Annotated in this window: 57 protein-coding genes (2 of these 57 cut by a window edge); 25 read left to right on the forward strand and 32 right to left on the reverse strand. The window is 66.2% G+C overall.

The features are described from left to right. A protein-coding gene (locus QX094_RS09435; RefSeq protein WP_315717899.1) for a PAS domain-containing hybrid sensor histidine kinase/response regulator crosses the window boundary here: on the forward strand, positions 1-1340 show its 3' end. 2179 nt of this gene lie to the left of the window's left edge; only the last 1340 of its 3519 coding nucleotides appear in the window; its start codon lies beyond the left edge, outside the window; the stop codon is at positions 1338-1340. Positions 1341-1354: 14 nt separating this feature from the next. On the opposite strand, the gene QX094_RS09440 is transcribed toward QX094_RS09435, so the two are convergent. Then, on the reverse strand, positions 1355-2287 hold the full coding sequence (locus tag QX094_RS09440) for a LysR family transcriptional regulator (protein ID WP_315717900.1): 933 nt from the start codon (positions 2285-2287) through the stop codon (positions 1355-1357). A gap of 103 nt (positions 2288-2390) precedes the next feature. On the opposite strand from QX094_RS09440, the gene QX094_RS09445 reads away from it, so the two are divergent. Both QX094_RS09445 and QX094_RS09450 read left to right on the forward strand, forming a co-directional pair. Next, on the forward strand, positions 2391-3362 hold the full coding sequence (locus QX094_RS09445; protein WP_315717901.1) for an alpha/beta hydrolase: 972 nt from the start codon (positions 2391-2393) through the stop codon (positions 3360-3362). A 26-nt stretch (positions 3363-3388) separates the two neighbouring features. Continuing rightward, a complete protein-coding gene (locus QX094_RS09450; RefSeq protein WP_315717902.1) occupies positions 3389-3763 on the forward strand; it encodes an alpha/beta fold hydrolase in 375 nt (124 codons plus the stop codon). Between the two features lie 786 nt (positions 3764-4549). On the opposite strand, the gene QX094_RS09455 is transcribed toward QX094_RS09450, so the two are convergent. After that, positions 4550-5926 carry an IS30 family transposase gene (locus tag QX094_RS09455; protein ID WP_315715219.1) on the reverse strand — a complete coding sequence of 459 codons (1377 nt, stop codon included), beginning with the start codon at positions 5924-5926 and terminating at the stop codon, positions 4550-4552. 374 nt (positions 5927-6300) lie between these two features. Then, positions 6301-6975, reverse strand: a complete 675-nt coding sequence (locus QX094_RS09460; RefSeq protein WP_315717903.1) for a response regulator transcription factor — start codon at positions 6973-6975, stop codon at positions 6301-6303. A 352-nt stretch (positions 6976-7327) separates the two neighbouring features. Here QX094_RS09460 and QX094_RS09465 point away from each other — a divergent pair, with 352 nt between their 5' ends. Then, a complete protein-coding gene (locus QX094_RS09465) occupies positions 7328-8998 on the forward strand; it encodes an MFS transporter (RefSeq protein WP_315717904.1) in 1671 nt (556 codons plus the stop codon). Between the two features lie 108 nt (positions 8999-9106). Here QX094_RS09465 and QX094_RS09470 read toward each other — a convergent pair whose 3' ends face one another. The 3 genes from QX094_RS09470 to QX094_RS09480 form a co-directional block, all read right to left on the reverse strand. After that, on the reverse strand, positions 9107-9574 hold the full coding sequence (locus QX094_RS09470; protein WP_315717905.1) for a secondary thiamine-phosphate synthase enzyme YjbQ: 468 nt from the start codon (positions 9572-9574) through the stop codon (positions 9107-9109). A gap of 24 nt (positions 9575-9598) precedes the next feature. Then, complete coding sequence (locus tag QX094_RS09475; RefSeq protein ID WP_315828027.1) at positions 9599-10165, reverse strand: hypothetical protein; 567 nt, start codon at positions 10163-10165, stop codon at positions 9599-9601. A gap of 102 nt (positions 10166-10267) precedes the next feature. Further along, positions 10268-10891 (reverse strand): 2-hydroxychromene-2-carboxylate isomerase, encoded by a 624-nt coding sequence (locus tag QX094_RS09480; protein WP_316170728.1) that lies wholly within the window; start codon positions 10889-10891, stop codon positions 10268-10270. A gap of 284 nt (positions 10892-11175) precedes the next feature. On the opposite strand from QX094_RS09480, the gene QX094_RS09485 reads away from it, so the two are divergent. From QX094_RS09485 to QX094_RS09505, 5 genes are all read left to right on the forward strand, one after another. Then, positions 11176-11553 (forward strand): AtpZ/AtpI family protein, encoded by a 378-nt coding sequence (locus QX094_RS09485; RefSeq protein WP_315717908.1) that lies wholly within the window; start codon positions 11176-11178, stop codon positions 11551-11553. Positions 11554-11640: 87 nt separating this feature from the next. Then, positions 11641-12384, forward strand: a complete 744-nt coding sequence (locus tag QX094_RS09490) for a F0F1 ATP synthase subunit A (protein WP_316187859.1) — start codon at positions 11641-11643, stop codon at positions 12382-12384. A 40-nt stretch (positions 12385-12424) separates the two neighbouring features. Then, positions 12425-12652, forward strand: a complete 228-nt coding sequence (locus tag QX094_RS09495; RefSeq protein WP_006615622.1) for a F0F1 ATP synthase subunit C — start codon at positions 12425-12427, stop codon at positions 12650-12652. Positions 12653-12680: 28 nt separating this feature from the next. Next, the gene (locus QX094_RS09500) at positions 12681-13256 is read left to right on the forward strand and encodes a F0F1 ATP synthase subunit B' (RefSeq protein WP_315717910.1); all 576 of its coding nucleotides are present in this window, start codon (positions 12681-12683) and stop codon (positions 13254-13256) included. Next, a complete protein-coding gene (locus QX094_RS09505) occupies positions 13256-13747 on the forward strand; it encodes an ATP F0F1 synthase subunit B (protein ID WP_316187860.1) in 492 nt (163 codons plus the stop codon). Before QX094_RS09500 ends, QX094_RS09505 begins: the two co-directional genes overlap by 1 nt. A gap of 107 nt (positions 13748-13854) precedes the next feature. On the opposite strand, the gene QX094_RS09510 is transcribed toward QX094_RS09505, so the two are convergent. From QX094_RS09510 to thrC, 4 genes are all read right to left on the reverse strand, one after another. Beyond that, entirely contained in the window at positions 13855-14472 is a 618-nt protein-coding gene (locus tag QX094_RS09510) for a hypothetical protein (RefSeq protein WP_316165809.1), read from the reverse strand. Positions 14473-14614: 142 nt separating this feature from the next. Continuing rightward, positions 14615-15202, reverse strand: coding sequence for a GNAT family protein (locus QX094_RS09515; protein ID WP_315717912.1), 588 nt, complete (start codon positions 15200-15202; stop codon positions 14615-14617). A 114-nt stretch (positions 15203-15316) separates the two neighbouring features. Then, positions 15317-16606, reverse strand: a complete 1290-nt coding sequence (locus QX094_RS09520; RefSeq protein WP_315751523.1) for a pitrilysin family protein — start codon at positions 16604-16606, stop codon at positions 15317-15319. After that, entirely contained in the window at positions 16606-18021 is a 1416-nt protein-coding gene (gene thrC / locus QX094_RS09525; protein WP_315827987.1) for a threonine synthase, read from the reverse strand. Before thrC ends, QX094_RS09520 begins: the two co-directional genes overlap by 1 nt. Before the next feature lie 1640 nt (positions 18022-19661). Here thrC and QX094_RS09530 point away from each other — a divergent pair. The 4 genes from QX094_RS09530 (at position 19662) to QX094_RS09545 (ending at position 21984) form a co-directional block, all read left to right on the forward strand. Then, complete coding sequence (locus QX094_RS09530; RefSeq protein WP_316187861.1) at positions 19662-19985, forward strand: heavy metal-binding domain-containing protein; 324 nt, start codon at positions 19662-19664, stop codon at positions 19983-19985. Continuing rightward, complete coding sequence (locus QX094_RS09535) at positions 19982-20209, forward strand: hypothetical protein (protein ID WP_315717916.1); 228 nt, start codon at positions 19982-19984, stop codon at positions 20207-20209. The genes QX094_RS09530 and QX094_RS09535 overlap by 4 nt, the downstream gene beginning before the upstream one ends. A 267-nt stretch (positions 20210-20476) precedes the next feature. Continuing rightward, on the forward strand, positions 20477-21310 hold the full coding sequence (locus tag QX094_RS09540) for a PhzF family phenazine biosynthesis protein (protein ID WP_316187862.1): 834 nt from the start codon (positions 20477-20479) through the stop codon (positions 21308-21310). 86 nt (positions 21311-21396) lie between these two features. Beyond that, entirely contained in the window at positions 21397-21984 is a 588-nt protein-coding gene (locus tag QX094_RS09545; protein ID WP_315828026.1) for an NAD(P)H-dependent oxidoreductase, read from the forward strand. Between the two features lie 25 nt (positions 21985-22009). Here QX094_RS09545 and QX094_RS09550 read toward each other — a convergent pair whose 3' ends face one another. From QX094_RS09550 to coxB, 10 genes are all read right to left on the reverse strand, one after another. Then, positions 22010-22414: a carboxymuconolactone decarboxylase family protein gene (locus tag QX094_RS09550; RefSeq protein ID WP_315827985.1), complete on the reverse strand. Its 405-nt coding sequence runs from the start codon at positions 22412-22414 to the stop codon at positions 22010-22012. After that, positions 22353-22832 carry a MerR family transcriptional regulator gene (locus QX094_RS09555; protein WP_316187863.1) on the reverse strand — a complete coding sequence of 160 codons (480 nt, stop codon included), beginning with the start codon at positions 22830-22832 and terminating at the stop codon, positions 22353-22355. The genes QX094_RS09550 and QX094_RS09555 overlap by 62 nt, the downstream gene beginning before the upstream one ends. Positions 22833-22916: 84 nt before the next feature. Then, positions 22917-23678, reverse strand: a complete 762-nt coding sequence (locus QX094_RS09560; RefSeq protein ID WP_316165578.1) for an SURF1 family protein — start codon at positions 23676-23678, stop codon at positions 22917-22919. A 205-nt stretch (positions 23679-23883) separates the two neighbouring features. Then, positions 23884-24273 (reverse strand): DUF983 domain-containing protein, encoded by a 390-nt coding sequence (locus QX094_RS09565; protein ID WP_316175647.1) that lies wholly within the window; start codon positions 24271-24273, stop codon positions 23884-23886. A 166-nt stretch (positions 24274-24439) separates the two neighbouring features. Then, positions 24440-25297 carry a cytochrome c oxidase subunit 3 gene (locus tag QX094_RS09570; protein ID WP_315751289.1) on the reverse strand — a complete coding sequence of 286 codons (858 nt, stop codon included), beginning with the start codon at positions 25295-25297 and terminating at the stop codon, positions 24440-24442. A gap of 87 nt (positions 25298-25384) precedes the next feature. Continuing rightward, positions 25385-26044, reverse strand: coding sequence for a cytochrome c oxidase assembly protein (locus QX094_RS09575; RefSeq protein WP_409977986.1), 660 nt, complete (start codon positions 26042-26044; stop codon positions 25385-25387). Between the two features lie 7 nt (positions 26045-26051). Continuing rightward, a complete protein-coding gene (locus QX094_RS09580; RefSeq protein WP_315717922.1) occupies positions 26052-26228 on the reverse strand; it encodes a CoxF protein in 177 nt (58 codons plus the stop codon). A 20-nt stretch (positions 26229-26248) separates the two neighbouring features. Further along, positions 26249-27187 carry a heme o synthase gene (locus QX094_RS09585; RefSeq protein WP_315751287.1) on the reverse strand — a complete coding sequence of 313 codons (939 nt, stop codon included), beginning with the start codon at positions 27185-27187 and terminating at the stop codon, positions 26249-26251. A 146-nt stretch (positions 27188-27333) separates the two neighbouring features. Next, the gene (gene ctaD / locus QX094_RS09590; RefSeq protein ID WP_315717924.1) at positions 27334-28947 is read right to left on the reverse strand and encodes a cytochrome c oxidase subunit I; all 1614 of its coding nucleotides are present in this window, start codon (positions 28945-28947) and stop codon (positions 27334-27336) included. A 67-nt stretch (positions 28948-29014) separates the two neighbouring features. Beyond that, positions 29015-29851, reverse strand: a complete 837-nt coding sequence (gene coxB, locus QX094_RS09595) for a cytochrome c oxidase subunit II (RefSeq protein ID WP_316175645.1) — start codon at positions 29849-29851, stop codon at positions 29015-29017. Positions 29852-30377: 526 nt separating this feature from the next. Here coxB and QX094_RS09600 point away from each other — a divergent pair. Beyond that, complete coding sequence (locus QX094_RS09600) at positions 30378-30959, forward strand: invasion associated locus B family protein (protein WP_409999275.1); 582 nt, start codon at positions 30378-30380, stop codon at positions 30957-30959. A gap of 84 nt (positions 30960-31043) precedes the next feature. Here the strand turns inward: QX094_RS09600 and QX094_RS09605 are convergent, their stop codons facing one another. Further along, a complete protein-coding gene (locus QX094_RS09605; protein ID WP_315751517.1) occupies positions 31044-31544 on the reverse strand; it encodes a GNAT family N-acetyltransferase in 501 nt (166 codons plus the stop codon). Positions 31545-31628: 84 nt separating this feature from the next. On the opposite strand from QX094_RS09605, the gene tldD reads away from it, so the two are divergent. From tldD to QX094_RS09625, 4 genes are all read left to right on the forward strand, one after another. Further along, a complete protein-coding gene (gene tldD / locus QX094_RS09610; RefSeq protein WP_316170721.1) occupies positions 31629-33053 on the forward strand; it encodes a metalloprotease TldD in 1425 nt (474 codons plus the stop codon). 11 nt (positions 33054-33064) lie between these two features. Continuing rightward, positions 33065-33853 carry a signal peptidase I gene (gene lepB / locus QX094_RS09615; protein ID WP_316204550.1) on the forward strand — a complete coding sequence of 263 codons (789 nt, stop codon included), beginning with the start codon at positions 33065-33067 and terminating at the stop codon, positions 33851-33853. A 10-nt stretch (positions 33854-33863) separates the two neighbouring features. Next, positions 33864-34202, forward strand: a complete 339-nt coding sequence (locus tag QX094_RS09620; RefSeq protein WP_315717929.1) for an MmcQ/YjbR family DNA-binding protein — start codon at positions 33864-33866, stop codon at positions 34200-34202. A 76-nt stretch (positions 34203-34278) separates the two neighbouring features. Beyond that, entirely contained in the window at positions 34279-34848 is a 570-nt protein-coding gene (locus QX094_RS09625) for a nucleotidyltransferase family protein (RefSeq protein ID WP_316165810.1), read from the forward strand. 269 nt (positions 34849-35117) lie between these two features. On the opposite strand, the gene QX094_RS09630 is transcribed toward QX094_RS09625, so the two are convergent. From QX094_RS09630 to QX094_RS09640, 3 genes are all read right to left on the reverse strand, one after another. Continuing rightward, positions 35118-35768, reverse strand: a complete 651-nt coding sequence (locus QX094_RS09630; RefSeq protein WP_315828023.1) for a PAN domain-containing protein — start codon at positions 35766-35768, stop codon at positions 35118-35120. 250 nt (positions 35769-36018) lie between these two features. After that, on the reverse strand, positions 36019-37389 hold the full coding sequence (locus QX094_RS09635) for a glutamate--cysteine ligase (RefSeq protein WP_316165580.1): 1371 nt from the start codon (positions 37387-37389) through the stop codon (positions 36019-36021). A 96-nt stretch (positions 37390-37485) separates the two neighbouring features. Then, on the reverse strand, positions 37486-37974 hold the full coding sequence (locus QX094_RS09640; RefSeq protein WP_315717931.1) for a helix-turn-helix domain-containing protein: 489 nt from the start codon (positions 37972-37974) through the stop codon (positions 37486-37488). A 146-nt stretch (positions 37975-38120) separates the two neighbouring features. On the opposite strand from QX094_RS09640, the gene gstA reads away from it, so the two are divergent. After that, positions 38121-38735 (forward strand): glutathione transferase GstA, encoded by a 615-nt coding sequence (gene gstA / locus QX094_RS09645; protein WP_315717932.1) that lies wholly within the window; start codon positions 38121-38123, stop codon positions 38733-38735. Positions 38736-38923: 188 nt separating this feature from the next. Here gstA and QX094_RS09650 read toward each other — a convergent pair whose 3' ends face one another. The 4 genes from QX094_RS09650 to QX094_RS09665 form a co-directional block, all read right to left on the reverse strand. Then, positions 38924-41137, reverse strand: coding sequence for a 3-hydroxyacyl-CoA dehydrogenase NAD-binding domain-containing protein (locus tag QX094_RS09650; RefSeq protein ID WP_315717933.1), 2214 nt, complete (start codon positions 41135-41137; stop codon positions 38924-38926). Between the two features lie 168 nt (positions 41138-41305). Continuing rightward, on the reverse strand, positions 41306-42514 hold the full coding sequence (locus tag QX094_RS09655) for an acetyl-CoA C-acetyltransferase (protein WP_315717934.1): 1209 nt from the start codon (positions 42512-42514) through the stop codon (positions 41306-41308). An 83-nt stretch (positions 42515-42597) separates the two neighbouring features. Continuing rightward, positions 42598-44388: an acyl-CoA dehydrogenase C-terminal domain-containing protein gene (locus QX094_RS09660; protein ID WP_315717935.1), complete on the reverse strand. Its 1791-nt coding sequence runs from the start codon at positions 44386-44388 to the stop codon at positions 42598-42600. 129 nt (positions 44389-44517) lie between these two features. Continuing rightward, complete coding sequence (locus QX094_RS09665; protein ID WP_315717936.1) at positions 44518-44916, reverse strand: nuclear transport factor 2 family protein; 399 nt, start codon at positions 44914-44916, stop codon at positions 44518-44520. A 137-nt stretch (positions 44917-45053) separates the two neighbouring features. On the opposite strand from QX094_RS09665, the gene QX094_RS09670 reads away from it, so the two are divergent. The 5 genes from QX094_RS09670 (at position 45054) to QX094_RS09690 (ending at position 52203) form a co-directional block, all read left to right on the forward strand. Beyond that, positions 45054-45641, forward strand: coding sequence for a PadR family transcriptional regulator (locus tag QX094_RS09670; protein WP_315717938.1), 588 nt, complete (start codon positions 45054-45056; stop codon positions 45639-45641). A gap of 188 nt (positions 45642-45829) precedes the next feature. Next, complete coding sequence (locus tag QX094_RS09675; protein ID WP_316187864.1) at positions 45830-49351, forward strand: hypothetical protein; 3522 nt, start codon at positions 45830-45832, stop codon at positions 49349-49351. Positions 49352-49507: 156 nt separating this feature from the next. Further along, complete coding sequence (locus QX094_RS09680) at positions 49508-50341, forward strand: hypothetical protein (protein ID WP_316187865.1); 834 nt, start codon at positions 49508-49510, stop codon at positions 50339-50341. Between the two features lie 159 nt (positions 50342-50500). After that, entirely contained in the window at positions 50501-51427 is a 927-nt protein-coding gene (locus tag QX094_RS09685) for a sulfite exporter TauE/SafE family protein (RefSeq protein ID WP_315717941.1), read from the forward strand. Further along, positions 51424-52203: a TIGR02186 family protein gene (locus tag QX094_RS09690; RefSeq protein WP_315717942.1), complete on the forward strand. Its 780-nt coding sequence runs from the start codon at positions 51424-51426 to the stop codon at positions 52201-52203. Before QX094_RS09685 ends, QX094_RS09690 begins: the two co-directional genes overlap by 4 nt. 11 nt (positions 52204-52214) lie before the next feature. Here QX094_RS09690 and QX094_RS09695 read toward each other — a convergent pair whose 3' ends face one another. Together QX094_RS09695 and QX094_RS09700 are read right to left on the reverse strand one after the other, a co-directional pair. Beyond that, the gene (locus tag QX094_RS09695; RefSeq protein ID WP_316187866.1) at positions 52215-52994 is read right to left on the reverse strand and encodes an MBL fold metallo-hydrolase; all 780 of its coding nucleotides are present in this window, start codon (positions 52992-52994) and stop codon (positions 52215-52217) included. After that, on the reverse strand, positions 52991-53911 hold the full coding sequence (locus tag QX094_RS09700) for a DMT family transporter (protein WP_316187867.1): 921 nt from the start codon (positions 53909-53911) through the stop codon (positions 52991-52993). The genes QX094_RS09695 and QX094_RS09700 overlap by 4 nt, the downstream gene beginning before the upstream one ends. A gap of 97 nt (positions 53912-54008) precedes the next feature. Between QX094_RS09700 and QX094_RS09705 the strand changes: the two genes are divergently transcribed. Next, positions 54009-54875 (forward strand): LysR family transcriptional regulator, encoded by an 867-nt coding sequence (locus tag QX094_RS09705; RefSeq protein WP_316187868.1) that lies wholly within the window; start codon positions 54009-54011, stop codon positions 54873-54875. Between the two features lie 246 nt (positions 54876-55121). On the opposite strand, the gene pdeM is transcribed toward QX094_RS09705, so the two are convergent. Both pdeM and QX094_RS09715 read right to left on the reverse strand, forming a co-directional pair. After that, a complete protein-coding gene (pdeM, locus tag QX094_RS09710; protein ID WP_315769738.1) occupies positions 55122-55775 on the reverse strand; it encodes a ligase-associated DNA damage response endonuclease PdeM in 654 nt (217 codons plus the stop codon). 49 nt (positions 55776-55824) lie between these two features. Continuing rightward, positions 55825-55971: the 3' end of a ligase-associated DNA damage response DEXH box helicase gene (locus QX094_RS09715; protein ID WP_316187869.1), read on the reverse strand. 2586 nt of this gene lie beyond the right edge of the window; the window shows 147 of its 2733 coding nt (coding positions 2587-2733); its start codon lies off the right edge, out of view; its stop codon occupies positions 55825-55827.

The raw sequence follows: 55971 nt of genomic DNA on the forward strand, positions 1-55971 counted from the left end.
CCTATCTGGAACGCCTCGCCGACCGCCACATGGTGATCGAGGTCCGCACCAACCGCATGCCGGATGGCGGCCTCGTCATCACCTTCACCGACGTCACGCCCTCGTTCGAAGCCGCCGAGGCACTGGAGCGCGCCAATGCGACGCTGGAGAAGCGCGTCCGCGACCGCACCGAGGAGCTGACGCGGCTGAATTCGGAGCTGGCGCTGGCCAAGAGCGCCGCCGAGGACGCCAACATCTCCAAGACGCGCTTCCTTGCGGCGGCCAGCCACGACATCCTGCAGCCGCTGAACGCGGCGCGGCTCTACGTGACGAGCCTCGTCGAGCGGCAGACGGCCGGCGAGGATTCGCGCCTGGTCGAGAACATCGACGACTCGCTCGAGGCGATCGAGGAGATTCTCGGCGCGCTGCTCGACATCTCCCGGCTCGATGCCGGCGCGATGACGCCGCAGGTCTCGAGCTTCAAGATGGCCGACCTGATGCGCTCGCTGGAGATCGAGTTCGCGCCCGCCGCGCGCGCCAAGGGTCTGGAGCTGGTGTTCGTGCCGTCGTCGCTGCCGGTCGAGTCCGACCGTCTGCTGTTGCGCCGGCTGCTGCAGAACTTCATCTCCAACGCCATCAAGTACACCCCCAAGGGCCGCGTGCTGGTCGGCTGCCGCCGCCACGGCCAGTCGCTGCAGATCGGCGTCTACGACACCGGCGTCGGCATCCCCCCGGTCAAGCGCGGCGAGATCTTCAAGGAATTCCACCGCCTCGAGCAGGGCGCGCGGATCGCGCGCGGCCTCGGCCTGGGGCTGTCGATCGTCGAGCGCATCGCGCGCGTGCTGAACCACGGCATTGCGCTGGACTCGCGGCCCGGCCGCGGCTCGGTGTTCTCAGTGACGGTGCCGATCGCCAAGGCGATCAACCACACCGCCGCCGTCACCACCGCGACCCCGCTGGCGACGACGCCGATTGCGGGCGCCCTGATCGTCTGCATCGAGAACGATCCGGCGATCCTCGACGGCATGAAGACCCTGCTGACGGCGTGGGACGCCGAGGTGATCGCCGTCCCTGATCCGGAGTCCGCGATGGAGGCGATCGCGGCGCGCGACGGCGCCGTCACCGGCCTGCTCGTCGACTACCATCTCGACCGCGGCAACGGCATCGCCGCCATCCGCGACATCCGCCGCCGCTTCAACGAGGCGCTGCCCGCGATCCTGATCACCGCCGACCGCAGCCCCCACGTCCGCGCTGCCGCCCGCGACGACAACATCGCCGTGCTCAACAAGCCGCTGAAGCCGGCGTCGCTGCGGGCGTTGTTGGGACAGTGGCGGATTCAGCAGATGGTGGCGGCGGAGTAAGGGCGGCTGCCAAGTCACGACCCTCGCCGCGTTGCTGCCTTGCCGGGACTGTCCCCCATCCGCTCGACCAGATAGTCCACGAACACCCGAACACGCGCGGGCGTGTTGGCGCCGCCGACGAAGACGGCGTGAAAGACCTCCCTGTCGCCGGGATTGAACGCTTCGAGCAGCGGCACCAGCCGCCCCTCTGCGATCGCGTTGCCGAGGCTGAAATCGCCGACGCGGGCGATGCCGACGCCATCGAGCGCGAGCTGGCTGAGCGTGTCGCCGCTGTTGGCTTCGACGGCGCCGCGCACCTTCAGCGCATAGTCGACGCCATCGCGGCGGAACGGCCACACCGGCTCGGCGCGGCGAAAGCTGAAGTTCAGGCAATTGTGGTTGTAGAGGTCTTCCGGCGCCTCCGGCACGCCCCAGCGCGCCAGGTAGTCGGGCGAGGCGACGATGGTGCGGCCGTTGTCGCCGAGGCGGCGCGCGGTGAGCGCGCTGTCGGGCAGCGGACCGCCGCGAATCGCGACGTCCGCCTGCCCCGCCGCCACGTCGACGAGCCCGTCGCTCAGATTGATGTCGACCAGGATGTTCGGATAGCGCCGCACGAACTCGCCGAGCAGAGGGACGATGCAGACGCGGCCGTGCGAGAGGGCGGCGCTGACCCGGATGCGCCCGCGCGGCGCGCCCTGGTCTGCGATCGCCTGCTCGGCCTCGTCGAGGTCGGCGAGAATGCGACGGGCGGCCGCGAGATAGGACTGCCCCTCGGCGGTCAGCGTCAGCGCCCGCGTGCTTCGCAACAGCAGCCGCGCGCCAAGCCGCGCCTCGATGCGGTCGAGCGTCCGGCTCACAGCCGATGGCGTCAGCCCGAGACTGCGACCAGCGGCCGAGAAGCTGCCGCTGCCGGCGACGGCGCAGAACACTTCGAGATCCCTGGCACGATCCGCGCTGGCCAGTACCATCTTTGCGTCCCGATCAAAAATCCTTGGCGCGGCTACCCTCTAATACCGCGCACCTCCCTCGTCTAGCTTTGCGTGCATCAACACGCCCAATGAGGAGATCGCCATGACCCTTCCCCGCCTGCTGCAACGAACCGCCCTCGCCGCCAGCGCGCTCACGATGCTGACCAGCGCCGCCCTCGCCGACGCAACCGACGCGCCCGGCAATTTCCCGAAGACCTTCCGCACCCAGGAGATCCCGACCAACGGCACCACGATCCATGTCCGCGTCGGCGGCAGCGGACCGGCGGTCGTCCTGCTGCACGGCTATGGCGACACCGGCGACATGTGGGTGCCGCTCGCCGCTAAGCTCGCCGAGAACCACACCGTGATCGTGCCCGACCTGCGCGGGCTCGGCCTGTCCGCCCGCGCCGACAGGGGCTTTGAGAAGGCCAACCAGGCCGAGGACATCACCGGCGTCATGGACGCGCTGGGCGCGCGCACCGCCGAGGTCGTGGCGCACGACATCGGCAACATGGTCGCCTATGCGCTGGCGGCGCGGCACGCCGACCGCGTGACCAAGCTGGTGCTGATGGATGCGCCGGTGCCGGGCATCGGCCCGTGGGAGGAGATCCTGAAGAACCCGCTGCTGTGGCACTTCCGCTTCGGCGGCCCCGACATGGAGCGCCTGGTGGAGGGGCGCGAGCGCATCTATCTCGACCGCTTCTGGAACGAGTTCTCGGCTAACCCTGCCCACTTCCCGGAGGCCGCGCGCGTCCATTACGCGCAGCTCTATGCCGGCCCGGGGCGGATGCATGCGGGCTTCAGCCAGTTCGCCGCCTTCGATCAGGACGCGATCGACAACCGCGCCTGGCTCGCGGCGCATGGCAAGCTGACGATGCCGGTGCTGGCGATCGGTGGCGCGGCGTCCTTCGGCCCGACCATGGCGGTGGTGGCACGGGCCGGCGCGTCCAACGTGCAGGAGCAGGTCATCCCCGGCTCCGGCCATTGGCTGATGGAGGAGCAGCCGGCCGCGACGGTCGCTGCGATCGACGCCTTCCTCAACGGGCAGTCCGCCGCCACGCCGCCGCGCAACTGATCCAACGCAGCAGAAGGGCGCCGATCATGTCGACCCACACATGCGATGATGCGATCGGCGGGGCCAACGCCTCGCAAAGGCGCGCGATCATCTTCATCCACGGCCTGTGGCTGAAGCCCGGCTCGTGGGATCGGTGGGTCGAGCTGTTCGACGCCGCCGGCTACGCCGGGTTGGCGCCCGGCTGGCCGGCGGAGATGGGTGGCGCCGCCGCGCCCGAAACCATCGGCGAGGTAGCGGCGCACTTCGCCGCGATCGCGGGCGCACTCGACCGGCGCCCCGCCCTCATCGGCCATTCCTTCGGCGGCCTGATCGCGCAGATCCTCGTACGCAAAGGCAGTTGCTTCGGACGACAGGTTCAAGGCTCCCAATGTGGAATGGGACTTCGTTGCAATATCGAATAGCTTGACTCGCGACGCCGAAATTGAGACGCGCCAGACTGGCAAAGCACGCGGCTTAGTGGCCGAGTATGACGAGCCGAAGGTTCGAGTTTGGGTAAAGACCTGGGGTCAGATAATCTCGGAATCCGAAGGTCGCCTAACATTTTACAAGCGACGCCTGGAGTACAAGGCCAATGACGTAGAAGCACTTCGATATCTGCGAACGGTCAATCCCAATTATCTTAGCGACGAAGTGAGGGAGGAGATTGCTACACTCGATCTCAAAGATCAGGTCTAGCCGACCGGATTGATGTACGGACCAACAAGGCGTCACTTGCTCCACAAGACTGGAAGGCCTCGGTAACAGTCCAACAAAACTCAACGTCGCAAACCTCGCGGCAGGGCGCCTCGGCACACCTGCGGAATCTTACCGTGGCTTTGGGGAGACTTGCACGGAGATGGGCCTAAGCGAAGCTTGCGCACTTTGCTCTGCGTCCCCCTAGATACAGACTTTCTTTTTCCCCGAAATCGTGCTACCCCTTGAGTCGTCCCGTGCTCGTCATGAGGGGCGCTTCGCGATCGTCACGAACGTGGGGTGCGGGACGCGGTGGGCGCGTCGGGTCGCAGCGTGATCATTCATGCCGACGAACGATCCGGCGCGCACGGTCAAGCCGTGTGGTCCTGGCATCCCGGTGCTGATGCCAAGTCGGTGACGACGATGTTGCCGACGACGGGGGCAAGAACGCCGGTCCCCGGGGAGAGCTCGGAGCAGCCGTCAAAACCATCGCGCAGGGAGGGCCGGGGGCGGGCTCAAGCGGTGGTCGCAACACCAAGTGTTTTCATTCGTGACAGCAGCTCGTCAAGCGCTTCTGCTGGAGTTTTCCATCCTAGCGTCTTTCTCGGTCGGGAATTGAGCGCTGCGGCCACGGCGGCGATCTCGTCAGCATCGTAGACGCTCAGATCGGTACCTTTCGGGAAGTACTGCCGCAGCAGGCCATTCGTGTTCTCGTTCGTGCCACGTTGCCAGGGGCTTCTTGGATCGCAGAAGTAGATCTGAAGGTCTGTATCGATCTTGAGGTCACTGTGTTGAGCCATTTCGGTCCCCTGATCCCAGGTTAGCGAGCGGCGGAGTTCTTTGGGCAAGGTGACGATGGTGCGCGTGATCGCATCGCGTACCGCTTCAGCTCCGTGTCCGGAGAGCGCAGGCCCATCCTTCGTACGTGGGCCATCGTCAAACCCCGGCAGCCGTGGAAGGTGCAGGAGCATTGTAAACCGCGTGCTGCGTTCGACCAGCGTGCCGATTGCCGAGCTGGCGGAGCCGACGATCAGATCTCCTTCCCAATGTCCCGGCACAGCTCGATCCGCGACTTCGGCCGGACGCTCACTGATCATGATCTCTGGCGATATGAAGCCTTTGCTGCGCTTCCGCGTACGCGCTCGGGGCACGCGCAGCGCACGTCCCGTTCGCAAACAGGACGACAACTCGCGTTTCAGCGCTCCTCGGCCCTGAACAAAAAGCGCCTGGTAAATGGCTTCGTGGCTGATGCGCATCGCCTCGTCATCCGGGAAGTCGATCGGTAAGCGCCGGGCAATCTGCTCGGGACTCCACGCTTTCGTCCACCCCTGATCCTGGCTAGAGCCCGCACGACCGGCCTTCCGCCGAACGCCGCCTGGAGGTGCGACAAACCCTGCAAGCCGCTCTTCAACATAAGCGCGCAAGGCGGCGTTGCTTGCAAGCTTGCTCGGCTTAGGACGCCGGGCCGATCGATCTGCATGCCACTGGGCGGCCGTCGCCCGATAGGCCATCTTGCCGCCGTGCGTGGCCGCATTGCGATCGAGTTCACGGGAGATGGTCGAGGGAGATCGATTGAGACGCCGCGCTATCTCTCGTACAGAATGGCGCTGCGCATTCAGCAGCGCAATCTCTTCGCGCTCAGAAAAAGAGAGGTGCCGTCCGGAGAGCGGCTTCGCTGAAGGTCGGAACATTGCCGGTGCCACGCCGCCCGCTTTTCGAAATAATCGGGGGCCGACAGCATCCGATAATCCAGCAGCCAGCGCAGCATTCTCGCTGTTCAACCCAGCGGCAATCCCACGCCAAAATTTCTGCTGTTCCGCACGCCCCGCAACTGGTGGGCGCCCCAATGATCCCAGCTTGCCCCGCGTTGACCGTTTCTTTCGAATGCCCATCGCAACCTCCTCATCGAGTGTTGCGACGACCAATTGAATCCGCCGGGTGTGTTCGGCCAGACCTGTGGTGACTGCCGCCTGCTTTTTTCTGCAGGCGGGCCACGGGCGCGGCCAGCGCCCGGCCTTCCCTGCGCCCTCTGTTCAAGAGGGTGGATGATCGGCAAAGCTCGGACGCGCGATGCGCCGCGAGGCCGTGAAGGTGTGTCGCGAGTGAAGCAGAAGGCGTGCGGAATGGACGCTGTCCACATACACTGCAAGACGGCATCAAGCGCCGGCCAATGGCGCCTCCGGCAGACCGCTGCGGGGTGTCGTCATTCCGGGGCGGCTCGCAGAGCCGAACCCGGAATGACGACTCATCCAGATTTTCCCGTCGCTTACTTCCCCGTCGGCGCGTCCTGCCGCCAGGCGCTGCCCGCGATCTTCGCCGCCGCAATCACCGCCTGCGTCCGGCTCTCGACACCGAGCTTCTGCAGGATGGCCGACACATGCGCCTTGATGGTCGCCTCGGAGACACCGAGCTCGTAGGCGATCTGCTTGTTGAGCAGCCCCTGCGACAGCATCATCAGCACCCGCACCTGCTGCGGGGTCAGCGTCACCAGACGGTCGCGCAGCCTGGTCATCTCCGGATCGGCGCCGGCCGCCAAGTCCGTGTCGGGCGGCACCCAGACGTCGCCGTCCATCACCTTCTTGATGGCATCGCGCAGCGTGTCGACGCCGAACCGCTTCGGGATGAAGCCGGAGGCGCCGAAATCGAGCGAGCGGCGGATCGTCGCGCCATCGTCGCTCGCCGACACGATGACGACCGGGATCGCCGGATATTGCGCGCGCAGATAGATCAGGCCCGAGAAGCCGGAGATGCCGGGCATGGTGAGGTCGAGAAGTACGAGATCGACCTCGGAATCCTTTTCCAGCAGCGCGGTGAGGTCCTCGAACGAACCGGCCTCGTCGACCACGGCCTCCGCGAGCACGCTCGCGACCGCCTGCCGCAAAGCGTTGCGGAACAGCGGGTGATCATCGGCAATGACGAGATGGGTGCTGGCAGCCGCCATGAATCCAGACTTGACCTTGCGAGACCGACGACGTGCTGCAACTGCACGCGCCCGGTTTTCCGGAAATACTCGCCCGGCCACCGGTTGCATGCAAGCGTCCAATTCCACTTGCAGGGAAGGCGGTTAATCCGAACCTTGTGCAACGCAACATCGGTAGCGCGACGGCCGCTCACCGAACTTGATCCGGCGCAATGTCCCCATCTTTCCCGCGCGCCGCAGAGGGCAGAGCCGAAAGTCGTATTGGGGCGGGTTTCACTGCAATGTTACTGAAGAGCAAGGTCTCCGCGACCTGCGCCGTCCAAGTCCGGCATGCGGAGGCGAAAGCCATCATCACAACAATCATGGGGAGCGAATGCCGATGTCAACAATGGTAGCCACACAAGCGAGATCGGGAGGCATGACGAAGGACGAACGCTTCGTCATTCTGGCCTCCTCTCTCGGCACCGTCTTCGAGTGGTACGACTTCTATCTTTACGGGTCGCTGGCCTCGATCATCGGCGCGCAGTTCTTCAGCGGCTATCCGGCAGCCACCCGCGACATTTTCGCACTGCTCGCGTTCGCCGCCGGCTTCCTGGTCCGCCCGTTCGGCGCGATCGTGTTCGGCCGCATCGGCGACATCGTCGGCCGCAAATACACCTTCCTGGTCACGATCCTGATCATGGGCCTGTCGACCTTCATCGTCGGCCTGCTGCCGAACGCCGAGACCATCGGCTTCGCGGCACCGGTGATCCTGATCGGCCTGCGCCTGCTGCAGGGCCTCGCGCTCGGCGGCGAGTATGGCGGCGCCGCGACCTATGTCGCCGAGCACGCCCCGATGGGCAAGCGCGGCTACTACACCTCCTTCATCCAGACGACGGCGACGATGGGCCTGTTCCTGTCGCTGCTGGTCATCCTGTTCACCCGCACCATCATCGGCGAGGCCGACTTCGCCAAATGGGGCTGGCGCATTCCGTTCCTGGTCTCCGTGCTGCTGCTCGGCGTCTCCGTCTGGATCCGTCTGCGCCTGAACGAATCGCCCGTGTTCCAGAAGATGAAGGACGAGGGCAAGAGCTCGAAGGCGCCGCTGACGGAAGCGTTCGCGAACTGGGGCAACGCCAAGATCGTGTTGCTGGCGCTGATCGGCGCCACGATGGGCCAGGGCGTGGTCTGGTACACCGGCCAGTTCTACGCGCTGTTCTTCCTGCAATCGATCCTGAAGGTCGATGGCTACACCGCCAACCTGCTGATCGCCTGGTCGCTGCTGCTCGGCACCGGCTTCTTCATCGTGTTCGGCATGCTGTCCGACAAGATCGGCCGCAAGCCGATCATCATGGGCGGCTGCCTGATCGCGGCACTGACCTTCTTCCCGATCTTCAAGATGATCACCACCAACGCCAATCCGGCGCTGGAGAAGGCGATCGAGGCGACGAAGGTGGAAGTGGTGGCTGATCCCGCCGGCTGCGGCGATCTGTTCAACCCGGTCGGCACCCGCGTCTTCACCGCGCCTTGCGACACCGCCCGCGCCTTCCTGGCCCAGTCCTCGGTCAGGTACTCGACCGTTTATGGCCCGGCCGGCTCCGGCGTGAAGGTCACCTTCAACGGCAAGGAAGTGCCCTACACCGATGCGAAGACCAGCAACCCGGCGCTGACGGCCGCGATCGGCGAGGCCGGCTATCCGAAGGCGGGTGACGCCGGGATCGTCAAGATGGCGCATCCGTTCGACATCTTCCGTCCGCAGGTGGCCGCCATCATCGGTCTGCTGTTCATCCTGGTGATCTTCGTCACCATGGTGTACGGCCCGATCGCCGCGATGCTGGTCGAGCTGTTCCCGACCAAGATCCGCTACACCTCGATGTCGCTGCCGTATCACATCGGCAACGGCTGGTTCGGCGGCCTCCTGCCCGCAACCGCCTTCGCGATCGTGGCCTCGACCGGCGATATCTATGCCGGCCTGTGGTACCCGATCTTCTTCGCCGTGATCACTGCGGTGGTCGGCTTCCTGTTCCTGCCGGAAACCAAGGACGTCGACATCCAGGCCAATTGATCACGAGGCGAGCGGCACCCCGCTCGCATCTGCCTCCAACGACGAGCGGCCGCGGATCACTCCGCGGCCGTTCCGCATTTCAGACCCGCGGGTTTTCTCTTTATGGCCTCAGGCCGCGCCGATGAACTGCAATACCACCTCGCGCCGATGCGGACGCGCACGATGCTCGATCAGATAGAGCGCCTGCCAGGTGCCGAGCATCATGCGTCCGTCCTGCACCGGCACCTGCAGCGAGACCGCGCTCAGCATGGTCTTGACGTGTGCCGGCATGTCGTCCGGCCCCTCGGTGTCGTGCATCCAGCCGGCATCCTCCGGCGCCAGCCGCGCCAGCGCCGTGGTGAGATCGTGCAGCACGGTGGGATCGGCATTCTCCTGGATCGTCAGCGACGCCGAGGTGTGGCGAACGAACAGGGTCACCGCGCCTTCCCTGGCGGATACTTCACGCAGAAACGCCTCGACCTCGCGCGTGAGATCGGTGAAGCCGCGGCCCGAAGTCTGCGCCGTCAGGATCGACGTCGCCACCGTATCGATCGCGACGACCGAAAGTGCCGTGCGCGAGGCCGATCGTGCCGACATGGATACAGCCTCCTCGAAGCGGTCTCAGATCCTGCCCGAGACGTCCTTCTGCACCCGTGTTGCCATGTCGAGCAGCCGGCGCCAGGCCTGCTCGAGGAACCCCATCATGCGGTCCATGTCCTGGTCGCTGGGCAGCGGGATCTCGAGCTTGCGCGTTCCATCGGAGGATTTCGATTCACCCGGCTTGTCCCCCGTCCTGGGTTCGGCTTTCCTCAACTGATCGGACTTGGGCAGCGCCTGATCTTTCGGCAGCGGCTCATCAATCTTGCCGGAGATGCTCTGATCGCGCGACGCGAGCTGGCCCTTGAGCTTTTCATTCTCCGCCTGCAGACGGCCGATCTCGGCGTCCAGCGCGGCGCGCTCATCAGGCACCGCGTAACAAGCAAAGCCCGATCCACTGCTGTTGTTGCACATCGAGACCGCACCGGTCTTGGTATCGAGCCGGATCACGCCGTCCGATGTCGTCGACATCGTATAGCGTCCCTTGTCGCCGTCAGGCGCGGTGTCCTCGACCGCAAACGCCTCTCCGCCCAGGCAGCTCAACGCCAGCAGCGCGAGGAGGGACGGCCGGTACGGCTTCGTGAGACTCATGGCTGGCTCTCCCAGGCGCATTCGCAACCGCCGCCATGCACGCCGACATTGTGTCGCGGCCATGACGTTGCCTCAGGTGCGATCCCCTGCCACAGGCCGCACCTATGCTTCGGACGTATAGGCGGAGCGACCGGATTTCAACGCGTCCGCCAGCAGCTCGAGGCGGTCCTGCCCCCAGAAGATCTCGCCGTCCAGCACATAGGCCGGCGAGCCGAACACGTCGGCCGCGATCGCGTCCTGCCGGTTCTGCTCGTAGGCCGCCCCGACCACGTCCGTCGCCGCCTGCGTCACGAGATCGCGGCCCGGCAGACCGGCTGCATCGGCCAAGCCGGCGATCACCTCGGCATCCGCAAGATTGAGCTGCTGCTCCCAGATGGCCGGGAAGGCGCGCTGCAGATAGGGCTCGGGATCCAGGCTGGCCTGCTGCGCCGCGATGACGACGCCGTCGGCGAGCCGGGCGTTGAAGGGCCAGTTGCTCGGCTGGATGTGGAAATCGAGACCGCGCTTGTCGCGCCACCGCTTCAGCTCGACGATGCGATAGCGCTGCCGCGCCGGATGGCGCTTGGCCAGCGGAAGCCCGCCGGTCTCGGCGAACAGATCCACCAGCATGACCGGTTTGAGGTTGACGGTCGCGCCGTGGCTCGCGGCGATGTCGCGGAACAGCCGGTGGCCGATATAGGCCCATGGCGACTGCAGCGAGAAATAGTAATCGATCTGGCGCGACATGCGGGTTCCCGTGCCGGTTGGAGGTCAGCGACATCGGATCAGAGGGCACTGACAGGTGCAAGATCGCAGCCGCACACAACACTGTTGATGCGGCGCGGTGACACGCGCGACCGATCTGACGAAAAAGCCGAGAAAACGTGTAAATTCAGGCATCTAACAGTTCAACACGCAATCTTGACTTGGGGGGATGCGGTCAGTATGGTCCGCCCGGCTTTAAAGGGCGATGGGGCGCTAATTCCTGAAACTCGCGGCCGGGTCGGGTCTCCACACGTGGCGGATGGCACATGGCGGATGACACGAACGAGAGCAGCGGACACAAGGATCGCGACAAGTCGCCCGATGAGGTTGCGCTTTCCGCAAGGCTCGGAAGTCTCGACCAACGGTTGTCCGAAATTCGCGACGGCCGCTCGATCGGGACTGATCAACCTGGAATCGGCAGCGGTGACACTGCAGCCAGGGCTTCGGCCATGGCGCGTGGCCTGCGACTGTCGTCCGAGTTGATTGCCGGTGTCCTCGTCGGCGCGGTGCTTGGATGGGGCTTCGACCGCTTGCTGTCGACATCGCCCTTCGGATTCATCGTGTTTTTCCTGCTCGGCTTCGCCGCCGGCGTGTTGAACGTGGTGAGATCCGCAGGCATAGCTCCCGACAGGCCCCGCCAGTGAGGCATGCGCGGAAGACCTCGGCGCGGAAGACCAACGAGTGAATTGCAAAGCGCCGGCGTGGCCGGTGAACAATGAGACGCCACGCGGATGATCGATCCGATCCATCAATTCCACCTCAACAAGATCTTCACGATCGGCCATATCGGCAATCAGGAGATCACCTTCACCAACTCGTCCGCGTACATGCTGCTCGCGGTCGTGCTGATCGCCGTCATGATGATGGCCGCCGGGCGCGCGCTCGTGCCGGGCCGGTTCCAGTCGGTGGTCGAGCTGTCCTACGAATTCGTCGCCAACACCATCAGAACCAGCGCCGGCCCGCACGGCATGACGTTCTTCCCGCTGGTGTTCTCGCTGTTCATGTTCATCTTCGTCTCGAACATCGTCGGCATCATCCCCTACACCTTCACCGTCTCCAGCCACATCATCGTCACCTTCTCGCTGGCGCTCTTGGTGTTCCTGACGGTCATCATCTACGGCTTCTACAAGAACGGCCTGAAGTTCTTTAAGCTGTTCGTGCCGTCCGGCATCCCCGCGGTGATCCTGCCGCTGGTGGTCGTGATCGAAATCATCTCTTTCTTCTCCCGCCCGATCTCGCACAGCGTCCGTCTGTTCGCCAACATGCTGGCCGGCCACGTCACCCTGAAGGTGTTCGCGAGCTTCGTGACCATGCTCGGCGCGCTCGGCTTCGTCGGCAAGGTCGGCGCGCTGCTGCCGCTCGGCCTCACGGTCGCGCTGACCGGCCTCGAGCTGATGGTCGCGTTCCTCCAGGCCTACGTCTTCACGATCCTCACCTGCATCTATCTCAACGATGCTATCCATCCGGGCCACTGATCCGGCCCTCTCTACCAAACCCCTCAAAGGAGTTCGTTTCATGGATCCGGTTGCAGCGAAGTACATTGGCGCGGGCATTGCCTGCATCGGCATGGGTGGCGCGGGTGCCGGCATCGGCATCATCTTCGGCAACTACCTGTCGGCCGCTCTGCGCAATCCGTCGGCCGCTCAGGGCCAGTTCGGCAACCTGATTTTCGGCTTCGCGGTGACCGAAGCGCTCGGCATCTTCTCGCTGCTGATCGCCCTGCTCCTGCTGTACGCCGTCTAAGACGGCCTGAGCCGGACAGGAGAAGCCCGTGGCTGAAAGTCATGGCGAGGCCAAGGGCGGCGAGGCCAAGGGCACCGCAAGCGCCCATACTGAGGCCGATGGCGGGCATGGTTTCCCTCCCTTCCAGAAGGAAACCTTTCCCTCCCAGATCGTCTCCCTGGTGATCGCCTTCGTGGCGCTGTACGTGATCGTTTCGCGTGTGGCGCTGCCGAAGGTCGGGGCCGTCATCGACGCCCGCCAGAAGTCGATCGACGGCGATCTGGCTGAAGCGCAGCGGCTGAAGGATGAATCCGAAGCCGCGATGAAGGCGTATGAGAGCGAGCTGGCGACGGCTCGTGCCCGTGCCCAGGCGATCGGAGCGGAGACCCGCGAGAAGCTCGCGGCTTCTTCGGACGCCGAGCGCAAGGCGCTGGAAGACAGCCTCGCGGCCAAGCTCGCGGCGGCTGAGAAGTCCATCGCCACCACGCGCACGACCGCAATGAGCAATGTCCGCGGCATCGCCGCAGACGCAGCCAGCGCGATCGTGAAGCAGCTCACCGGCAAGGCCCCCGCGGCCAAGACGGTCGAGGCTGCGGTCGATGCATCGTTGAAGGGAACAGCCTGATGCATTTGCTCGCTGATCCGGAAACCTGGGTTGCGATTGCCTTCGTGATCCTGATGGGCCTGTTCGCCTATCTCGGTGTCCATCGCACGGTCCTGAAGGCGCTCGACAATCGCTCCGAGCGCATCAGATCCGAGCTGGCGGAGGCCAAGCGGCTCAAGGAAGAGGCGGCCAAAGTGCTCGCCGATTACAAGACCCGCCGCGCCAGCGCCGAACGCGAGGCCGAGGAGATCGTCACCAGCGCGAAGGCGGAAGCCGAGCGCATCGCGGCGGAGGCCAAGGCCAAGATGGAAGACTTCGTCGCCCGTCGCACCAAGGCCGCCGAGGGCAAGATCGCCCTCGCCGAGGCCCAGGCTCTCGCCGACGTCAGGTCCGCTGCGGCGGAGGCCGCCGTCCAGGCCGCCGCGACCGTGCTGTCGCAGTCGGTCAAGGGCGCTCTTGGCGAAGACCTCGTCGCCAAAGGCATCGCGGAAGTCGGCCGCAAGCTGAACTGAGCGGCAGTCCGTCTCCATCCATCAACTTCAAAAGGCCGGTGCGATCCCATCGCACCGGCCTTTTGCTGTTCACGCTCTGCGGCGAGCGCCTCGCGCCACGGCAATCGTCACCGCCGCTTCTTGCCGTGCGGCCGCTCCGGGGTCAGCGCCTGCGGGTCGAAGCCGATGTAGAAGACGTAATTGTCGGCATTGGCGCCGGGCGGCGGCACCGGATAGACCATGTCCTCCGCGACGATCGTGAACGGCACGCTGCCGTCCTCGGTCATCTGCACCGTGGTGCGATACGACTTGGTGGCGATCACCTTCTCGCCGATGCCGCCCTGGACCACGGCGATGCGCATCGGAATGTCGACGCTCGCCGGCGCGCCCGCGGGGCCGGCAACGATGCGGCCCTGGATGCCGATCTTGGCGGTGATTTCGGCCCCGTTGAGACTGCATTCGCGCGCGGTCTTGGTGATCGACGCCTGGAACCGGACGTCGTTGCCGACGGCCTGCTTGCCGGGCGCGGCCACGGCGTAGGTCGAGGCGCCGGCGCGAATGTTGACCGGCGGACAGGTCAGGCCCTCGGTCGGATCGACCGGCGGTCCGCCGCTGGCGGGCAGGTTCTCCTGCCCCTTGTTGTCGGAACCGCCGCCGAACAGGCTCTTGAAGCGGTCGGTCAGCGATTGGGCGGCTGCCGGCGGCGCCGCGCCGGCGGCTCCCAAGGCCAGCAGCACGGCTGCCAACGTTCCAGCCCTGATCACGCTCGTCTCTCGCATCGTCTGATATCCCCGGCAACTCGGTCGCCCAGCCCAGGCGTCTATACCCATTTCAGAGGCCGGAACCAGCCCCGATCGGCCACTCCCGCGGCGATCCCGATCACGATTGCTACCCCCGGAAATCCTCGTGCAACAGGCCGTAGAGGTAATGGTCCTGCCAGACCCCGTTGATGCAGAGGTAGCGACGCGCCAGGCCCTCGCGGGTGAAGCCGCATTTCTCCAGCACGCGAATCGACGGCGTATTGGTCGGGATGCAGGCCGCCTCGACCCGGTGCAGATTGAGCTCGCCGAACAGGGTCGGCAGCAGCAGCCGCAGCGCCGCCGTCATATAGCCATGATGTGCGAACGGCTGCCCCATCCAATAGCCGATGGTGCCGGCCTGAACGATGCCGCGGCGGACATTGGCGAGCGTGATGCCGCCGAGCATGGCGCCGTCCTGCTCGCGAAAGACGATGAACGGATAGGAGCGGTCGGCCGAGATGTCCTCGGCATAGCGGCGCAGCCGGCGGCGGAAGCCGGAGCGCGTCAGGTCATCGGATGGCCAGATCGGCTCCCAGGGCGTGAGATAGTCGCGGCTGATCTCGCGCAGCCGCGCCCATTGCGCATAATCGGCCATCTGCGGCGCGCGCAACAGCAGGCCCTGGCCGCGCGGAGCCAGCGCAGCCGGTCCGTTGGATGGCAAGCGAAACAGGGCCATCTGTGATGCTCCCCCTGCTCTTTCCGGGTCGAAGCCTGCTCCGACCTACCCCAGAGCTCCGATGCCGAGCGCTGGCGGATTGCAATGCGCGGACGGCACCGAGCCGCACCACGTTCAGTGCAGTTGGGCTTTCGATCTCGAACCGGTCAGACCTTCGGCGAAAGTGACCGCCGTGTCCAGACCCCTGCCGGTGCCGAGCGCGACGACCGCCGGCTTGCTGCGTGCGAGCAGCGCCCGCGCCGCATCGCGCGTGCTCTCGACGCTGACCGCCTCGATCTTGGCGACCATCTCCTGCAACGTCTGCGGCCGGCCATAGGCCAGGATATGCCGCGCCAATTGCTCGGCACGGGCACTGCAGCTCTCGAGCGCCATCAACAGCCCGGCCTTCATCTGCGCCTTGGCGCGGGCGACCTCGGCCTCGCTCAAGGTCTCCACCGCGTTGCCGATGATGTCGACCACGACCTCCATCATCTCGGGCGCGTCGGCCGGATCGGTCCCGGTGTAGAGGCCGAAGAATCCCGTGTCGCTATAGGGCGCGTGGAACGTGTAGACGGAGTAGCAGAGCCCCCGGTTCTCGCGCACCTCCTGGAACAGCCGGGACGACATGCCGCCGCCGAGGATGTTGGTGAACACCTGCAGCGAGAACAGCGACGGGTCGGCCTGCGGCACGCCTTCGAGCGCGAGCGTCAGATGCGCCTGCTCGAGATCGCGATGCACGACGCGTGAGCCGCCCTTGCCGAATGCCGCCGGCAGCGGCTTCGGCGCCGGCCCGCCATTGAAGCTGGCAAATCGTTTCGTCACGTCTTCGACCACGCGCTGATGATCGACGGCGCCGGCCGCGGCGACCACCATGTCCGGCCCGCGATAATGCGTCGACAGATAGCCGTGCAGCTTGTCGCGATCGAACGCCTCCAGCGTCTTGGCGGTGCCGAGCAGCGAGCGGCCCATCGGCTGGTCCGGAAAGCATAGCTCGTTGAGATGCTCGAACACGACGTCGTCGGGCGTGTCCTGCGCCGCGCCGATCTCCTGCACGATCACGTTCTTCTCGCGCTCCAGCTCCTCCGGCACGAACGACGGATTGGCGAGAATGTCGGAGAGCACGTCGAGCGCCATCGGCACGTCGGCCTTCAGCACGCGGGCGTAGTACGCCGTGGTCTCGGTCGAGGTGCCGGCATTGAGATCGCCGCCGACGGCCTCGACGGTCTCGACGATCTCGCGCGCGCTGCGCGTGGTCGTGCCCTTGAACGCCATGTGCTCGAGCAGATGCGAGATGCCGTGCTCGTCCGGCTTCTCGTCGCGGCCGCCGACGCCGGCCCAGACCCCGAGCGCCGCCGTCTCCAGATGCGGCATCGTGTCGGTGACGACCGTCAACCCCGTCGGCAGCTTGGTGACTTCCACGCCCATCATGCAATTCCCTGCTTGGCGGCCCGGCTGACCGAGCGGATGAACTTCTCCACCTCGGCCTGGTCGTTCCGCATGATCCTGATGTCCTCGCGCCTGCTCATCAGCCCTTCGAGCCACACCGGCAAATGCGGCCGCATCCCGCAGGCGGCCTCGACCGCATCGGGGAATTTGGCGGGATGCGCGGTCGACAGAACGATGTTCGGCACCGACAGATCGGTGCCGTCGCGATCGGCCACCGCCAGCGCCACCGCCGTGTGCGGATCGACGAGATCGCCGGCCTCGCGGAAGGCGGCGCGGATCGCGGCCGCGGTTTCGATCTCGTCAGCGCGGCCGGCGTCGAAATCGGCGCGGATCGCCGCCAGCATGGCATCCGGCAGCACGAAGCGGCCGGACTGCTTGAGGCTGTCCATCAGCCGCCGCACGGTGCCGGCGTCGCGGCCGCCGGCTTCGAACAACAGCCGCTCGAAATTCGACGACACCTGGATGTCCATCGAGGGCGAAGCCGTCGCATGCACTTCGCGCACCTCGTAGATGCCGGTCGTCAGCGTCCGGGCGAGGATGTCGTTGACGTTGGTCGCGACGCGCAACGTGCGCACCGGCAGGCCCATGCGCTTGGCGACATAGCCGGCGAAGACGTCGCCGAAATTGCCGGTGGGCACGGTGAAGTCGACGGCGCGGTGGGGTGCCCCGATCGCGACCGCCGAGGTGAAGTAGTAGACCACCTGGGCGACGACGCGCGCCCAGTTGATCGAGTTGACGCCCGACAGCCTGACCGAATCGCGGAAGCCGTGATGGTTGAACAGGCCCTTCACGATCGCCTGGCAGTCATCGAAATGACCTTCGATCGCCAGCGCATGGACGTTGGCCGCGCCCGACGTCGTCATCATCCGCCGCTGCACCTCGGAGATGCGGCCATGCGGGAACAGCACGATGAGGTCGGCATTGTCGCGGCCGGCGAAGGCCTCGACCGCCGCGCCACCCGTATCGCCTGATGTCGCCACGACGATGGTGGTGCGCTCGCCGCGCTTGGCCAGCACGTGGTCCATCAGCCGCGAGATCAGCTGCATCGCCACGTCCTTGAACGCCAAGGTCGGGCCGTGGAACAGCTCCAGCACGAACTGATGCGGCGCGATCTGGTCGAGCGGCACCACGGCGGGGTGACGGAACGTCGCATAGGCCTCGTTGGCCATGCGGCCGAGCTCTTCGTCGGAAATCTCGCCGGCGACGAACGGCTTGATGACCTCGACGGCGACCTCCCAATAGGGCCGGCCAAAAAACGACGCGATCGTCGCGGGCGTCAGCTGCGGCCAGGTCTCGGGCACGTACAGGCCGCCGTCACGGGCGAGCCCGGTCAGCATCACATCGCAGAAGGTGAGCGCGGGGGCTTCCCCGCGGGTCGAAACATAGCGCGTCAAACCGCTCTCCTGACCTGCGTCACCAGGCCATAACCCGTTGATTGAATTCGAAATCGGAACCGCCCGGCGGCAACATGGTCCGGCACCATAATGGTTTTGACCTTGTTGCGAAACCGGTTGTTGCCGCAGCGATGGTCCCGGCTGCGGGTTACGGCGGCGTTACGGTGGGTCACGGGGCATCGGTTACGAGACTTGGGTCGCAACGGCTGACCCGGGCCGGTCCAGCGGACCATCCGCCCCACGGCTTTCATCCCCGGTTCAACCGGGCGATCCCGTACGCCGTGGCGGCCGCGGTCGACCGCACCGCCGCGGCGTCCCGGATCCCCGCCTGCGCGGGGATGACGGCGGTGCCTGCGACTTCCGGCCGGGCACTTCGAGCACGCGAACGAACGATGGGATATCGGCACGATCTCTCCACCTCGTCATTCCGGGGCGCGCGGAGCGCGAGCCCGGAATCCATAACCACGACCGGGAGTATGGATTCCGGCTCGCCCTGCGGGCGCCCCGGAATGACGGCGGTGCGTGGAGAAGCGTTCTCGCGGCGCGATGAGCGCCCGAGCTTTGCAAGCATACCTCCCTCCGAATCGGAGGGCGCAGGGAAGACCGGATGCCGGCTGGCACCCGCGGCCCCCGTGCGAACAAGAATGCACGGGGCAGGAACCACAGGTTCAGCCAGAGCGACCCGGCCTTCCCTGCGCGATGGCTTACGACTTATACGCGATCTCCTCGGTGCACCGGGCTTTTTGGCCACCGTCATCGACGCGATGCATCGGCACCAGCGCCAACTTGATACCAGCGTCGGGGTATCAGGACCACGCGACTTCGCCGTCCGCGCCGGCCGCACTCGTCAGTTGCCGCCGACCCGTCCATCGCATCCCACCTCACGTCCGTGACGACGCGTACGCCCCTCGCAACGAGGCGGGATGGCGATAGACAAGCATGATTTCGGAAAAAATGAAATAGAAAAATGTCCGTGAGACCATACTACACGGGTGATCGTGTTGCGCGGGCTCACGAAATTAGTCTCTCGGCGCAACCGAATGCCGATCTTCCGGCGCGCGCGCATGCCGCCGCGAACAGCCCGTCGGGCGACTCGGATCAGGATCTTGAGGGCCGCCACCTCGATGCCGCGCCCCGCTTGAGCGCAGCACGGGCCTCTTCACATCAACCACCAGAATCGTCTGGGAGATAGAATGTGTATCCGAATGGCGGATTGAAGCGTCGATAGAACCAACCGACCGGATACACGTCTTGGACGGCGACCGTTCCAACTCGACCAGGATCACGCCAGCGATGATCGGCCATGACACGGCGGATCGCTCGTTCGGTTGCCACGTCCGCTGTCGGCGCATTCAGGACACACGTCGTGAAGAAGCCGCACCTGGTCGGCTTCCCATCCATCAGAACAACGAAGTCCTTGCCGTTCAGCAAGATTCGAAAGCGCACGATTTCACCCGACGATACTGCCCACGCGGACGCTCGGTACCCCACCGCATCATCAGAGCCTATCTGGGGGTAAGATTCGATGAATTTGGCCGAGGGAGGGCGACAACGGAACGTTAGGACTCGCCCGGACCTTGGCGACTTCGAACCTCAGGAGCGCTCGCTCGGACCAAATAGGACCACAACAGGAGCCTTCCATGATCGTCGTAACGACGGAAAACGTGACCGGCCACCGCACGGTGCGGATGCTGGGGCAGTGTTTTGGGGTGGTGGTGCGCAGCCGCGGGCTCGGGGGCAATCTGGTGGCCAGCCTGCGCTCGATCGTCGGCGGCGAGATCCACGAGTACACGCAGATGCTGGAGGAGGCGCGGTGCCATGCGCTCGACCGGCTCGTCTCCAACGCCACGTCGATGGGCGCCAACGCCATTCTGATGATGCGTTTCGATAGCGCCGAGATCGGCCAGACCATGAGCGAGATCGTCGCCTATGGCACCGCCGCCGTCATCGAACCCGCGCCGTGATCGATCTCGTGCTCTGGCTCGCGGTCATATCAGCGGTCGTCCTGGTGTGGTTCGTCTTCCGCCAGGGAGGCTACAAGCGCGATGCGCTGGCGGCGCCGCCAGGCCCGGACTGGATCAAGACCGAGGAGCGCTTCGTCGATCCCACCAGCGGCGAGACGCTGGACGTGTGGTTTCATCCGCGGACCGGCGAGCGGGCGTATGTGAGGGCGGGCCGATCCGTGTAGACCGCGGTCGAACGCGGGAGACCATCGCACCGACGACACAGGGAAGCCGCGTCACATTCCGCCGTCGTCCCTGCGAACGCAGGGACCCATAACCACCGGCTTCGGTGGGACGACGACTGGCAGTTGCGCTTCACCGATAGATTCCGCGGTATGGGTCCCTGCGTTCGCAGGGACGACAGCGGTGCGTGGAGTCACGTCTTGCACATCTTCACTTGCGAGCGCTGAAAGCCTAGCATCGCCAACACAGAGATCGAGCGCGAGACCTCCATGATCATCCAGCACATCGCAGCCTTCACCGACGGCCCACGCGGCGGCAATCCGGCCGGGGTCGTCATCTGCGAGGCGCTGCCCGAGGCCGCCACCATGCAGGCGACGGCGGCGGAGATCGGCTATTCGGAGACGGCGTTCGCGGCGCCCATCGGCGACAAATGGCGGGTGCGCTATTTCGCGCCGCAGGCCGAGGTGGATTTCTGCGGCCACGCGACGATTGCGCTCGGCGCGGCGCTGGCGAGGCACGAGCGCTCCGGCACGTTCGCACTGACGCTCAACCATGCCGAAATCACTGTCGACGGGCATCATTCGGCGACCGACTGGAGCGCGGCGTTTCGATCGCCGCCGACGCTGACCCGGGCCCTGCCATCTGCGGCGCTCGACAAGATCCTGACGCTGTTCGGGCTGTCGCAAGACGAACTCGACGAGCGGATCCCGCCGGTGATCGCTCACGCCGGCATGGATCATCCAGTGATTGCCCTGCGCGACCGCAGCCGCCTGGCTGCCATCAGCTACGACTTCGCTCGAGGCCAGGTGCTGGCACAGCGTGAGCGCTTCTGCACCTTCGCCCTCGTACACGCCGAGACGCCGCAGCTGTTTCACGCCCGCAACCCGTTTCCGTTCGGCGGCGTCTACGAGGACCCGGCGACGGGCGCGGCGGCCGCGGCGCTGGCCGGCTATCTGCGCGAGCTCGCCTGGGCGACCGAGGGGCCGATCGTGATCCGCCAGGGCGAGGACATGGGCGTGCCCTGCTGCCTGCAGGTCGATCTCGACGGCCCTCCAGGCGCGCCGGTCCGGGTGTCCGGGCGAGCCCGGTTGATTCACGCGTGATTTGATTTGAAATCCCGGGGCGCTTGGCTGCCATAGTGCGCGGGCTGCAAGAACGAGCGCTTCGTTCGCCAGCGGAGCACGCCGTGATGATGTCGACCGAGATGCAGCAGGACACATCGCTCATCGTTCTGATCAGCGGCAGCCTGCGCGCCCGCTCGGCCTGCCGTGCAGCGATCGTCGCCGCGGCCGAGCTGGCGCCAGCGGATGTCACGCCGGCGATCTACGTCGGGCTGAGCGAGCTGCCGCACTTCAATCCCGACCACGATTGCGATCCCTTGCCCGAGCCGGTCATTCGCTTGCGCAAGCTGCTCGGCGACGCCCGCGCCGTCATGCTGTCGACCCCGGAATATGCGGGCTCGCTGCCGGGCAGCTTCAAGAACATGATCGATTGGACCGTCAGTGCCGGCAGCCTCTATCGACGGCCGATCGGCTGGATCAACTGCTCGGCCCATGGTGGCGCGCACGACGCCCATGCCGACCTGCGCAGGGTGCTGGAGCGCGCGGGCGCGACGATCGTCGATGAGGCTTGCGTCGCCGTACCGGTGCCGCCGACGGCAATGACCGCAGATGGTCGCATCGCGGCCCCCGACATGCGTGCGGCCATCGCGGATGCGATCGCCGCACTGGCCTTGGCCGCGTCCGCAGGCGATGAGAACACACAGCCATCGTCATGACTGTGCTCACCGCGGGCGCCCGAATTCATGCGGGCTTCGCGTCCGCTTCCGCGAACACCGCCTTGGCCGCGAACAGGCCGTTGAGCGCGGCGGGGAAGCCGGCATAGACCGCCATCTGCATGATCACCTCGGTGATTTCCGCGCGGCTGAGGCCGACATTGAGGCCCGCATGGATGTGCACCTTGAGCTGAGGGGTGGCATTGCCGAGCGCGGTCAGGGACGCGATGGTCGCGATCTCGCGGCTGCGCAGATCGAGGCCGGGGCGCGAATAGATGTCGCCGAACGGAAACTCGATCACGTAGGTCGCGAAATCCGGCGCGATGTCGGCGAGCGCCGCGATCACATTGCGGCCGGCCTCGCCGTCGATGCTATCGAGCGCGCGCCGGCCGCGCGCCAGCCGATCCTGATCGTTGTTGGCGCCGGATGGCATGCCGCCTGGCATCGGGCTCGTCGTCGTGGCCTGGTTGGGCGTGGATCGCGTCATCATCGTTCGTCCTCTCGCTGCTGCCGGCATAGCCGGCGATCTTGCCGTCGAGAACGAGAAGGCAGTCCTGCAGGCTGGCGACGCGCACCCGGACCGCGTCGCGATGCCGCTCCAGGAGCCGGCGTCGTTCCGGCTCCGTAGCAGCGCCGCCCGCACGCAGCTCGGCGTAGCGCAGCATGTCCCGGATCGGCATTCCCGTGGCCTTGAGACGGCCGAGGAATTCGATCCAGGTCAGGATCGATGCGTCGTAGTCCCGCTGGCGGGCATGATCGCGATCGGCCCTGGGCAGCAGCCCGATCCGCTCGTAGTAGCGGATCGTATGGGGCGTCAGCCCCGACTGCCTGGCCAGTTCGCCGATCTTCATGCGCCCCTATCTCCATTCACGACGCCACGCAGGCTACGGGTTCGAGTGCGCTCTAAGTCAAGCGACGTTTCGCGGACTACGGGCTCATCGGTTCGCTGCGCGCCGACCCCGCGCCCACACCGCGAACGCGACGATCAACGCGGCGGCCAGAGAGAACCACGTGATCGCGTATTGCATGTGCTCGTCGCGCAGATGCGGCGACAGCGGGCCGGGCTTGGGAATGCCATTGTCGGGCACCGGCGATTCCAGATCGATGTAGAACGGCGCGACCTCGCCCCAGCCGAGCGTCTTGGCCATCGCGCGATGGTCGCGCGTGAACCACAGCCGCTTTTCGCGGCTCTCGGCCGCGGTGAGCAAACCGGCAGCCTCGGGAAAGCGCAGATAGCCGGTCAGGGTCACGGGCTCGCCGGTGACGAGCTTGGCGGTGGCGCGGTCCTGCACCGCGCGTTCCTGCATCGTGTTGGCGACGAAGCCGGCGTCGATCACGACGGTCTCGCCGGACGGCAAGCGCGCAGGGAGGAACGCCCAGGTGCCCGGCCCGGAGACGTCCTCGCGCACGGCGGAGCCGGCGCTGTAGACCATTGCGTCCGGCAGTCTGGTGTAGGTGGCAGTGAAGCTGACACGGCGAAATTCGTCGCGCTCCGGCGTCAGCATGCGCCATTCCGTCTGTGGCGGCAGCGGTTCGGGCGCAGCAGCAACGCGATCGGTGAGCGCTGCGATCAGCGCGTGCTTTTCCGCACGGCGCTGCAATTGCCAGATGCCGAGGCCTGCGAACAGCGCGACCATGACGACGGTGAAGGCGGCGAAGGCGCGGGAGGACGTTTTGCGGCTGGAAGCACTCGTCATTGCGGAGATGTCCGCGGCGAGGTGAACGCTTTGCCGGAGCGAACGGTGCGCTCCCCTCCCCCTTGCGGGGAGGGGTTGGGGGTGGGGGTGGCCCAACAAAGACTGCCGCTGGGGCTACCCCCCTCCCCGGCCCTCCCCCACAAGGGGGGAGGGAGCACACCTTCGGCGCCGCTCAGATGTGCGACTCGCACGCGCAGGCGCCAGCTCATCGCGGCGTCTTGTCCACCAGGCGGCCGGGAGCGGCCTTGTGGTGGAATTGCAGGGCGATGAGCAGCGACTTCATCGCGCGCAACGGCAGCAGCGTCGTCACCAGGATCAGCGGTCCCCAGAGCGCGGCATGGACCCAGAACGGCGGCTGATACTTCACCTCGACGATCAGCGCGGCGCCGACCACGATGGCGCCGGCGAGCATCATGATGAAGATCGCCGGACCGTCGCCGGTGTCGATGAAGGCATAGTCGAGATCGCAGGCTTCGCAGCGCTTGCGCAGGTTGAGGAAGCCGTCGAACAGCTTGCCCTGGCCACAGCGCGGGCAGCGGCAGGCGAGCCCGCGCAGGACGGTCTGGGCCAAAGTGACGGGCGGATGGATGGTCATGGTGTCTTGCCCCCTGGGCGGTCGCGCGACGCCTCATGGTGATACAGCCGGAGGCGACGAGAGCGGATCACATTTCGATCAACCGCCGGGCGCCGCTGCAACGAGAAAGGGCGGCCCGACGGCCGCCCCTTCTTAGCACGTTCGACGGAACCGGTGCGCGCCGGCTTCAGTGCGCGCCGTGGGCCATCGCCTCGGCGCCGTGGCCCCAGACGTAGATGCAGATGAACAGGAACAGCCAGACCACGTCGACGAAGTGCCAGTACCAGGCGGCGAACTCGAAGCCGAGATGCTGCTTGGGCGTGAAGTGGCCGGCATAGGCGCGCGCCAGGCAGACGGTCAGGAAGATCGTGCCGACCAGGACGTGGAAGCCGTGGAAGCCGGTCGCCATGAAGAAGGTCGAGCCGTAGACGTGGCCGGCGAACGAGAACGTTGCGTGGCTGTACTCATAGGCCTGCACGCAGGTGAAGGTGGCCCCCAGGAGGATGGTGAGGATCAGGCCATATTTCAGGCCCTTGCGGTCGCCCTCGAGCAGCGCGTGGTGCGCCCAGGTCACCGTGGTGCCCGAGGTCAGCAGGATCAGCGTGTTGAGCAGCGGCAGGTGCCAGGGATCGAAGGTCTCGATGCCCTTGGGCGGCCAGACGCCGCCGAACAGGGCCTCGCGGGTGGCCTGCACCTCGAAGTTCGGATACAGCGCGGCATTGAAATAGGCCCAGAACCAGGCGACGAAGAACATCACCTCGGAGGCGATGAACAGGATCATGCCGTAGCGGTGATGGAGCTGCACCACGCGGGTGTGGTCGCCCTTGTATTGCGCTTCCTTGATGACGTCGCCCCACCAGCTCGCCATGGTGTAGAGCACGCCGATGGTGCCGATGCCGAATACGATCGGCGCGGCGCCGAACATCTTGTGCATCCAGCCGATCGCACCGAACGCCATGATGAAGGCCGAAACCGAGCCGACGAACGGCCAAGGGCTCGGATCGACGAGATGGTAGTCGTGATGCTTGGCGTGCGCCTCAGCCATGGCAAGTCTCTCCCCAGATCGATGCCGGTCGCGCCGGCACGGTGTCGTTCAACGGCGATGGTCCCCGAATATCGGACGTCCGCGCGGTCATAGGCTGCCCCGCGGTTTGTCCGGCTCGCCCGCCGCGACCGGCTTCGGTGCGTCGCGGACGGGATAGAAGGTGTAAGACAGCGTGATCGTCTTCAAACTGTCGTTCTCGTGATCGGCTGTTATCGCCGGGTCGACGTAGAACACCACCGGCATCTCGCGGGTCTCGCCCGGCGCCATGGTCTGCTCGGTAAAGCAGAAGCAGTTGATCTTCTGGAAGTAGGCGCCCGATGTCAGCGGCGACACATTGTAGGCCGCCTGCGCCATGGTGGTGCGCGCCGACTGGTTGGTGACCGTGTAGTAGACCGTGACCACCTCGCCGATCGCGACCTCGATCTCGGTCTTCTCCGGCTCAAACTTCCAGGGCAAACCGCCGGCGACATTGGAGTCGAAGCGCACGGAGATCCGGCGCGCCAGCGGCGCCGAGGATGGCGCTGATGTCGCCACCTGCGTGGTGCCGTTGAAGCCGGTGGCGCGGCAGAACCAGTTGTAGAACGGCACGGCGGCATAGGACGCGCCGACCATCAGCACCACGACGGCGCCGCAGATGCCGCCGACCAGCGCATCGCGGCTGAGGCCGCGGCGCGGCGCGGCCGGCGCGGTCGCCGGAACGATCTGGTCGGTTGTCTCCATCGCGGTCTGCTTCGTCCCGTCCTGCATCACGTCTCTACATCGGCCGATTCAGCACCGCGGGACCCTTCACCATGGTCACCGCGAAGAACAGCACCACCAGCACGCCGAGCGCGAGCGCAATCGCGATCGAGCGGCGACGGCGGCTGCGCAGCTGCGCCTCGGTGAGGACGATGCCCTCTTGCTCGTTCGGATCTGCCATCGTGGTCGCCATGTTTTCCAGTCTCGCGCCTCTTACCAGATCAGCGGCGCGATCATGCGCGCGACCGCTTCGAGTCCGAGCGTAGCGAACAGCACGAACAGATAAAGGATCGAGAAGGCGAACAGCTTGCGGTTGGCGCGTAGCGAGGCGCTGCGCTCGCGCTTGCGGAACACCTCGACCGCGAGCCACAGCATGCCCGTGCCGAGCGCCAGCGAGACGACACCGTAGACGGCATCGAAATAGCCGAGCGGCCACGGCGCGGCGGCGATCGCCACCAGGACGATGGTGTAGAGCAGGATCTGCAGCCGGGTCGCATCGGGGCCGGCGACCACCGGCAGCATCGGCACGCCGGCGCGAGCGTAGTCATCGCTGCGGAACAGCGCCAGCGCCCAGAAATGCGGCGGGGTCCAGAAGAAGATGATCAGGAACAGCCAGAGCGGCTCCGGCGCGATCGAGCCGGTGGCGGACACCCAGGCGACCACCGGCGGCAAGGCGCCGGCGGCGCCGCCGATGACGATGTTCTGCGCAGTCCAGCGCTTCAGCCACAGCGTGTAGATGACGACGTAGAAGAAGATGGTGAAGGCGAGCAGCGCACCGGCGAACCAGTTGACGAGGATGCCGAGCGTTAGCACCGAGAAGAACGACAGCGTGATGCCGAAGGCGAGCGCCTCCTGGCGGGTGACGCGGCCGCGCGGAATCGGGCGGTTGGCGGTGCGCGACATCAGCGAGTCGATGTCGCCTTCCAGCGCCATATTGAGCGCGCCGGAGGCGCCGGCCCCGACCGCGATGCACAGCAGTGAGGTGATGGCGAGCACCGGGTGGAAATGGCCCGGAGCGATCAGCAGGCCGATCAGCGCCGTGAAGATCACGAGCGACATCACCCGCGGCTTCAGCAGCGCGAGATAATCGCCGACATCGGCCTCGGAAATCCGCGGGCCGACGGCAATGGCGTTCTGATCGATGACCGACACGGCGAATCCAGACTTCAATTCACAGACTTCAATTCAAAAGGTTCTGGGACAGGGAGTGCCAGAACCGCGCTTCCGGCGCGGCACCAGGCGCGCCACCGGCAGAGATCGACGCGGCGCCGGATGGCGCCGCGTCGGAGAGATCAGGTTCACTGCACCTTCGGCAGCACCTCGAACTGGTGGAACGGCGGCGGTGAGGACAGGGTCCATTCCAGCGTCGTCGCACCCGGTCCCCACGGATTGTTCGCGGCCTGCTGCTTGCGCATGAAGGCGTCGACCACCCCATAGATGAAGATCAGGACGCCGAAGGCCGAGATGTAGGAGCCGATCGACGAGACCAGGTTCCAGCCCGCATAGGCATCGGGATAGTCGATGTAGCGGCGCGGCATGCCCGACAGGCCGAGGAAGTGCTGCGGGAAGAACACCAGGTTGACGCCGACGAAGGTGACCCAGAAGTGCGCCTTCGCGATCGTCTCGTTGTACATGTAGCCGAACATCTTCGGGAACCAGTAGTACCAGCCGGCGAAGATGGCGAACACGGCGCCGAGCGACAGCACGTAGTGGAAGTGCGCGACGACGTAGTAGGTGTCCTGCAGCACGCGGTCGACGCCGGCGTTCGCCAGCACGACGCCGGTGACGCCGCCGACCGTGAACAGGAAGATGAAGCCCACGGCCCACAGCATCGGCGCGCGGAACTCGATCGAGCCGCCCCACATCGTGGCGATCCAGGAGAAGATCTTCACGCCGGTCGGCACCGCGATCACCATGGTGGCGGCGACGAAATAGGCCTGCGTCGCCGAGGACATGCCGACGGTGTACATGTGGTGCGCCCACACCACGAAACCGATGCCGCCGATCGCGACCATGGCGTAGGCCATGCCGAGATAGCCGAACACCGGCTTGCGCGAGAAGGTCGACACGATCTGGCTGATCATGCCGAAGCCGGGCAGGATCAGGATATACACTTCCGGATGGCCGAAGAACCAGAACAGGTGCTGGAACAGCACCGGGTCACCGCCGCCGGCCGGATCGAAGAAGGTGGTGCCGAAATTGCGGTCGGTCAGCATCATCGTGATGGCGCCGGCGAGCACCGGCAGCGACAGCAGCAGCAGGAATACCGTCACCAGGATCGACCACACGAACAGCGGCATCTTGTGCAGGGTCATGCCCGGCGCGCGCATGTTGAAGATGGTGGTGATGAAGTTGATCGAGCCGAGGATCGACGACGCACCGGCAAGGTGCAGCGACAGGATCGCGAAATCCACCGCCGGTCCGGGATGGCCCGAGGTCGACAGCGGCACATACATCGTCCAGCCGGCGCCGACGCCGTTGGCGCCGGGCTCGCCCTCGACGAAGGTCGAGGTCAAAAGCAGCGCGAACGAGGCGGGCAGCAGCCAGAACGAGATGTTGTTCATGCGCGGGAACGCCATGTCCGGCGCGCCGATCATCAGCGGCACCATCCAGTTGCCGAAGCCGCCGATCATCGCCGGCATGACCATGAAGAAGATCATGATCAGGCCGTGCGAGGTCACGAACACGTTGTAGGTGTGGTTCTCGTGGAACAGCTGCACACCCGGATACATCAGCTCGATGCGGATCGCGACCGACATGGCGAGGCCGATGATGCCGGCGCACACCGCGAAGATCAGATACATCGTGCCGATGTCTTTGTGGTTGGTCGAATAGATCCAGCGCCGCCATCCGGTCGGATGGTCGTGCGCGTGATCGTCATGGCCGGTCAGGGTCGTCGCGTTCGTCGCCATTGTCCAATCCTCAGTGTCCCCGTGGACCGCCAAGGCGGCCCTCAATCTCAGCGTTCATCCCGCTCGGCTACTGCGACACGCCCGCAGCCGACGCATAGGTGCTCGTGGGCGCGCTGGCGTACTTCTTCTTGGCGTCCTCGACCCAGGCGGTGAAGTCCTGGTCGCTCACGACGCGCACCGCGATCGGCATGTAGGCGTGGTCCTTGCCGCACAGCTCCGAGCACTGGCCGTAATACATGCCGACCTTGGTCGCCTTGAACCAGGTCTCGTTGAGGCGGCCGGGAATGGCGTCGATCTTGACGCCGAACGACGGGATCGCCCAGGAGTGGATCACGTCGGCGCCGGTGGTCTGGACGCGAATCACCTTGTTGACCGGCACGACCATCTCGTTGTCGACGGCGAGCAGGCGCGGCTGCTTGTCCTGCGCCAGCAGCGAGTCGAACTCGAACTTGCCGTTGTCGGGATAGGCGTAGCTCCAGTACCACTGCTTGCCGGTGGCCTTGATGGTCATATCGGCCTTCGGCACATCGAGCTCGAGGAACAGCAGCCGGAACGACGGCACCGCGATCATGACCAGGATCAGCACCGGGATCAGCGTCCAAGCCACCTCGATCAGCGTGTTGTGCGTCGTCCGCGACGGCACCGGGTTGGCGCGCGCGTTGAACTTGACCACCACGGCGACCAGCAGCGCCAGCACGAACAGCGTGATGATGGTGATGATCGTCAGCAGCAGGCCGTGGAACCAGGTGATGTTCTCCATCACCGGCGTCGCAGCCTCCTGCAGCTTGACTTCCCATGGCGCCGGCTGGCCCGTTTCAGCAAACGCCGCTCCACCCGACACGAGCGTCATGCCCGTTACGGCCAACCCCAGCAAGGCGCCCAATTGGCCTTTCGACATCTTCATGCCGTCGCGCTCCCTTCAGAACTTTCCCCCTCAGCGCACCGCCCGCTTCACGCAGCGGCGCGCCGTTCGATCCGCTCTCCTGACAAATGGCCTTCGGGCGGATGCATAGAAAAGCACCTGGGCCAGTTCACTGGAATGACGAAATCTTTCTTCTCAAACCATAATTCTTGATCTATCGCAATGCAGTCTTGCGCCGGATATCGCGCGCGGCGCTGTTCGTCGCGACAAGCGTATTTTCCGGGAGATTGCCGCATGCCGTGATTTCGCGGGCAACGGGCGCTTGACAGGCGTGCGGCGCGATGTAGGCAAACGGGACACGGCCGTTTGCGAGGCTGATTCGGCGAGGCGCGGCGGCAGCTGCCCACCAGGGTGCGGCCATATTTGGTATCGTTTCGTGCCGTACGCCGGTGACGCTGTCCTCAAGACGCCATCATTGCCGTATCATGGCGTCGGACGCGCAGATCACCCACAGGAAATTGTCATGGCACCGACCCGGATCAGGGTTTCAACGGACAGGACAGCTGACATGTCGACCCCAGCTGCGAATGACTCGCGCCGTTTGTACCGATTCAGCGCGGTGCGTGCGCGACTCGCGCGTGTTGCCGCGATGACCTCCGCGGCGACCGCGGTCGCGATGATCGCTGCGACGGTGATCGGCCTGCCGCACGCCGCATTGGCGCAGGGCGCGGTGCGCTCGGTGCATGGCGACTGGCAGATCCGCTGCGACACGCCGCCCGGCGCGCAGAGCGAGCAGTGCGCGCTGATCCAGAGCGTCGTGGCCGAGGACCGTTCCAATGCCGGCCTCACCGTGATCATGCTGAAGACCGCAGACCAGAAGAGCCGGCTGATGCGCGTGGTGGCGCCGCTCGGCGTGCTGCTGCCGTCCGGCCTCGGCCTGAAGCTCGACAACCAGGACGTCGGCCGCGCCGGCTTCGTGCGTTGCCTGCCCAATGGCTGCGTCGCCGAGGTGGTGCTGGAGGACAAGCTGCTCGGCCAGCTCAAGACGGCGAAGACCGCGACCTTCATCATCTTCGAGACGCCGGAGGAAGGCATCGGCTTCCCGCTGAGCCTCAACGGCCTCGCCGAAGGCTTCGACAAGCTGCCCTGACGTCGGCCGCGATTGACAGACCCTTCGCAGCACGATGCCGTGATCGAGCCGTGAGTTCGCGCGTCTGAATGCGCGCCCGCGGCCTCAGCGCCGCCCGTCGAGCGCCAGCGCCATCACCAGCAGGGTCTTGTCGAACCCGTCATCGCCGGGCTCCCGCGGCTGCACCGCCTTGAGCAGGAATCCGGCCTTCTGGTACAGCCTGATGGCGTTGGTGTTGCTGCGGTAAACCGTGAGCTCGACACGCGAGAAGCCGGCCACCCGCGCCGCCTCGAGCGCCGCCGCCATCAGTCGTCTGCCCAGGCCCTGGTGCCGGAACTGCGGCATTAGGCCCATGCCGAGCACCCCGATCCGGGCATCGATTGGCCCCGATTTGGGCGTCACATCGCACCAGCCGACCACCTCCCCGGCCGAGAGAGCAACGAATTGCGGATATCCCTCGTGGATGTTGTTCAGAATGAAGGCGCGCGTCGACTCCAGCGGCGGCGCCTGCACGAACGACAGATAGCGCCGTTCGCGCGCGACGTAATCGAGCGTGCGGTGGAAGCTCTCGATGTGAGCGGACGTGATGGGAACGATCTCAACCATGTCAGTTCGGTAATCATCCAGCCCCTCGCGCCCCGGCGTCAAAACAACTATCTTGGAATGAACGCTCCGACAACGGATTGACCCATGACTGCTCCCACCACTTCCCTGCTCGAACGCGCCAATCTGGACCGTGATACGGTCCGGAGCGAGGTCGCGCGTGGCCTGGCTGGCGCCGATGACGGCGAATTGTTCTTCGAATACAGCCAGACCGAAGCGCTGACCTTCGACAATGGCCGGCTGAAGCAGGCGACCTATGACACCAGCCAGGGATTCGGCCTGCGCGCGGTGAAGGACGATGCAGTCGGCTATGCCCATTCCTCCGACGTCTCGCTGCCGGCGCTGATGCGCGCCGCCGATGCCGTCAGCGCCGTGCGCGGCGGCTATTCCGGCACGTTCGCGAGCCCGCCGCCGCACACCAACGTCCGGCTCTATGGCGACGATAATCCGCTGGACGCTCCCGGATTCGAAAGCAAGGTCAAGCTGCTCGGCGAGATCGACGCTTACTTGCGCGACAAGGATCCGCGCGTGCGCCAGGTGACCGTGAGCCTCGGCGCAACCTGGCAGGTCGTGGAGATCCTGCGGCCCGACGGCGAGAGCTATCGCGACATCCGCCCGCTGGTGCGCGTGAACGTCTCGGTGGTCGCCGGCCAGGGTGATCGCCAGGAGACCGGCAGCAAGGGTTATGGCGGCCGCGAGGCCTATGCCCGCTTCATCGAGACCAAGGCGTGGCGCGAGGCCGCCGACGGCGCACTGCGCGAGGCCCTGGTCAATCTGGAATCGGTCCCCGCTCCCGCTGGCGAGATGGACGTCGTGCTCGGCGCCGGCTGGCCCGGCGTGATGCTGCACGAGGCCGTCGGTCACGGCCTCGAGGGTGACTTCAACCGCAAGAAGACCTCGGCCTTCGCCGGGCTGATGGGCAAGCCGGTCGCCGCCAAAGGCGTCACCGTGGTCGATGACGGCACCATGGCCTCGCGCCGCGGCTCGCTATCGATCGACGACGAGGGCACGCCGACCAGCCGGACCGTGCTGATCGAGGACGGCATCCTGGTCGGCTACATGCAGGACCGCCAGAACGCGCGGCTGATGAACATGGCGCCGACCGGCAACGGCCGCCGTCAGGGCTACGCGCACGTGCCGATGCCGCGCATGACCAACACCTACATGCTGGCCGGCGAGCGCGACCCGGCCGAGATCATCGCCTCGGTCAAGAACGGCATCTATGCCGTCAATTTCGGCGGCGGCCAGGTCGACATCACCTCGGGCAAATACGTCTTCCAGTGCACCGAGGCCTACAGGATCGAGAACGGCAAGGTCGGTGCGCCGGTGAAGGGCGCGATGCTGATCGGCAACGGCCCGACAGATTTGAACCGCATCAGCATGATCGGCAACGATCTGTCGCTCGATACCGGCATCGGCACCTGCGGCAAGAACGGCCAGGGCGTGCCGGTCGGCGTCGGTCAGCCGACGCTTCGCATGGATCGCATTACGGTGGGAGGCACGGGCCGATGAGCCTTGAGAAGATGTCCACGGACAAGACCACCAAGGCGACGCGCACGGGCAGCGTCCGCAAGGAAAGCACCTGGGGCGGCCAGCTCGCGCAGCTCGTCGCGGTCGTCATGGTGGTGTTCGTCGCCAAGGGCGCCATCGCCGAGCCGTTCTACGTGCCGTCGGGCTCGATGGAGCCGACCCTGATGATCGGCGACGCCCTGCTGGCGTCGAAATTCCCCTATGGCTACGGCACCTCGTCGCTGCCGATGCAGATCACGCTGCCGGAGACGGGACGCCTGTTCGGCGAGACGCCGAAGCGCGGCGACGTCGTCGTGTTCCGCTGGCCGGGCGACAACTCGCAGGCCTGGGTCAAGCGCGTCGTCGGCCTGCCCGGCGACCGCATCCAGATGCGCCAGGGCCAGCTCTACATCAACGGCCAGGCCGCGGCGCTCAAGCCCGACGGCATCGGCGATGCCGAGGACGACACTGGCCGCAACGAGCCGGCCTATCGCTACGTCGAGACGCTGCCGAATGGCGTGTCGCACCTGATCTTCAAGATGCGCGACAACGGCCGGCTCGACAACACGCCGGAGGTGACGGTGCCGCCCGGCAAGCTGTTCGTGCTCGGCGATAACAGAGACAACTCCGCCGACAGCCGCGTGGCCTTGCGCGACGGCGGCGTCGGCCTGCTGCCGATCGACAACCTCGTCGGCCGCGCCGATGCCGTGGTCGGCTCCTGGGACCTCGGCTTCAAGAACCAGCCGGTTTGGGCCTGGCTGTCGGGCTTCCGGCTCGATCGCTTCTTCACCGCGGTGCGCTGAGCGAACGCCGATGACCTTCGACGATGTCAGGGCGCTTGCGCTGGCATGGCCGGAAGTCGAGGCCGGCACGTCCTATGGGACACCCGCGCTGAAGGTGCGCAAGAAGATGCTGGCGCGCCTGAAGGAGGACGGGGACAGTCTCGTCCTTCCGGGCGTGCCGCCGGACGAACGCGCGATGCTGGTGGAAAGCCGGCCGAAGCTGTTCTACGTCACCGATCACTACCGCGACTATCCGATCGTGCTGCTGCGCCTGTCGAAGGCGAGGCGCGCCGACGCAGAGCCGCTGTTGCGCCGGCAGTGGCGGGCATTGGCCTCGAAGAAGGCGCTCGCCGTGTTCGATCGCAGCTGAAACGGGCTGCACGCCGTCCTCCATCTCGTGTATTGAACGTGTCGACGGCACCCATGTTCTGATGCCTTCGACCATCATGACCAAGGACGATTTCATCGCAGCCGCGCTGCGCAACCCCGTCAACACCGCGATCATGCACGTGCTGCGTGAAACGGCCGTGCCCGATGCCTGGGTCGTCGCCGGCTGCCTGACTCAGAGCGTCTGGAACGTGCGGACCGGCCGTCCGATCGATCACGGCATCAACGACTACGACATCTTCTATTTCGATCCGGATACGTCGTGGGATGCTGAGGACGCCGTCATCCGGCGCATCGCATCCTACCTCCATGACATCGAAGCCAAGGTGGAGGTGCGCAACCAGGCCCGCGTCCATCTCTGGTATCCGACCAAGCACGGCCGGCCCTACCCTGCCGTGTCGCGATCAACCGATGGAATCGACCGATTTCTCACCGTCAGCACGCAGGTCGGGCTCCGCCCCGTTACCGATGGATATGAGCTCTATGCGCCCAAGGGCCTCGCTGACATCGCGCAGATGATCGTGCGGCCGAACTACACGGCCAACTTCTCGGCGACGAACTACACGGCCAAGGCGGACCGCTGGAAGGCGCTGTGGCCTGAGATCACAGTGATAGCCGCGGCAGATTGAGCGCGACCAGACAGGATCGGGAGCCCCCTCTCTCATACGTCATTCCGGGGCGCGCGCAGCGCGAGCCCGGAATCCATAACCACCATCGTGATTATGGATTCCGGGCCCGTGCCGCTGCGCGTCACGTCCCGGAATGACGACTGAGTTTGGCGCGCCACCGGTGCACGATGCTTCTTCGACATCGCATCTTCAGTTGGCATCATTGCGAGAGCTCGCAATAACGGTGGCTCTGACGATCGACAAGAAGGAGCGAGACTCATCGTCGCGCACTATCGCACGACGCCCGACGTAAAGCCCGCCCGCCGGCGCGGCGGCTTGATTTCCTTCTTCAGAAAGCAATGCGCTTCCTTGCCGGCATAGCCGGGCCGCGCAAAGGTCCAGGCGCGGCATTTGTTGTCGCCGGTGCAGGCGGCCTTGCAGATGTCCTCGGCGTCGGCGGCCTTCTCTTCCTTCTTGTCCGCGGCCTTGTCGCTGCCCTTGTCAGCGGCCTTCTCGGCCTTCTCGCCGCCCTTCAGATCGGTGGTCTTGATGTCGAAGCTGCGGTAGTCGCCGCCGGGACGGTCGATCGACGTCTCGACCGCATCATTGCGGATCTCGACGACGCCCGCGCCGCGCACGCCGGAAACGCAGCAATTGTCCGGCACGCGCGCCGGCACGCTGTTCTTCAGCCAGCACACCGCGCCCGCTTCCATCACGGTCGGATAGTTGAAGCTCCAGGCGCGGCAGCGCCGGTCGTGCTCGCACAACAGCGCGCAATCGGCCGGGTCGCCGGAGGCGATCGGCGCGCTCATGTAGTCGCCGCCGGGACGATCGGAATAGGTCTGGGCTGAAGCCGGCGTCAGGCACGCGGCCGCGAACAGGCACGCCAGTACCCTCAGCCATGCCCCGATGAAGCGCCCCACGCGCCGCCGCTGAACCATCCGACCCATTGTTAATGTTCGAGTTTTCTTACGAGTTTTTAGGCAGTCATTTGATCGCCACGAACCTGTATGGCGGATGAACGGCCCGGACCGGTGGGAGCTGCGGAAGGCAAAGCAGCGGCGCCCAGGCGCTGAATCGAACCTGGGACACAAATCGCAACAAAAAACAGCGGACCCGAGCCGCCAACCGCCTCAACGCGGAACAGGCGACGCAGCGAACCTGCGATGGCTGCAGGCTCGGCCGTTCCGATCAGAACGCATATTCGTCGTAGGCCGGCTCCACCGAGCCGCCCCACGGGCCATCGAACTTCTCCAGCATCTCCTCGGCCGGCGAGCGGCCGCAATCGATGATCTGATCGAGCGGCTCGAGAAAGCGGCTCTCGTCGCGGCCGAGATGGTCGATGCGACTGCGCCGGCGCAGGCCGAGATGCGCCAGGGTCAGGCATTCCTTGGCGATCTCGAACACGTAGCGATTGCGAACACGCGCCTTGAAGCCGAGGCGCGGCACGTCGTCGCGCAGGTTCTGGCGCTCGAACGCGGACCAGGTCTTGACCAGGTCCCAGGCCGCGTCGAGGCTGACGTCGTCGTAGAGCAGGCCGACCCAGAACGCCGGCAGCGCCGGCAGCCGGCCCCATGGCACACCGTCGGCACCGCGCATTTCCAGGTAGCGCTTCAGGCGCACCTCCGGGAAGATCGTCGAGAGGTGATTGGCCCAGTCCGACAGCGTCGGACGCTCGCCCGGCATCGCCGGGTTCTTGCCTGCGAAGAAGTCGCGGAACGAGGTGCCGGAGACGTCGATATAGGTCTCCTCGCGTTTCACGAAATACATGGGAACATCGAGCGCGTAGTCCACCCAGCGCTCGAAACCCATGCCATCCTCGAACGCCCACGGGATCATGCCCGAGCGCTGATTGTCCGTGTCGCGCCAGATCTCGGAGCGGAACGACAGGAAGCCGTTCGGCTTGCCTTCGGTGAACGGCGAATTGGCGAACAGTGCGGTCGCGATCGGCTGCAGCGCCACCGAGACCCTGAGCTTCTTGACCATGTCGGCTTCGGAAGAGAAGTCGAGATTGGTCTGCACGGTGCAGGTCCGGTACATCATGTCGAGGCCATAGCGGCCGACCTTCGGCATGTAGCTGGTCATGATCTTGTAGCGGCCCTTGGGCATCAGGGGAATTTCGGCGCGCGACCAGGACGGCGTCATGCCCAGGCCGAGAAAGCCGATGCCGAGCGGAGTCGCGATCTCGCGGACCTGCGCCAGATGCGCCATCAGTTCCGCATGCGTCTGGTGCACGGTCTCGACCGGCGCGCCGGACAGCTCGAACTGGCCGCCCGGCTCCAGCGAGATGGCGCCGCCGCCGGTCACGTCATAGAGCCCGATGATGTTGCCGCGCTCCATGATCGGCTCCCAGCCGAGCAGAAGCTTCATGCCTTCGAGCAGCGCGCCGATGCCGCGCGCGCCCTCGTAGGGCACGGGGCGATGACCGTCGAGCGTGAACGGCGTCTTCTCGTGCTCGGTCCCGATGCGGAAGGCGGACGGCGGCTTCACGCCGGCCGCGAGCCACGCCACCAGTTCGTCGCGCGACTGCAGCGGGGTCATATCGATCTGGTCACGCGCCATGGGAGTCTCGGTTCAGAAGCGCTTCGAGGGTCGCGCGTGGTGACAGGAAGGGCCGCGGACCCCAGGGGGCCGCGGATGTGAATGGGAACGGATGCTTCATCGGGTCGCCGCGCCCTCTCCGGCCGCCAACGGAGCGGCCTGACCACAGGAGCAGCCAAGGCGATCCAGCAGCATGCAAAGCTTGGCAGCGTCGGTATCCGACAACTTGGAGCCGACATGCTTCTCGATCGCGGCGGAATAGGCCGACCACATCCGCTTCTGCAGTTCGCGTCCGGCCTCGGTGATCTCGACGAACTGGCCGCGCTTGTCCATCTTGCATTCGCGCCGGACGACCAGACCTTCGTCGACCAGCCGGTCGATCAGCCGGGAGGTGGAATATTGCGGGATCAGCATCTGCCGCTCCAGCTCGACCGGGCGCAGCTCGCCCGCTGGCGCCCGGGACAGCTCCAGCAGCGCATCATACCAGGCGAGCGGCGGAAAACCGGCCTTCTTCAGCTCCTGCTCGACGCAGTCCAGCACCCGGCTCTGGACCCGCATCAGGCGGATCCAGGCGGCGGTCGCCTCGGTCGATGGTTTGCGTTTCATGGGCCGGCTCGTATCCTCGGATGCGCAGTCTAGCGCATTCGATGCAGCTGCATCAATCTTGACTATTCCATGCATCTGCATGTAAGGGCGGGTGCGACCGCGCGATAGGTTCCAAGGACAAAACGGTCTCACGGAGGGAATACAAGATGAAGCTTTATTATTCACCCGGCGCCTGCTCGCTCTCGCCCCATATCGCCCTGCTCGAAGCCGGCCTGCCCTACGACCTGGTCAAGGTCGATCTGCGCGCCAAGACCCTGGAAAATGGTGACGATTACCTGAAGATCAATCCGAAGGGCCAGGTGCCGGCGCTGGGGTTGCCGAGCGGGGAGATCGTGACCGAAGGCCCGGTGATCGTCCAGATGATCGCCGACCAGGCGGCGACCAAGAACCTCGCCCCGGCGCGCGACAGCGGCGAGCGCTACAAGCTGCTGGAGTGGCTGAACTTCATCACCTCCGAGCTGCACAAGAATTTCGGCCCGATGTTCTCACCGGTGCTCGCCGACGACGCCAAGGCGTTCTTCAAGGACCGCGTGATGGGCAAGTTCAAATACATCGACAGCCAGCTCGCCGGCCGCGACTACCTGATGGGCCAGCAATTCACGGTGGCCGACGGCTATTTGTTCACCATCCTGACCTGGGCGGACCGGATGAAGTTCGACCTGTCGGCGATGCCGAATCTCGTGGCCTACAAGAACCGCGTCGCCGCACGGCCGAAGGTGCAGGAGGCGCTGACCAAGGAAGGGCTGATGAAGGCGGGGTGAGCGAGATCTTGAAAGAACTCGCTGTTGCTTCTCGGGCAGTGTGTTCTCTCCCCCCTTGTGGGGGAGAGATAGAGAGGGGGGTAGCCACAAGCGCTGGTGCCTGTGGCTACCCCCCTCCCTAACCCTCCCCCACAAGGGGGGAGGGAATGGACAGCAAGCGCGGCTCGCTTCCGCCTAGCATTCCGGTCTCAAGCCGCCGCCTTCTTCGGCGGGAAGCGGCCGTAGAAGGTTTCGCCCTTGGCGGCCATCTCCTCCAAGAGCTTCGGCGGGGCGAAGCGCGAGCCGTACTTCGCCGTGAACTTGTGGCACAGCTCGACGAACTTCTTCGTCCCCATGAAGTCGATGTAGGACAGCGTGCCGCCGGTGAACGGCGCGAAGCCGAACCCTAAGATCGAGCCGACATCGGCCTCGCGCACGTCGGTGATGACGTGGTCCTCGACGGTGCGCGCGGCTTCCACCGCCTGCACCACCAGGAAGCGCTGCTTCAGCTCCTCGACATCGAGCGTGTCGGGATCGAGATGCTTCGGCTGCAACGACGGCAGCTCCGGCCACAGGCTCTTCTGGCCCTTGCCCTTCTCGGGATAGTCGTAGAAGCCCTTGGCGTTCTTGCGGCCGAAGCGGCCCTGCTTCTCGACCAGCTCGACCATCAGCTTCTTGTGGTCCTGGTTGATCGCGTTGGGGCCGAGATCATGCTCGGTCGCCTTCATGATCTTGAGGCCGAGATCGAGCGCGACTTCGTCCGACAGCGACAGCGGGCCGACCGGCATGCCGGCCATCTTGGCGGCGTTCTCGATCATCGCCGGCGGCACGCCTTCGAGGAACATCTCGTTGCCTTCCGCGATGTAGCGCATCACGCAGCGATTGGCGAAGAAGCCGCGGGAGTCGTTGACCACGATCGGCGTCTTGCCGATGGCGCGGACGTAGTCGAGCGCGGTCGCCAGCGCGACGTCGCCGGTGTTCTTGCCCATGATGATCTCGACCAGCATCATCTTCTCGACCGGCGAGAAGAAGTGGATGCCGATGAAGCGGCCCTGGTCCTTGAACTCCTCGGCCAGCGAGGTGATCGGCAGGGTCGAGGTGTTCGACGCGAAGATCGCGCCGTCCTTCAGATAGGCCTGCGCCTTGGCGTAGGTCTCGGCCTTGACCTTGCGGTCCTCGAACACGGCCTCGATGACGAGATCGCATTCCTTCAGCGCCGCGTAGTCCGCGGTCGCAGTGATGCGGCCCATGATCGCCTCGGCCTCGCCCGGCTTGGCGCGGCCCTTCTTGACCAGGCCGTCGATCACGCTCTGCGCATGCGCCTTGCCCTTGTCGGCGCTCTCCTGATCGCGGTCGATCAGCACGACCTCGAGGCCGCCGCGGGCCGAGACGTAGCCGACGCTGGCGCCCATGAAGCCGGCGCCGATCACGGCGATCTTCTTGATCTTGGTCGCCGGCACGTCCGCCGGGCGGCGCGCACCCTTGTTGAGCTCCTGCATCGACAGGAACAGGCTGCGGATCATCGCCGCCGCTTCCTTCGAGCGCAGGATCTTGGTGAAGTAGCGCGATTCGACGCGCAGCGCGGCATCGATCGGCAGCTGCAGGCCTTCATAGACGCAGCTCATGATCGCGCGCGCGGCCGGGTAGTTGTCGTAGGTCTCGCGGCGATAGATGGCGTTGCCGGCCGGGAACATCATCATGCCGTTCTTCGAGAACACCGGGCCGCCGGGCAGCTTGAAGCCCTTCTCGTCCCACGGTGCGACGGCCTTGCCACCGCCCTTGATCCAATCCTTCGCGGCCTTGATGAGGTCGGCCGCCGGCACGATCGCATCGACCAGCTTCATGGCCTTGGCCTTGTCGAGCGTCAGCGCCTCGCCCTTCAACAGCAGGTTCATCGCGTCCTGCGGCTGCACGATGCGCGGCACGCGCTGGGTGCCGCCGGCGCCCGGGAACAGGCCGACCTTGATCTCGGGCAGGCCGAGCCGGGTCTTCGGATTCTCGGCCGCGACACGGTAGTGGCACGACAGGGTGATCTCGAAGCCGCCGCCGAGCGCAAGACCGTTGATCGCAGCGACCCACGGCTTGCCGGAGGTTTCCATCGCCCGGTTGATGAGCGAGAACCGCCGGCTGGTGTCGAACAGCATCTGGTTGGCGGCTTCCTCGCCCTTGCTCTTCAGCACGTCCAGATAGATGCGGTTCATGCCCTCGAGCATCGACAGATCGGCGCCGGCGCAGAACGCCTCCTTTGCCGAGGTGATGACGACGCCCTTGATGGCGGCGTCCGCAGTGGTCTCCTTGACGAGGGCCTCGAGCTCGTTGGTCGAGGTCTCGTCGAGCACGTTCATCGAACGGCCCGGAATGTCCCAGGTGATCAGCGCAATGCCGTCGGCATCGGTTTCGAGCTTGAAGTTCTTGTAGGCCATGTGGTGCTCCCAGATTTGGCAGGGGCGCGTCTGTGCTGCGTCAGCCCCGATGTTTCGTCTCCCCTCCCCCTTGCGGGGAGGGGTCGGGGGTGGGGGTCCTCACGGGCAGTGGAGCGCGTGGCACCCCCCTCCCCGACCCTCCCCCGCAAGGGGGGAGGGAGCGCACCGTCACACCCGCTCGATGATGGTCGCGGTGCCCATGCCGCCGCCGATGCACAGCGTCACCAGCGCGGTCGCCTTGCCGGTGCGCTCGAGCTCGTCGAGCACGGTGCCGAGGATCATCGCGCCGGTGGCGCCGAGCGGATGGCCGAGCGCGATCGCGCCGCCATTGACGTTGATCTTGTCCTTGTCGATCTCGAACGCCTGCATGTAGCGCAGCACAACCGAGGCGAACGCCTCGTTGAGCTCGAACAGATCGATGTCGGATTTCTTCATGCCCGAGCGCTCGAACAGCTTCTCGGTCACGTCGACCGGGCCCGTCAGCATCATCGCGGGCTCCGAGCCGATATTGGCGAAGGCACGGATTTTCGCGCGCGGCTTCATGCCGTACTTCGCGCCTGCCTCCTTGCTGCCGAGCAGCACCGCACCGGCGCCGTCGACGATGCCCGAGGAGTTGCCGGCGTGATGCACGTAGTTGACGCGCTCGATCTCCGGATGCGACTGGATCGCCACCGCGTCGAAGCCGCCCATCTGCGCCATCTGCACGAACGACGGCTGCAACTGCGCCAGCGACTGCATCGTCGTCGAGGGACGCATGTGCTCGTCCTTGGCGAGGATGGTCAGGCCGTTGATGTCCTTGACCGGCACCACCGACTTGTCGAAGCGGCCTTCCTCCCAGGACTTCGCCGCGCGCTGCTGGCTCTGCACCGCATAGGCGTCGACGTCGTCGCGCGAGAAGCCGTATTTGGTCGCGATCAGGTCCGCCGAGACGCCCTGCGGCATGAAGTAGGACGGCACCGCCATCGACGGATCCATCGGCCAGGCGCCGCCGGAAGCACCGATGCCGACGCGGCTCATCGATTCCGCACCACCACCGATGACCAGCTCATGCTGGCCGCTCATGATCTGCGCCGCGGCGAAGTTCACGGCGTCGAGGCCGGAGGCGCAGAAGCGGCTGATCTGAATGCCCGGAACGGCATCGCCGAGACCCGCATTCAGCGCGGCGAAGCGCGCGATGTCGGAGCCGGCCTCGCCGACCGGATCGACCACGCCGAGCACGACGTCGTCGACCGCGTCCTCGGGGATGTTGTTGCGGTCCTTCAGCGCCTTCAAAGGCACGGTGGCGAGCGCGAGCGCGGTCACCTCATGCAGGCTGCCGTCGGCCTTGCCGCGGCCGCGGGGAGTCCGTACGTGGTCGTAGATAAACGCCTCAGGCATCACGCCCTCCTCATCTGGTCAGATTTGTTGTTCGCATTGACGACGGAGCCGGCGCGCGGCGCGCACCGGCTCTCGTCTGATCCTCAGAAGGCTTCCGCCGGCAGTTCCATCACGGTCGCACAACCGGCCTGGAGGCGGGCGAGATGCGCCGCCGTTTCGGGCAGCACGCGCTCCATGAAGAAGCGACCCGTCACCAGCTTGGTGGTGAGATAGGTCGAGCCGTCGCCGGCCGCAATCTTGTCCTGCGCCACCTTCGCCATCTTCGCCCACATGTAGCCGAAGGTGACCAGCGCAAAGAGATGCATGTAGTCGGTCGCGGCGGCGCCGGCATTGTCCGGCTTGGTCATCGCGTTCTGCATCAGCCACGTGGTGGCCTGCTGCAGATGGCCGAGCGCGGTCGACAACGGGGCTACGAACGGCTTCATCGCGTCGTTGCCGCCCTGCTCCTTGGCGAACGAGCCGACCTCGTTGAAGAAGGCCATCACGGCGCGGCCGCCGTCGCGCGGCAGCTTGCGGCCGACGAGATCCAGCGCCTGGATGCCGTTGGCGCCTTCGTAGATCATGGCGATGCGCGCATCGCGCACGAACTGCTCCATGCCCCACTCGGCGATGTAGCCGTGGCCGCCATACATCTGCTGCGCCTGGACCGCGTTGGCGAAGCCCATGTCGGTCATGTAGCCCTTCATGACCGGGGTCATCAGGCCCATGTGGTCGTCGGCGGCCTGGCGGTCCTTCGGGTCCTGCGAGCGGTGCGCGACGTCGCTCTTCAGCGAGGTCCACACCACCATGGCGCGCGCAGCCTCGTTGAAGGCGCGGATCGACAGCAGGGTCCGGCGCACGTCGGGATGCACGATGATCGGATCGGCGGCCTTGTCGGGCGCCTTGGGCCCAGTCAGCGAGCGGCCCTGGATGCGCTCGCGCGCATAGGCGACCGCGTTCTGATAGGCCACCTCGGACTGCGCGAGACCCTGCACGGCGACGCCGAGCCGGGCCTCGTTCATCATCACGAACATGCCCTGCATGCCCTTGTTCTCTTCGCCGATCAGCCAGCCGGTGGCGTTGTCGTAGTTCATCACACAGGTCGAATTGCCGTGGATGCCCATCTTGTGCTCGATCGAGCCGCAGGTGACGCCGTTGCGCGCCCCCACCGTGCCGTCGGGATTGACCATGAACTTGGGCACCACGAACAGCGACACGCCCTTGATGCCGGCCGGCGCGCCCTCGATGCGGGCGAGCACGAGGTGGATGATGTTGGGAGCCAAGTCGTGCTCGCCGGCCGAGATGAAGATCTTGGTGCCGGAAATCCTGAAGCTGCCGTCGGCCTGGCGCACCGCCTTGGTGCGGAGCAGGCCGAGGTCGGTGCCGCAATGCGGCTCGGTGAGGTTCATGGTGCCGGTCCACTCGCCGGCGACCATCTTCGGCACGTAGGTCTTCTTCTGCTCCTCGCTGCCATGCACGATGAGTGCCGCGGTGGCGCCCATGGTGAGGCCGCCATACATCGAGAACGCCATGTTGGCGGAGCACTGGAATTCGTTGACGGTCTGGCTGAGCGTCACCGGCAGGCCCTGCCCGCCATATTCGGTTGGCGCCGACAGGCCGAGCCAGCCGCCCTCGACGATCTGCTTGTAGGCGTCCTTGAAGCCTTTCGGCGTGGTCACGCTGCCGTCGTCATGGCGCTTGCAGCCTTCGAGATCACCCACGCGATTCAGCGGATGCAGCACCTCTTCGGCGAGCTTGGCGGCTTCGCCGAGGATCGCCTCGCGGACATCCGCCGAAGCATCGGAGAATCCCGGCAGATTGTCGTAGCGGTCGATCTGGAACACGTCGTTGAGCAGGAAGGTGACATCTTCCACGGGGGCTTTGTAGATCGGCATTGGCGTCTCCGGCAGGAAGGCTGAAGTTTCAGACGGGGAATTCCACGGACGCGGCAGGCAATGCAGGCCGCGGACTGTAGCGATTTCTCAAGGCTTGCGGCAGCCGTTAGTTTGCGACTGTCGGTCGCGTCACGACGGCTTGCTCATGGCGGCGAGCTGTTCGCCCATCAGGCGGTGCAGCAAATTGATCGCCTTGAGCGGGCGCACCATGACCTTGAAATGTGTGATCAGACCGGCGTCGTCGAAGCTGATGATATCGACGCCGTTGAGCTTGATCCCTTCGATCTCGTTCTCGAATTCGAGCACGGCGCCCGTGGCGTTACGCCACTCCCCGACATACTTGAATCCGGGACCGCCTAAGACTTTCTCAGCACTCGCGAGATATTTGAAGGTAATGTCGCGGCCGCGTTGCGGCGTGTGCACGACGGGACTTTCGAACACGGCGTCGGGATGCAGCAGCTCCCGCAAAGCGCCGAGATCGTGAGACCTCATGTAGCCGTACCATCCATCGAGGCCGGTCATTGTCATTGGGCGTCTCCTCGGGGCGGAACAGGCCAGCACCACAACCACCCGATATGCACATTGACGCATATGCGCTAGTGTGCATAATGTCAAGCGTGGAGCGGGGCAGAACACGATCAGAAAAACGGGAGCAGTTTCCGGCCATGGCCCTCGGCGACGCCATCCTCGCCTGCCTCACCGAACATCCGATGACGGGCTACGAGCTCGCCAAGACGTTCGACTCCTCGATCGGCTTCTTCTGGAAGACGGACCACCAGCAGATCTACCGCGAGCTGTCGCGGCTGCGCGACCGCGGCTACATCCAGGGGCGCGAGGTGGTGCAGACCGGCAAGCCCAACAAGCTGGTCTACACATTGACCGCGGAGGGCCGCGCGGCGTTTCGCAGCTGGGCGGCGCGGCCGAGCACGCCGGCCTCGACGAAGGACGATCTTCTCGTCCGGCTCTATGCACTGGGCGCCGCCGACATCGGGCCGATCCGGGCCGACCTGATGGCGCGGCTCGAGCATCATCGCGACCGCGCCGAGCGCTACGATCGCATCCTCAAGAAGCATTATGCGGACGGCAACGTGGCCCCGGCCGATATGGGCAAGCTCCTCAACCTGCGTCTCGGCTTGCGCCACGAACGCATGGTGGCGGAATGGTGCGAGGAAGCGATCACCGCGCTGTCGACGATATCCGGCGCGAGCAGCGTGCGGCCGCTCGATCCATCATCGCGTGAAAATGCCGGCTGATACCCGCCGTTTGATAGGGCAAAACTTCTGGCCGCGCCGGCGGTAAACTTAACGCGTTATTTACCGTAAAAGTCAAAAGTCGGGACCTGGAGCAGACGATCTGCGCGGACCCGTTCATGTTCATGTCCGGGACGCGTGGGGAGGCTGGAGGCGCTTGGTGGAGCGCTGGAAGCGGAACCGGACGAGACATGAATTCGCGCGTACCGTGGAGTAATGAAGGCATCGACCCGTCCGTCCGCGAGAGGGCCGAGGCCGCGGCGCAACGCGCCGGAATGACGCTGAACGACTGGATCAACTCCACGCTCGGCGCATCGACCCCGCCCGATTTCCGCGGCAGCCCCGCGCCACGCAGCACGCCGACCGTCAGCCGCGATGCCCGCGAGGTGACCGACATCCATCAGCGGCTCGACTCCATCGCACGGCAGATCGAGCAAATGTCGCGCCCCGTCGCGCGCAAGGATGGGCCACGCGACGAGCAGGGCGTCGCGCGTCAGCTGAACGACGCGATCTCGCGGCTCGACGCCCGCCTGTCGCAGATCTCGACGCCGCTGCGCAAGCCGGACACCGAGGACCGCTATCGTGGTCCTGACGGCGTCGAGCGCGCCGCTGCGCAGCTCTACCGGCCCGCCCAGCCGCTCAGCGCGGGTTCGTTCGACGTGGCCGTGGCCGAGATCAGCGCCCGCCAGAGCGAGCTCGACAATGCGCGCCCGCTGCCGCCGCACCAGGCACCGCCGACCGCGCCTGCCATGGCATCCGCAGCAGCGCCGCTGATGACTCCGATCAGCGCGCCGCTGACGCCGCCGCAACCGGCAGCCCCCACTCCCGATTTCTCGCTGCTCGAACGCCATCTGCTGAAGATCACGAGCCAGATCGAGGCGCTGCATCGCCCCGACGACGGCATCGAGCAGTCGATCGCCGGCTTCCGCAACGAGCTCTCCGAAATTCGTCACGCCATCACCGAGGCGATGCCGCGCCGGGCGATCGAGTCGATCGAGAACGAGATTCGCTCGCTGTCGCGCCGTATCGACGAGAACCGCAACACCGGCGTCGACGGCCACGCACTGGCCGGGATCGAGCGCGCGCTGACCGACATCCGCGAGGTCGTCGGCTCGCTGAAGCCTGCCGAGCAGCTCGCCGTCTATGACGAGGCGATCCGCAATCTCGGCGCCAAGCTCGACCTGATCCTGCGCGCCAATGACGACCCTGGCACCGTGCAGCAGCTCGAAAGCGCCATCGCGGCGCTGCGTGCGATCGTCGCCAATGTCGCCTCCAACGACGCGCTGGAACGACTGTCGGACGATCTCCGCCAGCTGTCGTCGAAGGTCGACCAGGTCACACAGGCGCGCGACAATCACGACTCGTTCCACGAGTCGTTTGCGGCGCTCGAACAGCGCATTGCCGCGCTGACCTCGACCCTGGAAAGCCGCGAGCCGCCGGCGGCCGCGCCCGACCACACTGCCCAGATCGAGGACGCGCTGCGCGGCCTGTCCGACCGCATCGACCGCCTGCAGGTCGGCAACGACGGCTCATCGGCGATCACCCATCTCGAACAGCGGATCAGCTATCTGCTGGAGCGGCTCGAGGCCGCCAACGACCCGCGCGGCGGCAACATGACCCGCGTCGAGGACGGCCTGCAGGACATCCTGCGCTATCTCGAACGGCAGCAGGCGACCTTCGCAGCGCTGGCGGAGAGCCGGTCGCAGCGCGAAACGTCGCAGGACGGCGGCCTGATCGACATGGTCAAGCGCGAGCTGTCCGACATCCGCTTCAGCCAGACCGAGACCGACCGCAACACCCAGGACTCGCTCGAGGCCGTCCACAACACGCTGGGGCACGTCGTCGACCGCCTCGCCATGATCGAAGGCGACCTGCGCAATGTGCGCGCCACCGCGAGCCCGCCGGCCGCGCTGCCGCCGCTGGCACCGCCAATCGAGTCGCCGATGCCGGCCGCACGCGCGCCGGCGCCCCAGGCCTTTGCCGAGCCGGCCAGGCCAGAGCCCGCCTACCGGCCGGAGCTGCCCAATCCGGCGGCCGAGCAGCCAGCGGGACAGATTGTCGCTCCGGCCGCGGGTCAACAGGCGTTCGCGGCCGCCTCGCGCGACTTCCACGCCGCGCAGGCGCCGGCGGCCGCCATGCCGCCGCCGATTCCGCCGAAGGCGATCGCCGACATCCTCGAGCCGCACACAGCACAGGCGCCCCGCTCGACCGTCATCGTCCCCGAGCTGCCGCCGGATCATCCGCTCGAACCCGGCACCCGTCCGCCTGGCCGGACCGCATCGCCCGCCGAGCGGATCGCCGCGTCCGAGGATGCGCTGAGCGAGCTTCCCGCCGGCAAGCGGGAGCCGGTGTCGACGTCGAGCTTCATCGCGGCTGCGCGCCGCGCGGCGCAGGCCGCGGCGGCTGCACAGCCCGTGGACGCCAAGAAGGCGAAGAAGGACAAGCCGAAGGAGAAGGCCAAGGAACCGCCGAAAGACCTCCCCAAGGACGTCGCCAGCGACGCTGTCAAGCCCAAGGCCAAACCCAAGGACAAGCCGACGTTCGCTCTCACCGCCGAGGGTGACGAGGAAGTCTCGACCATTGGGTCGAAGATCCGCTCGCTCCTGGTCGGGGCCAGCGTCGTCGTGATCGTGCTCGGCACTTTCAAATTCGCGATGTCGCTGCTCGACAGCGGCAGCACGCCGCCACCGATCTCGCCGATGGAAACCCAGGGCGAGGCGCCGCGCGCGCAGATGCCGTCGGCCTCGCCGAGCCTGTCGCCGCGGCCGACGACGCCCGACCAGAGCGTGCCGTCGTTGACGTCGCCGACGCCGATCGACCGTCAGTCCTACAATCGGGCCATGCCGAGCGAAGCGGAGACGATCGCAATGCTCGCGATCCCGCAGGACGTCGAAAAGCCAGCCACATTACCTGCTGCCGTCCCCACTGATATCACCGGCACGATCCCAACCGCTGCCAACGGCCAGAAGCTCGGCTTGGTGCAAGTGCCCGCCTCCGAGAAGCTGCCCGATGCCATCGGCGGACTGGCGCTGCGCAATGCCGCCCTGAAGGGTGATCCGACCGCCGCCTACGAAGTCGGCGTGCGCTTTGCCGAGGGCAAGGGCGTCGCGGCGAACTATGAGGAAGCCGCGAAGTGGTATGACCGCGCCGCGCAGGCGGGGCTGATCCCGGCGGTCTTCCGTCTCGGCACCTTCTACGAGAAGGGTCTCGGCGTGAAGAAGGACGCCGACATCGCCCGCCGCTACTACGTGGTCGCCGCCGAGCGCGGCAACGCCAAGGCGATGCACAATCTCGCCGTGCTGGACGCCGACGGCGGCGGCAAGGGCGCGAACTACAAGAGCGCCTCGCAATGGTTCCGCAAGGCCGCCGAGCGCGGCGTCGCCGATAGCCAGTTCAACCTCGGCATCCTCTATGCCCGTGGCATCGGCGTCGAACAGAACCTCGCCGAATCCTACAAATGGTTCACCCTGGCCGCAGCGCAGGGTGACGTCGACGCGGGGCGCAAGCGCGACGATGTCGCCAAGCGGCTCGATGTCCAGTCGCTCGCCGCGGCCAAGCTCGCGATCCAGACCTTCACGGTCGAACCGCAGCCCGACGACGCCGTGAACGTGCCGGCGCCCGTCGGCGGCTGGGATGGCACGCAGGCGATCGCCAAGGCAGCCGCGGCCAAGGCGGCGCTGGCGAAGCGCGCGGCTGCGACGGCGCCGCGCTGACACGGGCATAGCGCCCCTCTTTCGACATGGACGAGCGTCCGCGCACAGCCTGAAAAATCCTCCCGGCTTGCGATCGCGCCGCCATAGTGTCGCGCGGTCGATCGATATAGGTTGTCGCGGCGGATCATCACGAGCGCCGCGAGGGAGCATCGACGGGTGTCAGCGGGGAACGACCAACAGGACGGCGCGCGCTTCCTGCAGTCGCCGACGGGCCCCCGCGTGCCGCCGCGGACCACGGCGAACGTCGCCGCTGCTCCGCCTCCTCGCCAACGAATGCAGCACGTGACCGACGGCTATCCTGCGGCGTTCCGATGGCGCCGGCTGGCTTCCGTCATCTTCTTCGTTGCAATCGTGCTCGGCGGAGGCATTCGCGCCTACCGCGACCTGTCGCGACCCGACGCCTGGTCGTTCTGGAAGGATCAGTACATCTCGCCGAGTCTGTCGGCGGCGCTGGTCGCCGACCCCGCGCTTGCCGGGCTGGGCGACAGGCGCACCGTGCTCGCCGTCAGCGGCCCCATCGGGCCAGCGGCGGCCGGCTGGCTGCGCGAGCGGATCAGCGAGGCCCGTCTCAAGCCGGGCGACGTGATCCTGCTGTCCTCGCCCGGCGGCAACCTCGACCAGGGGGTGCTGATGGGCGAGGTCATCCGCGCCCACGGACTCGCTACCGCCGTCGGCGTGGCCGACAATGCCGGCCGCATCCGTCCGGGCTTCTGCGCCAGCGCCTGCGTGTTCGCCTTTGCCGGCGGGCAGACCCGCTACGGCCTCGATGGTTCGGCGCTCGGCGTGCACCGCTTCACGTCGGAGGCCCGTGGCGCCGACGCGGTCGCCGACACCCAGCGCGTCACCGGCGCCATCCTCGGCTACATGACGCGCATGGGCGTATCGTCGCAGGTCATCGAGGCGATGTCGCAGACCCGCGACATCCGCTGGCTCGATCCGGGCGATGCCGAGGCCATGAGGCTGGTGACCGCGCCGCTCAAGGCCCTTTGACGGAGCGCCCAGACCCCCACGTTCGGCGTCGGTGGATGTGACGTCGACTTCGGGCGGGAATGACTGATCCCTTCGCTGCCATTTTCGGTTATGCAGGAGCTTGGCATCCTGCGTCGCATGCGCGGGATGCTCGCTCGAAGGATCGCAGAGGCCGCGCGGATGCAGATTTATCTTCCGATCGCCGACATCCCGGTCAACATCTTCCTGTTGCTGGCGATGGGCGCGGCCGTCGGCTTCGTCTCCGGCATGTTCGGCATCGGCGGCGGGTTCCTGATGACGCCGCTCCTGATCTTCGTCGGCATCACCCCCGCGGTCGCGGTCGCCTCGGTCTCCAGCCACATCGCCGCCTCCTCGTTCTCCGGGGCGCTGTCCTATTGGCGACGGCGCGCCATCGATCCCTCGCTGGCCGCGGTGTTGATGATCGGCGGCGCGCTCGGCACCGGACTCGGCGTCGCCACCTTCACCCTGTTGCGGTCGCTCGGCCAGCTCGATCTGATGATCGCGCTGTCCTATGTCGTCCTGCTGACGAGCGTCGGCGGCACGATGTTCTGGGAGGGTCTGCGGGCGATGATGCGCGCGCGCCAGGGCGCGGTCGCGACCGTGCGGCGTCCGGGCAGCCATGTCTGGATCCATGGCCTGCCGCTGAAGATGCGCTTCAAGCGCTCGAAGATCTATGTCTCCGTCATTCCGGTGATCGCCATCGGCCTCATCATCGGCTTCCTCGGCGCCGTGATGGGCATCGGCGGCGGCTTCATTCTGGTGCCCCTGCTGATCTACCTGCTGCGCGTGCCGACCTCGACCGTCATCGGCACCTCGATGGTCCTGACGCTCGCGACCATGATGATCGCGACCATGCTGCACGCGATGAGCAATCATCTGGTCGACGCCGTGCTGGCGCTGATCCTGATGGTCGGCGGCGTCACCGGCGCGCAGTTCGGGGCCCGCGCCGGCCAGATGATCCGCGGCGAGCAGCTGCGGCTGCTGCTCGGCCTGCTGATCCTCGCCGTCGGCATCCGGTTCGCGATCGAGCTCGTGATCAAGCCCGACGACCTGTTCACGATCCGCGAGACCGAGATCAGCAGATGACGCCGCTCCGCCTCGCCAGCCTCACCTTCATGCTGCTGCTTGCCGGCGCCGCATCGGCGCGCGCCGAGCGGCTGATCGTCTCGGTCTCCAACCATCGCGTGACGGTGACGCCGAACTATTCCGGGGAGGAGCTGGTGCTGTTCGGCTCGGTCGAGAAGGACACCCAGACCCCGCCGGGTCGCACCGCCTATGACCTCGTCGTCACCGTCCGGGGCCCGCGGGCCGACATGGTGACGCGGCGCAAGGAGCGCAAGTTCGGCATCTGGATCAACACCGACTCGCGCCAGTTCCTCAAGGTGCCCGGCTATCTGGCGCTGTTCGCCAACCGCCAGTTCGACGCGATGGCCGCGCCCGAGGTGCTGCGCCGGCAGCAGCTCGGACTCAACAACGTGCTGCTGACCCAGCGCGTCGGTCCCGACTATGCCGACGTGGTCCCGAACGACGCGTTCCGCAGCGCCTTCGTGCGGCTGCAATCGCAGCACGGTCTGTACCGCGAGGATACGTCCGCGGTGACCTTCCTCACGCCAACGCTGTTCCGCACCGGCATTCCGCTCCCCGCTGCGGTGCCGATCGGCACCTACGAGGTCGAGATCAAGCTGCTCGCCGACGGCGCGCTGGTCACCAAGACGGAGACCGCGTTCGAGATCGTCAAGGTCGGCTTCGAGCAGTTCGTCGCGAACTCGGCGCGGCAGAGCGGCTTCGTCTACGGCCTCGTCACCGCCGCGATGGCGCTGATGACGGGATGGATGGCGTCGATCGTGTTCCGTCGGGATTGATCTTTTTCTCATCAGGGGGAGGAGCTGGGTGGCGAGGCGATCACCGTCCGCACACCGGGCTCCAGAAGCTTCAGCCGCGCACCGAACCCGAGCGCATCGAAGGTCTTGCGCAGGTCCTGCGCGCTCTGGCGGAAATGCGCCCAGCCATCCGTGTGAACCGGAACGATGGCGGCCTCGGCAAACACGCGCGCGGTCTCGATCGTGTCGTTGGTGTCCATGGTGAGGTGGAACGGCCCGCGTGTCTGCGCCGCTCCGGCAAAAGGCATCACGACGCCAGGCTTGAAACGCCGCGCCACCTCCGCCACGCCGTCATAGAACACCGTGTCGCCACTGACATAGACGGGCGCGCCGTGCTGCGGGATCAGGACGAAGCCGATCACATCGCCCGCGAGCGGCTCGATGCCGGCGGGACCATGGCGCGCCGGCGTCGCCGCGACCGTCAATGTCCTGCCGCCTTTGCTGAGCTGCGTCGTCTGCCACGGCGCCAATCCTTCCGCCAGCGCACCGAGCCTGCTTGCGCCGACTTCCGTCGTGAGCACGCGCGGTGCGCGTCTCAGGAAGGCGCGGCCGCCATGGTCGAGATTGTCGGAGTGCTGATCATGGCTCAGCAGCACCGCATCGACCTCCCCGATCGCCTCAGCGGTCATCGCTGGTCCAGTGAGCTTCTCCAGTACGACATGCGGCAATTCATAGCGGCCGGGAGCATCGAATGTGGGATCGGTCAGCAGGCGGAAGCCATCGATTTCGATAAGGGCGGTCGGGCCGCCGATCAGGGTGATCGCAACACTCATGACGATGCTCCAATGATACGGGCCGGCGCCCGCGTGACCAGATAGATCCCAAGCGCGACGGGAACGACGCCGAGCAGGTCCTGCAGCGCCACGTGCTCGCCGAGCACCAGGAAGGCGAAGATCATCGCGAGCGGCGGCATCACGAAATGATAGGCGCTGGCCGCGGTCGCGCCGCATACTTTCAAGAGATGGAACCAGAGCACATAGGCCAGGATCGAGCCGCCGAGCACGAGGAAGGCGAACGCGCCGATCAGTTGCGCATTCGGCACGATCTCGCCCACGTGCGACACGCCGAGCGCGACCGGCCATAACACCAGCCCGGCTGAGAGGTTCTGGATGCCGTTGCCGACCCACAGGCTGCCCTGCGGGGCGAGCTGCTTGAACAGGATGGTGCCGGTGACGATCGAGGCCAGCGCCGCCAGCGTATAGAGAATGCCTTCGAGCTGGTCGGTGCCGACGGACATACGGTGCCAGACGATCATGGCGACGCCGATGGTGCCGAGCGCGAGGCCCGAGATTTTGCGCAGGGTCAGCGGCTCGCCCAGCAGCAGCGCCGCGAGCACCGCGGTGAACACCGGATTGGCCGAGACGATCAGGCCGCCGAGCCCCGCCGACACCGTCTGCAGCCCGGTGTAGCCGAGACCGAGATACAGCGCGTTGTTGGCGATGCCGATGATCGCGAACACGGCCGCATCGCGCCAGCTCATGCGCAGCTCGCCCCGGACCGCCGGCACCACAAGAATGAGGACACCGGCGAGCGAGAACCGCGCCGCGAGCAGCAGCAGCGGCGGACAATAGGTCACCCCGATCTTGCCGGCAACGAAGGCAAAGCTCCACAACAGGCAGAACAGGCCGATTTCGAGCGGCAGCAGGTTGGACTTCACGGGGCTCACGGCAACGGAGGATACGGACGACATCGGAGGTCTCCTTCGCCGCCGGTGTAGGGCTGTTCTTTCCCATTTGGAAATTAAATGATAGACTGACACTCAGTGGTTTTTCAAATGGAGGCCCGGCATGCTCGATCTGGACCTGTTGCGCAGCTTCGTCTCGGTGGTCGAGGCGGGCGGCTTCACCCGCGCGAGCGAGCGCGTCCACCGCACGCAGTCGACGATCAGCCAGCAGATTCGCCGGCTGGAGGACGACCTCGGCCAAACGCTGCTCAACCGCGACGGCCGCGAGGTCACGCCGACCGAGGCCGGCGAACGGCTGTTGTCCTATGCCCGCCGCCTGCTCGCGCTCGCCGAGGAGGCCCGCGACGTCGTGGCGCGGCCCGGACCCGACGGCGCGGTGAAGCTCGGCATCCCCGAGGATTTCGCGGCCTACCGGCTCGCCAAGCTGCTCGCCGCGTTCTCGCGCGCCCACCCCGATCTGCGGCTCGACGTGCGCGCCGACCAGAGCCTCAACCTCAAGCGCGACATCGAGCGCGGCGATCTCGATCTGGCGCTGCTCAAGCGCGGTGCCGACGATGCACACGCAGCGATCGCGGCATGGCCGGAGCAGGTCTATTGGGTGACCAGCAAGAGCCATCCGGTCAACCTCGAGGCCCGCTCGCTGCCGCTGATCGGCTTCCCGCTCGGCTGCATCTATCGCACCCGCGCGATCCATGCGCTGGAGAGCGAGGGACGCGCCTGGCACATGGCCTACACATCGTCGAGCCTCGCCGGCATCCAGGCCGCGGTCGCCGCCGGCATGGGACTGAGCATCCTGTCCGAGATGTCGGTGCAGGCGGAGCACCGCGTGCTGACGGCCCGCGAGGGCTTTGCGCCGATCGAGCGCACGGAGGTCGCGCTGCTCGCCTCGCCCGACGCCAGCCCGGCGACGTTGCGCCTGGCCGACCGGCTGGCCGAGTTCTGCGAGAAGGTGCAGGCGAAGGCGGCCTGACGGGCATTCGTCCGCGGCTCCGGCGACCATGACGCCACGAGGACGCTTCGTTCCCTCTCCCGCTTGCGGGGGAGGGCTAGGGAGGGGCCGCTCCGACGGCGGTGCGCTTGGCGCCCCCTCTCCAACTCTCCCCCGCAACCGGGGGAGAGGGCACAGCGGTGCGCGCGGCGGGCATGATCAGTCCAACTTCGAATGATCCGTTCGACCTCTGATCACTCATCCAACTAATGAATTTCCATCATCCAACTAATAGCACCGCGCCGCGGCGATGCTGTGCAGACGCCTATCTCCCAGCACATGCGCGATGAAGGCGCGCTTCGGAAACAGCTTGGCGAAGGCCGCGTCGCGCACGCTCAGGCCCCCGGCATAGGCGCCGAACGCCGGCATCACGGCGCGCTCGCCATCGCAGACGAAGCAGCGCCGCTCCAGCGTGCGCGCTCGTGTCGCGACGCGCGCCTTCGGATGCAGATGGCCGGCGATCTCGCCGCGCGCGCCGGAGGGCTCGTGACGGAACGTCACCGCGCCGAGCGTGACCGCGTCGGCCAGTTCGCCGCCGATGCCGCGCGGGGCCGGATCGTGGTTGCCGGTGATCCAGACCCAGTCGCGGCCGACCTGCAGGTTGGCGATGCAGGCGCGGTCGTCGCCGGTGAGACGCGTATGCGCATCGCGATCGTGAAAGCTGTCGCCAAGCGCGATCACGACGCGCGGATTGTAGTGGGCGATCACGGCTGTGAGGCGATTGAGAGTCGCAACGGTATCGAACGGCGGCAGCAAGGTGCCGCGCGACGCGTAGCTCGAGCCCTTTTCCAGATGCAGATCGGAGACGACGAGCAGACGCTGCTCGTCCCACACCAGCGCGCCGGAGAGATCGACGCGCAGCGCGGTGCCGGCGACGTCCATCATGCCCGATGCGCAGAAAGTCCCCCGCAAGTCCGCCTCGCTTCTCGATCTACCCCATCGCTTCCTTCACGAGTTCCTCGGCAGCCTCGGCCAGGAGCTCGTCGGCGGCCTCGCCATAGACGGATTCGCGGCCGATTTCCAGCATCACCGGCACCGCCAGCGGCGAGACGCGATCGAGTTCCCGATGGGTGATTCG

It is taken from the genome of Bradyrhizobium sp. SZCCHNS1050, assembly GCF_032484785.1.
Classification (GTDB): domain Bacteria; phylum Pseudomonadota; class Alphaproteobacteria; order Rhizobiales; family Xanthobacteraceae; genus Bradyrhizobium.

Coding starts and splice junctions, on each gene's coding strand:
- QX094_RS09440 (WP_315717900.1), bottom strand. CDS start 2,287: ATGGTACTGGCCAGCGCGGATCGTGCCAGGGATCTCGAAGTGTTCTGC.
- QX094_RS09445 (WP_315717901.1), top strand. CDS start 2,391: ATGACCCTTCCCCGCCTGCTGCAACGAACCGCCCTCGCCGCCAGCGCG.
- QX094_RS09450 (WP_315717902.1), top strand. CDS start 3,389: ATGTCGACCCACACATGCGATGATGCGATCGGCGGGGCCAACGCCTCG.
- QX094_RS09455 (WP_315715219.1), bottom strand. CDS start 5,926: ATGGGCATTCGAAAGAAACGGTCAACGCGGGGCAAGCTGGGATCATTG.
- QX094_RS09460 (WP_315717903.1), bottom strand. CDS start 6,975: ATGGCGGCTGCCAGCACCCATCTCGTCATTGCCGATGATCACCCGCTG.
- QX094_RS09465 (WP_315717904.1), top strand. CDS start 7,328: ATGCCGATGTCAACAATGGTAGCCACACAAGCGAGATCGGGAGGCATG.
- QX094_RS09470 (WP_315717905.1), bottom strand. CDS start 9,574: ATGTCGGCACGATCGGCCTCGCGCACGGCACTTTCGGTCGTCGCGATC.
- QX094_RS09475 (WP_315828027.1), bottom strand. CDS start 10,165: ATGAGTCTCACGAAGCCGTACCGGCCGTCCCTCCTCGCGCTGCTGGCG.
- QX094_RS09480 (WP_316170728.1), bottom strand. CDS start 10,891: ATGTCGCGCCAGATCGATTACTATTTCTCGCTGCAGTCGCCATGGGCC.
- QX094_RS09485 (WP_315717908.1), top strand. CDS start 11,176: ATGGCGGATGACACGAACGAGAGCAGCGGACACAAGGATCGCGACAAG.
- QX094_RS09490 (WP_316187859.1), top strand. CDS start 11,641: ATGATCGATCCGATCCATCAATTCCACCTCAACAAGATCTTCACGATC.
- QX094_RS09495 (WP_006615622.1), top strand. CDS start 12,425: ATGGATCCGGTTGCAGCGAAGTACATTGGCGCGGGCATTGCCTGCATC.
- QX094_RS09505 (WP_316187860.1), top strand. CDS start 13,256: ATGCATTTGCTCGCTGATCCGGAAACCTGGGTTGCGATTGCCTTCGTG.
- QX094_RS09515 (WP_315717912.1), bottom strand. CDS start 15,202: ATGGCCCTGTTTCGCTTGCCATCCAACGGACCGGCTGCGCTGGCTCCG.
- QX094_RS09520 (WP_315751523.1), bottom strand. CDS start 16,606: ATGGGCGTGGAAGTCACCAAGCTGCCGACGGGGTTGACGGTCGTCACC.
- QX094_RS09530 (WP_316187861.1), top strand. CDS start 19,662: ATGATCGTCGTAACGACGGAAAACGTGACCGGCCACCGCACGGTGCGG.
- QX094_RS09540 (WP_316187862.1), top strand. CDS start 20,477: ATGATCATCCAGCACATCGCAGCCTTCACCGACGGCCCACGCGGCGGC.
- QX094_RS09545 (WP_315828026.1), top strand. CDS start 21,397: ATGATGTCGACCGAGATGCAGCAGGACACATCGCTCATCGTTCTGATC.
- QX094_RS09550 (WP_315827985.1), bottom strand. CDS start 22,414: ATGCCATCCGGCGCCAACAACGATCAGGATCGGCTGGCGCGCGGCCGG.
- QX094_RS09555 (WP_316187863.1), bottom strand. CDS start 22,832: ATGAAGATCGGCGAACTGGCCAGGCAGTCGGGGCTGACGCCCCATACG.
- QX094_RS09560 (WP_316165578.1), bottom strand. CDS start 23,678: ATGACGAGTGCTTCCAGCCGCAAAACGTCCTCCCGCGCCTTCGCCGCC.
- QX094_RS09565 (WP_316175647.1), bottom strand. CDS start 24,273: ATGACCATCCATCCGCCCGTCACTTTGGCCCAGACCGTCCTGCGCGGG.
- QX094_RS09570 (WP_315751289.1), bottom strand. CDS start 25,297: ATGGCTGAGGCGCACGCCAAGCATCACGACTACCATCTCGTCGATCCG.
- QX094_RS09575 (WP_409977986.1), bottom strand. CDS start 26,044: ATGCAGGACGGGACGAAGCAGACCGCGATGGAGACAACCGACCAGATC.
- QX094_RS09580 (WP_315717922.1), bottom strand. CDS start 26,228: ATGGCGACCACGATGGCAGATCCGAACGAGCAAGAGGGCATCGTCCTC.
- ctaD (WP_315717924.1), bottom strand. CDS start 28,947: ATGGCGACGAACGCGACGACCCTGACCGGCCATGACGATCACGCGCAC.
- coxB (WP_316175645.1), bottom strand. CDS start 29,851: ATGAAGATGTCGAAAGGCCAATTGGGCGCCTTGCTGGGGTTGGCCGTA.
- QX094_RS09600 (WP_409999275.1), top strand. CDS start 30,378: ATGTCGACCCCAGCTGCGAATGACTCGCGCCGTTTGTACCGATTCAGC.
- QX094_RS09605 (WP_315751517.1), bottom strand. CDS start 31,544: ATGGTTGAGATCGTTCCCATCACGTCCGCTCACATCGAGAGCTTCCAC.
- tldD (WP_316170721.1), top strand. CDS start 31,629: ATGACTGCTCCCACCACTTCCCTGCTCGAACGCGCCAATCTGGACCGT.
- lepB (WP_316204550.1), top strand. CDS start 33,065: ATGTCCACGGACAAGACCACCAAGGCGACGCGCACGGGCAGCGTCCGC.
- QX094_RS09620 (WP_315717929.1), top strand. CDS start 33,864: ATGACCTTCGACGATGTCAGGGCGCTTGCGCTGGCATGGCCGGAAGTC.
- QX094_RS09625 (WP_316165810.1), top strand. CDS start 34,279: ATGACCAAGGACGATTTCATCGCAGCCGCGCTGCGCAACCCCGTCAAC.
- QX094_RS09630 (WP_315828023.1), bottom strand. CDS start 35,768: ATGGTTCAGCGGCGGCGCGTGGGGCGCTTCATCGGGGCATGGCTGAGG.
- QX094_RS09635 (WP_316165580.1), bottom strand. CDS start 37,389: ATGGCGCGTGACCAGATCGATATGACCCCGCTGCAGTCGCGCGACGAA.
- QX094_RS09640 (WP_315717931.1), bottom strand. CDS start 37,974: ATGAAACGCAAACCATCGACCGAGGCGACCGCCGCCTGGATCCGCCTG.
- gstA (WP_315717932.1), top strand. CDS start 38,121: ATGAAGCTTTATTATTCACCCGGCGCCTGCTCGCTCTCGCCCCATATC.
- QX094_RS09650 (WP_315717933.1), bottom strand. CDS start 41,137: ATGGCCTACAAGAACTTCAAGCTCGAAACCGATGCCGACGGCATTGCG.
- QX094_RS09655 (WP_315717934.1), bottom strand. CDS start 42,514: ATGCCTGAGGCGTTTATCTACGACCACGTACGGACTCCCCGCGGCCGC.
- QX094_RS09660 (WP_315717935.1), bottom strand. CDS start 44,388: ATGCCGATCTACAAAGCCCCCGTGGAAGATGTCACCTTCCTGCTCAAC.
- QX094_RS09665 (WP_315717936.1), bottom strand. CDS start 44,916: ATGACAATGACCGGCCTCGATGGATGGTACGGCTACATGAGGTCTCAC.
- QX094_RS09670 (WP_315717938.1), top strand. CDS start 45,054: ATGGCCCTCGGCGACGCCATCCTCGCCTGCCTCACCGAACATCCGATG.
- QX094_RS09675 (WP_316187864.1), top strand. CDS start 45,830: ATGAATTCGCGCGTACCGTGGAGTAATGAAGGCATCGACCCGTCCGTC.
- QX094_RS09685 (WP_315717941.1), top strand. CDS start 50,501: ATGCAGATTTATCTTCCGATCGCCGACATCCCGGTCAACATCTTCCTG.
- QX094_RS09690 (WP_315717942.1), top strand. CDS start 51,424: ATGACGCCGCTCCGCCTCGCCAGCCTCACCTTCATGCTGCTGCTTGCC.
- QX094_RS09695 (WP_316187866.1), bottom strand. CDS start 52,994: ATGAGTGTTGCGATCACCCTGATCGGCGGCCCGACCGCCCTTATCGAA.
- QX094_RS09700 (WP_316187867.1), bottom strand. CDS start 53,911: ATGTCGTCCGTATCCTCCGTTGCCGTGAGCCCCGTGAAGTCCAACCTG.
- QX094_RS09705 (WP_316187868.1), top strand. CDS start 54,009: ATGCTCGATCTGGACCTGTTGCGCAGCTTCGTCTCGGTGGTCGAGGCG.
- pdeM (WP_315769738.1), bottom strand. CDS start 55,775: ATGGACGTCGCCGGCACCGCGCTGCGCGTCGATCTCTCCGGCGCGCTG.